Below are 57671 nucleotides of genomic sequence, written 5' to 3' on the forward strand. Positions count from 1 at the left end.
GACTTAACAGCGATACGAAGATCGGTGTACAGTCAGGCACAACAGGTCAATTTTATGTGGAAGGCGATGAAGATTGGGGTTTTACCGGTTATAAGGCTACAAATGTAGGATATAAATCTGGTTCTCTTGCTGTTCAAGATATGATCAATGGCAATATCAGTTTTGTTATCATTGATGAAGCGCCTGCTCAGGCAATTGTAAAGGCAATTAACGAACTTAATTAATATTATCAATACAATCCAATAACAAGACAAACAATAACAAGACAAACAATAACAATACAATCAATAACAAAACAATACCCCGCTGATATTTACGGGGTATTGTATGCTGTGAGGGCTCATAACATGGGGAATTTTGACAAAAAATTAGAAAAGTTTTGGGAAATGTTCTACTTGAACGATGGTTACACAAAAGTTTTAACCGGACTTCAAAACACATTATATATTGCAATTGTTGGACTCGCTATCGGAATTATCATCGGCACCGTAATAGCGATTGTGGAAGTATATCCAAAATACAAAAGACTGCCTAAAATACTAAACGGTCTTTGTAGATTTTATGTCGGTATGTTCAGAGGTACACCGGTAGTTGTGCAGCTATTGGTAACTTATTATGTTGTTTTACCTTTAATAGGTATCAATTTACCGGCACTGAATGTATGTGTTTTGGTATTTGGTTTGAACAGCGCAGCTTATGTTTCAGAAATTATGAGAGGCGGAATCATGTCTGTAGACTCTGGACAGATGGAAGCAGGACGTGCTCTTGGCCTAACCTATAACGTGACTATGTTGAAAGTGGTTGTTCCTCAGGCTGTTAAAAACATACTGCCTACGCTAGGTAATGAGTTAATCGCCTTGGTTAAGGAAACATCTGTTGTAAGCTTTGTGGGTGCTGCCGATTTGTATGTTGCATTTAACTATATTGGTACAAACAGTTATGAGTTTATGGTTCCATACCTAGTTATGGCGTTAATTTATATCGTAGTAGTTATGATTATAGCCTTGCTCATTAAAACAATGGAAAGGAGCCTGAGAAAAAGTGATCGACGTAATTAATTTAAAGAAAAACTATGGTAAGCTTGAAGTATTAAAAGATATTACAACTACAATCAATCAAGGTGAAAAGATTGCGATCATTGGCCCATCCGGAAGTGGGAAAAGTACATTTTTGCGTTGTCTTAACTGTATGGAAGACCCCACAAGCGGCGCCATTATATTTGAAGGCGTTGATATCGCTGACATGCATGTAGACATTAATATTCATCGACGTCATATGGGAATGGTATTTCAGCAATTCAATCTGTTTAATAATAAGACGGTGATTGATAATATCATGCTCTCTCCGGTATATATAGAAACGCATGATCTTCGCATGAAGAATTTAAAGAACTTTATTATAAACATAAAAAATATATTTACGCAGAATAAGAAGCCTATTTATGAAATTAACACCACTCGAGCTAAGATCAAAGTAGAAGCAAAAGAAAGTGCAATGCGTTTGTTGAAAAGGATTGGGCTAGAAGACAAAGCCGATGTTTATCCTTCAACGCTTTCAGGTGGTCAGAAACAGAGAATCGCAATCGTGCGAGCACTGGCTATGAACCCAAAAGTGATGCTATTTGACGAGCCTACCTCATCGCTTGACCCGGAAATGGTCGGGGAAGTTCTTGATCTTATCAAGCAACTTGCAAATGAAGGTATGACAATGGTTATTGTAACGCATGAAATGGGATTCGCAAAAGAGGTTGCTACAAGAGTTTTATTTATGGATGAAGGGAAAATTCTAGAGGAAAATATACCTGAGGAAATCTTCTCGCATCCTAAAAATGCCAGAACCAAAGAATTTTTATCAAAAGTATTATAAATAATGCCTACACATCATGTAGATAGGTCCTAAAGGAAGTGTTAAAATGCAAATGAACGAATCGATAGTCTATCAGTTTTTTTACTTGACGGGTGAAGATCAGGATCCAATGACAGTCTATGTTTTTGAATATGATAAAGAACAGGAAGGGGTTTCTGTTTTGACTGACTGGGAAATGGAAGTCTATATTCTGTCAGAGGAAGCTTTTGAAGATTTTATTCCTGCTAACCAAGAACAGATAGATGCATTTATTGAACATGTCCGGATACTTTACGCAAGTAACCTCTTGATGGAAAAACAGCTTCAAAACCCGGAAAAGGATTTCGATCCGGAAACAATGAAGAAAATTGAGGAGCAAGCTGCTATTTTAATAGAATGGCAGGATGGTGCAAAAGTTCTTTTGGAAAAACATTCAAAATAAATAAGGCAAAATAAAAAGATTTCAAGTATTGGTTATTAAACGGTATACCGTTTGGGACTGATATTTGAATTCTTTTTTTTCTCATTTCTCAGGACCTTTTAAACCAAGTTACAAAGTATTGGTTTTCGACATTGCAGGTGAGGTTGAGGCAATTGGTAGCAAAGTCTATGTTCCCTTGAATTTCTGTATGAGGGAACTTTTTAATTTGGTAATAAAAATTATTCACATCTTGACTATTGACTTATAATAAAAGGAGATATATAATAGTAACCAAGGTAGCAACGTAGCTACGAAAGGAGCTTGTTGAAATCTTGCAGATGAGGAAGCTATAAAGAAAGCTTAGTAGGGGACATGGGTTTATTTTGAAAAGGAGATTGATGCGTATAGTAAATGAATAATGAAGTGGGGTAAAGGTAATGAAAAATATGATTAGAATGGAGGAATAATGTGAAGACTAGAAAAATCGTTTTGATTATATCTCTGGTATTAATCTTGATTGGGTCAATGCTAGGTTATGGAATTCAAACGGACTATGGAAACGTTGATATTAAAGAAGTTCAGTTTACCGGTACATTTGGCAACACGATTCATGGATATTTATATATTCCAAAGGGTGTAACAAAAGACAAACCTGCACCGGCAGTAATTAATTGCCATGGATACATAAATACAAAAGAAGTTCAAACGGGTTTTAGTATTGAATTCGCAAGAAGAGGCTATATCGTATTATCAATTGATATGCCGGGACATGGATATTCAGATGCAGTACCTCCAGGAGCAAGTGGATTTGACGGTTTCTTCTCAGGAACAACGGAGGCTTTCAAATATCTTTCAGGTCTGGATATTGTTGACAAGAGTAAAATTGCCCTTGAAGGTCATTCCATGGGTGGGTGGAATGCTGCACAAGCGGCCCAAACTTTTGGAGAAAAAATTAATACCGTAGTATTAGTTGATTCTGCATCCGGTACATTTGGACCAGCATTATTTGATGAAAACTCACCATTTAATCATGCTGTTACCTTTGGAGATTCAGATGAGATGGTTTTGATGTTCTGGGAAGTTCCAAATGCAAGAGAGATTAATAAATCACCAAAACTTAAAAAGTCAATTGGTGTAACAGAAGACATAGAATATGGTAAAATATATGGTTCTTTTGAAAACAAAACTGCAAGAGCAGTGTTTCAAACTCCAGATACACATGCAGGAGCGCATATGTCAAGGGAAGCCATTGGAGCAGCGGTTGGATTTGTACAAGATGCGATGCCAGCAGGTAGTGTTATTCCATCAACAGATCAGGTATGGCCAATGCACGAATTTGCAAAATTGTTAAATTTAATTGGAATTGGATTGTTTATCATATTTTTAGGTGGAGTATTACTGGATACTAAATATTTTGGAACACTTGTACAAGAAGGTCCACAAACATTGAATATCAGAGGTGGAAAAGCAATATGGGCAGTTCTTGCCTTGATTACAACTGCATTTCCTGCACTAATCTATTTTAAATACAAAGGGCCTACGTTCCTGGATGCAAGCTTTTTACCGGGATCAGCTTTAGCACCTCAAGGAATAACAACTGCAATTGCAAGATGGTCAGTGATTAACGGAGTTATGTTTTTGGTATTGTTCCTAGTATGGCATTTTGCTTTTGGAAAAAAAGAAGGTGGTACACTAGTAACATACGGTATATCCACTTCAAGTGAAAAGAAAGAATTTTCTTGGAATTACATTGGAAAAACTGCATTGCTTGCAGGTATTATATTAGGATGTACACAATTAATAGCTGCATTAGTAGGACATATATTTAAAATTGATTTTAGATTTTGGGTTATTGGATTTAAGGCATTGGATTTTGCTCATATTAAAATGGGTCTAGTATATTTCTGGCCATTCTTCTTCTTCTTCTTAATAGGTGCCTTGGCAGCCCAAACCTACTTAAGAACTAAAAAATTAGAAGGTAAATATGCAGTAGTAATTCCATATTTAGCCGCAATATTAGTAAATGGTTTAGGTATGTTCGTGTTGGTACTCATGCAATATGTTCCTGCAATTACAACTGGAATAGCTGGGTTCCCAAATTTCACATTAGAAGCGATTGTAGGATTCCAGTTTATTGTAACACTTCCTTTTGCAGGAATTATCGCTACATACTTTAGTAAGAAAACATCCAACATATACTTGCCTGCATTCATAAATGCAGGGTTTATAACAATGTATGTTGTGATAGGACAAGCAATACATTATTTCCCCAAATAAATAATGAAAGCCCAATATGCTAATTGAAAGCGAGTCAAAAAATATATGTAATGTATTTGTTCTCCCTTAAATATACATTTGCATAAAAATTTGTTATAATAATAAGGAAGGCTTGAAGAATTCAAGACTTCCTTATTTATCGTTAATATTCCAATGATCCAGCTAATTTATAATAAGGTTAGGTGATGAATTTGAAAGCAAAAAATACTACGGATTATATGAATTCTAAAGATGGAACGAAACTATATTATGAGAAAAGTATAGTAGATAATCCTAAAGCTACAATCATTATTATTCACGGAGTGTGTGAGCATCAGGGCAGATACAATTATGTTGTAGACAAATTAAATGATAAGAACTATAACGTTTACCGATTTGATTATAGAGGGCATGGAAAATCAGATGGTAAAAAAGCACATATTGATGATTTTAATGATGTGATAGATGATACAGATGCTATGGTAAATATTGTTAAAGCGGATGAAAAGAATACGAAAATATTTATTTTAGGTCACAGTTTTGGTGGCTTTATTGCTGTTGCATACGGAATAAAACATAAGGGAAAAGTAGATGGGTTTATCGTAAGCTCACCTACAGCAAGTGACGAGGCAGGAATACTTGAGCTTTTTAGAAAAGGAACAGATAAAAATGAGTATGTACCAAACAATTTAGCAAATCTACTTTGCTCTGATAAAAAAGTTTGCAAGGAATATATGGAAGATGTTATGGTACATAAAGAAATGACAATTGGTTTTGTGCAGGAAATGATTAAAGGAACTAAGTGGATAAAAAGAAATATCTCTAAATTTAATTATCCGGTAGTGTTAATCCATGGTAAAAACGATCAGATTATTTCCTATCTTGATACAGAATACTTATTTGAACAAATGGCTTCTAAGGATAAAAAATTAAAAATATATCAGGGTATGCAGCATGAACTGCTAAATGAAGTAATTAAGGATAGAGTTATGGAAGATTTAACCCAATGGATAGACGAAAGAGTGTAGGATAGGATTGTAGTTGAGTATATAATAATGGTGTACTATATACGGTAAATAAGACGATTGTTAAGGGCATGGGAGGAACATAGATGAAGCCAGAAATAATTATAACATTAAAGAACTTGGGATTTACGGAGTATGAAGCAAAAGCTTATTTGGCCTTGCTTGAAAAATCACCGTTATCTGGATATGGGGTTGCATTGAATTCTGGAGTGCCTCGTTCGAAAATATATGAAGTACTTGATGGGATGGCACAAAATGGTGAAGTATTAATCAGCTATGGAGCACCGGTATTATATGCGCCATTACCCCCAAAGGAATTGATTGAACGAAGACGTAATAAAACTGAAGAAAATTTTGATGCTGCATGTAATTCACTAGAAGATTTTTCTTCAAGAGTAGAAGATAGAGACAACATTTGGAATATATCTGGGTACGATGAGATTATTAATAAAGCTAGGGAAATAATCAACGCAGCTACTGAAAGCCTAATTATTGAGATATGGAAAGAAGATTTTGAAAAAATAAATCAAGCATTAACAAATGCAGTAAAAAGGAAAATAAAAGTTAGTATTGCTGCTTATGAGGATATAGAATTAAGAAATGCAGAGGTTTACAAAGTTCCTGAAGAGTATCAAATAGGTGGTGATTTAGGGAGAAGTATTTCAATATGTGCAGATGGTAAAGAAGCTATGACTGGAGTTGTTTCTTTAGAGATCGAAAGTCTTGCAGCAACATCTAAACATCCAGGACTGACTATTCCGGTCTCTCAACTAATTAAGAGAAGTATTTTTATAGCTAAGAATTTAGAATAATAAATAAAAGAATTCATCAATACAAATGAAATGATCAACCAATGAAATAAAAAGATGATTACCGAATTACAGGAGTCATCTTTTTCTATCCAATATAATGGTGATACCATCCCGATAAATAAAGGTGCGGTAAAGACAGATGAAATCAGAAACAATCATTCAATTTCAAAATAAACTATTAGAATGGTACGATAACAATGCACGTATCTTACCATGGAGAGACAATCCTTCACCCTATAGAGTTTGGATTTCAGAAATTATGCTTCAACAAACGAGGGTAAATGCTGTAAAGCCTTATTTTGAGAATTTTATGAAGGAAGTTCCAACAATACAGACCCTTGCAAATATTTCAGAAGATAAACTATTAAAGCTTTGGGAAGGATTGGGGTATTATAATCGTGCCAAAAATTTAAAAAATGCTGCCAATATCATTGTGCAAAGCTTTGGCGGAGAAATGCCGTCCAGTATAGAAGACTTACAATCTCTTCCTGGAATTGGCCCCTATTCATCCGGAGCGATCGCTTCCATTGCATTTGGGAGGAGGGTTCCTGCTATTGATGGGAATGTACTTAGGGTATTTGCCCGAGTTACAGCAAACGAAGGTAGTATTATAGATCAAACAGTGAAAAAAGAGATTGAAAAAAGTGTAGTTGAAATATTACCTATGATTCGTATTGGTGATTTTAATCAAGCAATTATGGAATTAGGAGCCACTATATGCGTACCAAATGGGCTGCCGAAATGCATCGAATGTCCAATTAACACTATTTGTGAAGGAAATAAACAAGGTATTGCAGCAACACTTCCTTTAAAAACTAAAAAAAAAGCAAGAAAAATTGAGGAAAAGACTATATTTGTGATTCGTTTTATGGACAGAACAGCATTAAGACAAAGGGGTAATAAGGGATTGTTATCAAGTCTTTGGGAATTTCCACATGTAGAGGGACATTTATCTCGTGAAGAATGTGAAGAACAATTAAATGAATGGAATATTATTTGTCATAAAATAATTCCTTTGAATAAATCCAAACATATTTTTACGCATATAGAATGGCATATGATTGGGTATTTCATCCAGATAGAAAGTATGCCAGTTGATACTAAATTCGTCTGGGCAACACAGAATGAATTAAAGGAAAAATATTCGATTCCCTCAGCTTTTAGAACATATAGAGGGGGCATAGATGATTAAGGAAGTTCAACTGCAACTTCCTGTCTTTCTGTAGAACCGTATTTATTTAAGATTGTTTTTGTCCAAATGCTCGTGGACATATTGCTCGGCATCTATTACAATTACAAATGCTAAAGCCTCTATCGTTCTTGCTGTATGTAAATTCTCTGCATCGTTTTTGGTTTACACTAGTTCCGTTTAATGCGTTTTGAGGGCACTGATCTATACATAAGTGACAATTTTCAATACAAACTTCTTCTGCAATGGGATCGGATTCTAAATCTAGGTTGGTTAAAACGGCACCAATATTTATCATATTACCATATTTATTGTTCATAATAAGAGTGTTTTTACCTAAGCTACCTAATCCTGCTAGAAGGGCAGCATGCTTCATTGATATTAAGCCACGACCTTCAAGGGTGTTATTATCCCAATAATCGTAAGGGGAATCTGAAGGGAGGGGTATCGCTGTTGCATCCAGTTTTTCTATTTCGAGTGCAGATAGATAACTGATGCGATCTAATTCGTCCAAGTTGACATCTGTTGCTTTGATATAAATTATACGGGGATCAACCTTCGCCAAGCCTTTTGGTATACACTTAGCAAACACGATTACTGATTTGCATTCTTCGTAGAGATCTTTTGGGTTAAAGCCATTAGGTGCATCTGTGAATCTATCTACATTAGCAATTCCGCATAAATCTGCTCCTAATTCTAAAACAATTTGTTTGATTTTTTCTTTCATAACATTCACCCACCAATGCGTTGTATAGTCTTTATTGTTCTTTAAGGATATGATATCATGTAATGAATGATTCGTAAATTAATGATTGTGATATCCATGTATTGAAAAAACGATTTCTATAGGAGGAAGTATGGAAGAAAGCAAAATTACTTTTAAATCTATTGATGAATATATTTTACAATTTCCCCATGAGGTTCAGGAAAAACTTAAAATGTTAAGAATGGTTATTAAAGAGTCGGCACCAAATGCAGAAGAAAAAATGAGTTGGCAAATGCCTACTTTTGTATTGCATGGGAATTTGGTGCATTTCGCTGCCTATAAAAATCATATAGGATTTTATCCAGCCCCTAGCGCAATAGATGCATTTAGTCAAGAATTATCCGAATATAAGGGAGCAAAAGGATCGGTGCAATTTCCTTTAGAAAAGCCAATCCCTTATGAATTAATAAGTAAGATAGTTGAATTTAGAGTTGCTGAGAATAACAAGCTAGCAGAAGTTAAATCGAGAAAGAAGAAATAATCTAATGAGGGTCTGATGATTTTTGTTCAATCACATAATGGTAGAATATGAATATATTAATTGTGTAAACTGATATTAAAGAGGAATATTATGCCCAAAATGTATATGGATAATATGAGAAGGAGCAATGATAATATGTACGCCCGATACTCAGAGGACGGACATTATATGCACGAAGAACTTGTTAATACAATTCAAGAGTGTGAAGCAACTTGTGAGCACATGACAAACCACGTATTGAAATTGCCAGATATTCAAAAAAGGACAAAACAAGTTATGCTGTTGAATGAGTGTGCAGACATATGTGGATTGACTGCCAATTATATCGCGCGTGGTGCAATGTTTTCCAAACATGCTGCTCAACTTTGTGCATGTATATGTGAGACATGTGGCGAAGAATGTTCAAGATTTAAGGATGAGATGTCACAGGAATGCGCTCAGATTTGTATGCACTGTGCAAGAGAGTGTATGAATTTTGTGAATATGATGTAGATTGCTTGAACTTAGAAGGAGGCCTTGAAGCCTCCATTTTTAAATCCCATATTTACCAGTCGATGAATCCATGAAAAGCGGAATGTGTGGGGGAGCAAAGGTGAAAACTATAAAGGTAATAGCCAAAAAAATTAGTATAATTATAGAAATATACAAGCAAATTTGCTTGAGGTTTGCATATAGATATACATGAAATGCCAAGATTTGCCCAACTGCTACACCAAGGAACAACGAAAATATATCAAGTATTAGTGATTCAATGCCCCAAGCACCTGTATAGGTATAAAAGAAGGACACGATAATAAGTACACACACCAAAATTGCTACCACACAGGAAACAAACCATTGAGTGGCAGAGATTATCTTGCTTTTACTAAGTACAAAATACGCAACAACCCACCAAATGAGCATAGGCCAAAATGTCATTTTCAAATGCTCCCAAACACTTTCATTGGTTGGAGCAAAAAGTCCAACTATTGTTAAATTGCCTGACCATTCATAAACAAAGTGTAACAGACTTCCAACAATAATTAGAACTGGTATTCCCAAATATATACAGTTTTGTACGGATTGGTTTTTTTTCATCATTACAATCACATCCGGTATAAAGTTTATTATAGTATATGTATAAGCAGCTAGAGCTTATGAGATTTTTATCAATTTGAGGGTGAATTTAAAAAGAATGGTTCAGTATTTTGATGAGTTAGATAGATGAAAATGACATTGAATAAAAAAGAAGTATTAGAAGATATTATTAATAGGGAGAATGATATATTGAAATATGCATCATTTAAAAGGAGAAAAACTATGGGCCAGTTTAGTGCACAAATTGATGTAAGGACAATAGAACCCAAAGAGAAACACCCTAAAATATTTGAGACATTTGATCTACTGAAATTAGGACAGAGTATGGAATTGATTAATGATCATGACCCGAAGCCATTGCAATATCAATTAATGGCAGAAAGAGAAGGTCAATTTCAATGGGAATATTTAGAAGAAGGTCCAGATCTATGGAGGGTAGGAATTGTAAAACTTTAAAGTAAGCTAAAGCAGGCTTTCAAATGATCTTTTGAGAGCCTACTTTATTGATGACATATACAAAAAAATAGTATTGACTTATAAAAAATATATGTTTAATTCTATTGTAGAAAAAGCAGGAATTTAGTATAATGTTGAGATATAACTGAAACTGTGGATTAATGGTGGTGATAAAATGAAGGTTAGAAATTTAAGTGTAAGAAACAAGATATTAATTTATATTCTACCTGCTATCATTATAACAATATCTTTGATAACATATATGACGTATGCATTAGTTAAGCAAATAGTTATGGAAGAGTACCTTAATCATAAAGAGCAGGTTGAAGCACATGTGATTGATTCGGTAAGCCTTATAGACGCAGGCTTTAGAATGCTAGAAAAAAACATTGAAGAAGAAATGGAAAATGGAATAATAGAATTTAAGGATGAGTTTGAAAAAGCTGGTGGGGATCCTGAAAATGTATCACTTGATGTGATAAAAGCAAAGATGGATGGAAGGTTTGATCTGATTATAATTGATAGCCAGACTACAATCATAAAGTCTACTTCTCCGGATGCATTAAATTTTAACTTTATGCAATTTGATAAGGATTTGGGTAAGGAGATAAATAAAATAAGGTTATCTAAGGAAATTAGTCATGAGAGAATAAGAACGAATGTAGGAACTGGTTATTTGAGTAAATTTACCTACATATCAACAAATGACCATAAGTACGTTTTGGAAATTGCATATACTGAAGGAGGCCTCAGTTCGATTATTAGTGAACTGGAACCTTTAAAAATCACGAAAGAATTAGTTGAAACAAATGAAATTGTCTCAAATATAAGAGTTTTTGATGCTTATGGATATCAGTTTGTAGATAGTGGAGAAAATTATGAACCCACTGAAGAGAGTTTGGAAATAGTAAAAAGAGCAAAAAAGGAATTAAAATATGAGGTTGAGGATGGGAATATAGCAAAAAGCTATTTCTTTATTGACTTAAGTGAAAAGAAACAAACCATGACTGATAATAGTAAGGTAATCGAGATAACCTATGACAATACTGTTAGGTTAAATAAATTGAATAAAATTACATATTTTATTTTTTCTACATGCTTGTTGGTTGCAATATTTGTAGTTATTATCATGGTTATTTTAAGTGAAAAAATAACCTATCCTATCACGGTTTTATCTGGTATAGCTAAGCAAGTAGCAGGAGGGGATTATGATGTAATTGCAAAAAAAATAAGTCGTGATGAAATTGGTGAGCTTGTTGATGTATTTAATTCTATGATTGAAAAAATCAAAGAAAATTTCCATAAAATCGAAAAACAAAAAGAAGAACTTGAAGATTATAGTAAAAACCTTGAAAACAAAGTGGAAAACAGGACAATGGAATTAGTAAACACTAAGAACTTGTTGAAGGATGAGAGGGAGCTTTTTAAGGCTACCTTGTTATCTATTAGTGATGGGCTAATTTCAACTGATAGAAATGGAAAAGTAGAAATTATGAATACTGTAGCTGAAGAACTTACTGGTTGGTCACAAGAGGATGCAATCGGTAAACCCTTTGAAGCGGTTTTTCATATGATAAACGAATACACAAGTGAAAGGTGCGATTGTCCTGTGCGAAAAGTGCTTGAAACAGGTGGTATTAATGAACATACGAATCAAATAGCATTGCTTTCTAAAAATGGGACTAAAAGACCTGTAGAAGAAAGTGCTGCACCTATTAGAGATGAGCTTGGAAATATTAATGGCGTTGTAGTAGTCTTTAGAGATTTTACTGAAAAGAAAGAAAAACAAGAAAAAATATTATACTTGAGTTATCACGATCAATTAACAGGATTATATAACCGAAGATTTTTCGAAGAGGAACTAATAAAACTTGGTGTAGAGGAAAAATTACCAGTAACTCTTGTTATGTTAGATGTGAATGGATTAAAGCTAGTCAATGATGCCTTTGGCCATTCGGTTGGAGATATACTCTTGAAAAAAATAGCGAAGGTTTTTAAGAGAGAATGTCGTACAAATGATATTGTTGCTAGAATTGGTGGAGATGAGTTTGTAATCATATTACCGGAAACTAATTTCAAGCAAACGGAAATGATTTTAATACGAATAAATGATGAACTTAACAAGGAAAAGGTTGAGTCTATTAACATTTCAGTGTCCTGTGGTTGGGAAACGAAACAAAGTGTAGAAGAAGACATTATGACTGTTCTTAAAAAAGCAGAAGATTACATGTATAGACGTAAGCTATCTGAAAGTTCTAATATGCGTCATAAAACTATAGAAGTTATCATAAAAACATTATATGAAAAAAATCAAAGAGAAGAAAAACATTCGAAACGAGTTGGCAAATTATGTGCTGCCATTGGAACTGCATTAAGTTTAAGCCAAGATGATATTAGGGAACTCAAAACAGCGGGGTTAATGCATGATATAGGTAAAATTGCTATAGAAGATACTATTTTAGATAAAATGGGAACACTTAATGAGTTAGAAAGAATTGAAATTGAGAGGCACCCAGAGATAGGCTATCAGATTTTGAGTTCTGTAAATGAATTTGCACCACTAGCTGAATATGTTCTTTCTCATCATGAACGCTGGGATGGAAATGGCTATCCAAAAGGACTAAAAGGCAATGAAATACCTTTGGGAGCTAGGATTATTGTAATTGCAGATGCTTATGATGCTATGGTCAACAACAGACCTTATCGCAAGGTCTTAAGTAAGGAAGCAGCGTTGGAAGAAATAAAAAGGGGCGCAGAAATATTGTATGATCCAAGAATTGTAAAGATATTTATTGAAATTATGAATTAATTGATGCTGGTAAGTTATAATTCGATCTGTTTTGTTAATTCCAAATATTGATATGCTTTTTTGTATTCTTCTAAATGAGAATAGCATTTACTTAACTCTTCATATATTGTAACAAGACCGCTTTTACAAAAGGTTTCCTTAAAAAAGGGTATGGCCTTTTCTAAAAAAGGGATGGCTACTTGATGTTCTTCTTTGTAATAGTGGGCTGAACCAATTAACATATAATAACGCCCTTTATCATGGTTATCTAGTTCATTCATTTCTATCAAACCGATCCTTTGTAGCACATCATCATAGTTGCCTTCCGCAAGTGATATATAAATGCTTTGAATAGCTCTTGAAGCAATCATTTTATGTATCATATCGGTAGCTTTATTATCATACTCTTTAGATGCATCTATTGCTTTTAAATAGCAATTTATCTCTGATAATTGGCTATAGACATTATACAAAACAATATTTGAAGCAAAAAACATATCCTTTTCGAAAGTTAGAATTTTTTCCAGAACCATATGAGCGCTTATATAATCGCCAGAATCTCTAAAAGCTGTTCCGGCTTTACTGCAGCAATTGATGTAAATATCTTTAATTAAGTCGTTATTATGATAGATAGATTCTTTTTCAAGAACTTTCTCGATTTTATTAATACATTCTATATAATTATGATCTTCATATACGAGTAATAGTTCTTCTATAATGAATCCTTGATCGCTTTGATCTCGGTCCATAAAATAACTGATCGGTTTATCAAGAACTGAAGCTATGTGTTCTATGGTTTTTATAGAAGGTGCTGCATTATCATTTTCAATTTGGCTAAGCATATTACGTGTAATAAAGTCTCCTGCAAGTTCCTTCTGTGTCATCTGTTTTGCAATACGTGCTTCCTTTACCTTTTGACCCAATGTCATTTCTCGCATTTTAGCACCTCCAATGGTAAATTTTATTTACCCCATTATAACGGATATGAATAGCTATTTCAAGAAAAATTTGCATATTTATCAGAAAAAGCTGCGAAAACCCAATAAAATCCCAATATACTCTTATTTGTGTTGACAAATCTCTAACGATATCATACAATATAGTAAATAACACTTACCATATTTGCAGTGTAAGGTTTGTAAAGGAGGTCTTTGTATGAACGAGTGGTGGGAGGGGTTAAGCTCATTGCAGAAGTTTTTTTATTTTGTTTCAATACCTTCAACCATTATTTTGGTACTCCAATTTATACTTTCTTTTTTAGGAATTGGAGATCAGGGGGATGTAGACTTTGATTCGGATTTAGATATCGGGGATCAAGATATTTCAGGATCAGCAGAAGCAGCGGATTTTAGATTTGTAAGCTTAAGAGGTATCATTGCATTTTTAACTATATTCGGATGGGTAGGGGCAGTTTTATCTTCCGATGATGCCAATGTGGGATTTGTCTTTATAGTTTCAACAATATCCGGATTTTTGGCAATGGGATTTGTTGGTTATATGTTTTATGTGGTATCGAAATTGCAATCCAGTGGAAACTTAGATTACAAGAAAGCGATAGGTGGTTTTGCTGAGGTTTATATACCAATATCAGCAAGTAATGCGGGTATTGGTAAGGTTCAAATTATGGTTTCTGGGCGACTCATAGAAGCTGATGCGATTACACATGGTGATGAGTCACTTAAAACAGGTCAAATTGTCAGAGTAGTCGATATTTTTAATGGATCAATCATTGTTGTAGAAAAAGAAAAAGAATAATTGGATAGGAGAGAATAAAAAATGGATTTAAATATACTAGTTTTAATCATAGTTATAACCTTATTGGTATTTGGAACGATTGTTGCTTTATTTGCTCGTTATAAGAAGTGCCCTTCAGATAAGATTTTAGTTGTATATGGTAAAGTAGGTAGAAATTCAGAAGGTGAGCACAAAAGTGCAAAGTGTATTCATGGGGGGGCAGCATTCATCTGGCCTATTATCCAAAGTTATCATTTTTTAAGCCTTACACCCATTTCTATCGTTGTTAATTTAACAGGAGCTCTTAGCAAACAGAATATTCGTATCGATGTACCTTCAAGATTTACGGTTGGTGTTTCAACTGAACCAGGCGTTATGCAGAATGCAGCAGAACGTATTCTTGCATTAAAACAAGAAGAAATTGAAGAGCTTTCAAAAGATATTATTTTTGGGCAATTACGTTTGGTTGTTGCAACTATGGATATTGAAGAAATCAATACAGATCGTGATAAATTTTTAGCTGCTGTTTCCAGAAATGTAGAGACAGAACTTAAGAAGATCGGGTTAAGATTAATTAACGTAAATGTTACAGATATTAAGGATGAATCCGCCTACATAGAAGCACTAGGTAAGGAAGCGGCTGCAAAGGCAATCAATGATGCTAAGAAAACAGTTGCTGAGAAAAACAGAGATGGTTCTATCGGTGAAGCAAATGCACAAAGAGATCAAAGAATTCAAGTTGCAGAGGCCAATTCCTTAGCTGTTCAAGGTGAAAATGAATCTAGAGTTGTTATTGCCAACTCAGAAGCATTACGTCGTGAAAAAGAAGCAGAAGCTTTAAGAATTGCAACTGCTGCTGAGAAAGTACAAAGTGCTAAGGCGCTAGAAGAAGCATATAAATCAGAAGAACAGGCTGAAAAAGCTAGAGCAAGCCTTGAAAAGGCTACTAAAGAGGCAGATGTCATTATCAATGCTGAGATCGATAAACGTAGAGCTGAGATTTCAGCTGAAGCAGATGCAGAACAACTAAGAAGAAGAGCTAGAGGTGAAGCAGATGCAATCTATTCTAAGATGGAGGCAGAAGCACGTGGTATACAAGAAATCTTAAGTAAACAAGCGGCTGGATTTAAAGCGATTGTAAGCGCTTCTGGTGGAAATGCAGAGGACGCAATAAAATTGATTATTGCTGATAAGCTTGAAGATCTCGTTAAAACTCAAGTTGAAGCGATTAAGAATATTAAAATTGATAAAATTACTGTATGGGATAGTGCCGGTTCTGAACAAAATGGTACTTCAACCTCTAATTTTCTAGCAGGCTTGATGAAGTCTATACCGCCAATGAATGATTTGTTTAATATGGCAGGTATGGATTTGCCTAAATACTTAGGGAATGAAAAGAATGAGAATCAAGATAAAAAGGAAACCCAAGAGTAATTAAAATTTATAAAAACTATATTCATAATTTGATTTGAAATTACAGATAGGAATTGAATAAAATACCGGTTGGGTGGAAATCACCTTAACCGGTTTTTTGCTAAAAGATTCTTTTGTGTTTGAATTTTTTCATGAGTTTTGTTACAATTAAGCATAGAATCATTGGAGGAAAGCTGATGAAATATTTTCTTAGATCTTGGCAAACAATCGTTATTTCTATTGTTTTCTGGTGTGTGCTCAATGAAAGCTTTGCTTTAAATCGAATACTTGAAGGTTTTGTTGTCGCCTTTATTGCTTCTTTACTTATTCGTTTTCTTTTTACTGATCAAGGAGTCTCCTCAATTTCATATAAACTACCTGTTCTTTCGTTAATAAAGCTATTCATCATCCTGTGCTGGAATATTTATCTCTCAGCACTAAGAACAATAAAAATTATTTTATTTCATTCCCCATCTACAGCCATTGTTCATGTTTATACACAAGCAATTAACAAATGGCATAAGTGCTTAATTGCTAACGCAATCACATTAACACCTGGTACAGTAACACTTAATCTTAGTGATGATGAACTTATTGTACTATGGCTTTCTCCAACTACACAGAAACCGAATGAAATGAACGATATCATATTGGGACCTTTTGAAAAGGCGTTAGGTGAGAGGAGATTAGTAAATGATTAGTTTAATCATGTTTATATTATCGCTGTTATCTTTGTTTTTATTACTAATCATTATAAAAGGCCCTAGTATTTGGGATCGAATACTTGGTTACAATATATTTTCTTCAATAATGATTCTATTAATAATGCTCTTTTCTACACTACATGATAGATCCTACTTACTAGATATCGTTATCGTATACACCTTGTTAGGCTTCATTAGCATTGTATTTATTTCGCGATTTGTTCAAGGAAAGGGGAAGATTTAATGTCATTATTTGAAATTCTTGGTTATATTTTTATGGTGATTGGAGTCATTCTTATTGCTATAGGCATTATTGGACTTCACAAATATCGTGATTTTTATATACGAGCTACAATCGCATCACTTATAGATACTGCAGGTTTTATTAGTGTAGCGTTTGGACTTCTTCTACATCATAAGCTTTCTTTTTTTACACTTAAAATTGGTATCATCATTGTGCTGATGTTGTTACTTAATCCGCTAGCTACACATACAATTGTGAGGAGTGCTTATTTAAGTGGTCACGAAGAAAAAGAGGAGGATAAAGATGCTTAACATTTTTTTGGTTATGACGATTTTATTTGCTATTATGGCCATCGAAACTGCAGTTTTACGACATGCAGTTATATATGCAGGTATTTATTCTCTGTTATGTTCATTTGTTTATTTATTATATCAGGCACCTGATGTGGCAATTGCTGAAGCAGTTATTGGTTGCACGCTTTCAACAGTTTTATTTTTAGTTGCTATACGTAAGTACAAAGTGTATAGAGTTTATTACTGTTATAGTGCAGCTACATCAAAGAAAAAACATGATATCATTAAAAAAGCGCGACATATTTTAACGAATTTTTCGCTTTCTATTGAGTTAGAGCTAGATTTTATCCTTTCAAAAAATACCGCAGCCCAGGTAATAACGCATAGTTCCTACGATTTAATCATAGAGCAGAATCAAAATCAACTCACAATATTTGGTGATGTAACCAATTATCATTTCGAAGAGATTAAAAAATGGTTTGCTGATTCTGGCTTATCCATCGAATATTGCCCATTATTTGGACAAATTGAGGATGAGCGCCTATGAGAAAAAAATTAATAGCATGCTTTATGATTGCTGTGTTTATTGCCATTCTCGCTTCGCCTGTCGTACCCATTCGTACGGCTTCCTTTTTACACAACTATTATATTCAGAATTTTACCAAGGATACTGGTGCCCTTAATAGCGTAACTTCAATCTATTTGAACTACCGAATTTTCGATACGCTTTTTGAAACCCTACTTTTGCTCATTAGTGTCATTGGTATTATCTATTTTTCAAGACATGAGGGTGATTATTAATGGAAGGGACATCATATTTATTAAAAAAAACAATGGGTGCAGTTTATACCTTTATTATTATTTTCGGCATCTATATTATATACAATGGTCATATATCTCCGGGTGGTGGTTTTCAAGGTGGGGCTATATTAGCCGCTGTCTTTATAGTACATTATTTGATTACTGAAGATAAAAGTATTCGTTTAGAGTTCTTAACACTTCTTGAAAAAATTCTTTATTTTGCGATTGTATGTTTTTCTATTGTTTTCGTTTTATATAATAACAACAAGTTATCAATGGAAGCAAAGAGTCTGTATTTACTTTTGATGAATATACTGATTGGCATTAAAGTTTGTTGTGGTTTAAGCGTTGTATTTTTTAGATTTGTACTTTTTGAAAGCAGGTGATAAGGATGACGAAGTTGATTACTGGAGAAACTGTAGCGATTGCACTTTTTTGTATTGGTCTATATGGGTTGTTAGCTAGGAGAAATATTATAAAAACTGTAATCTCAATAGGAATCATTGAGTCTGCCGTAATTTTATTTTTCTTAACAATTGGCTTTTCAGAAGATGCGCTACCACCAATCGGTGAAAATATTATTGTAAAAACCGTAGATCCTGTACCTCAGGCTTTAATGATTACGACAATTGTAATAGGTGTAGCTGTAACAGCGGTTGCCTTAACAATGTTTTTAAGTTTATATCATCGTTATGGAACTACGAATTGGAAAAAGGTAATGAAGAAGAGAGGTGAGGAGGAATGATGTCTTTGTTTTGGCTCGTACTATTGCCAATACTGATCGCAATATTAAGTTATATTATTGGGGCCACTAAGTCGAAGTACTTTATTTTGGTTTTTCAAGCCTTCTTTTTTATCATGGCTTTTATAAATTTCAATACGATTAAGCACCAAGGGGCTATCGTTGAAAACCTAGGTGATTTTCCACAAGGAATTGGAATTACACTTTATTGTGATAACATTGCGTCAGTACTCATACTCTTAAATATTTTTTTGTTTTCAGGTATGATTTTGTTTAGTATTCATAAAGAGTATATGAACAAGCTGTTCCTTTTACTATTTTTAATATTGCAAGGGCTATTGAATGGTATTTTTCTGTCCAATGATTTATTTAATCTCTATGTTTTGATTGATCTTGCAACAATTGTTGTCAGCATATTAATTATGTTTAAAAAGGACAGTCGCTCCATTTACGATGGCATGATTTATTTGCTTGTAAATATTGTTGCTATGTTGTTCTTTTTGCTAGGAGTAGGATACATTTATAAAATTTTTGGTGTATTAGATATGACTTTAATTCATGAAAGAATGGCACAAGTAACTGATGCAAATGTTTTAATACTACCGTATTGCTTCCTTATGACTGCAGTTGGCTTAAAAGCGGCAATTATGCCATTGTTTAGCTGGCTTCCAAGAGCGCATGGAACACCCTCTGCCCCATCTGTTGTATCAGCAATTCTATCTGGATTGTACGTTAAGGGGGGCTTATATTTATTTATTAGAATACAGGATATGTTTCAACCATACCTGGATACACAAAATTTGTTTTTAATATTAGGGTTTTTTACAGCAATTGTTGGATTCATAATTGCCCTTTCCCAAACCGATATAAAATTAATTCTCGCATACCATACAGTGAGTCAAATTGGATTAATCATCTTTGGATTGTCAATTGGTAATATAGATAGTTATTGGGGGAGTATTTATCACATTTTAAATCATGCGATATTTAAATCAGTTTTGTTTTTAACAGCAGGAATTATAATTGAGGTCTATCAAACACGAGATATTCGTCAAATACATGGTGTTTTTCAACGGATGCCGTTTGTAGCTACTGTTACTATAATTGCGATTCTTGGTATTACTGGGGCACCGCTTTTTAATGGCAGTATTTCTAAATACTTAATTCATAGGGGTACCACAAGTATTCTTGAATATGGTTTGATTATAATTAACTTAGGGACGGTCATATCTTTTGTGAAATATAGCTCAATGTTTAAAGGCCAGATTGGTGAAGCTGTTCATAAAATTCCATTAAACCAAAAGATAGTTACTTTTTTTCTTGCTAGCATCTGTTTTAGCGGAGGAATTTTTGGTTCTAGGATGATTCAGTATTTATTTAATATTACGGTTACCGTTTCTTTTTCTGGGTATGTTCAAAAGTCAGTAGTTTATATATTGAGCTTGGTAGTTGGGTATCTTTTTTACAAATATATTTACAGGCACATTCCCCTATTTAAAAAAATACGTGATATTGAATTAAGCTTTCCGTCTATTTGCTTATCTATCGTGGTCTTTTTCTCGGGGCTTCTAGTATTTATGCTGATTACCGCCTAACAAGATGAGTGCTTTTTCTTTTCAAATCTAAATATAAATGGTATAATTTCAAATAGGTCTATATTACTATATATTTACCTACGATAAATGCCTCATAGGATGGTGATATTTTGAAAAAAGCAATCATGATATTGTCAATCATATTGACTTTGTTGATGATTTTACCAGTTTTAAGTAGAGTGAACAACACGAATGAAACTAAAAATGTCCTGGTAATCCATTCCTATCATAAGGGCTTATCATGGACAGATGAATTTCAACGAGGAATTGAAGAAGAGTTGCAGCTTGATCATGTCGAGATTATGGTTGAATATATGGATTGTTATCGATATCATCATCCTAGTTATTATGAAGAGCTCTTCAACTTTTATTTGCAAAAATACAATCACGACAAAATAGATGTTGTTATTATAACTGATAATAATGCTTATGATTTTTTGAAATTATATCATGATCAATTGTTTGTAGATGTCCCTATTGTTTTTGCAGGTGTTAACAACTTTACTAAAGAAGATTTGTTTCATGAAAATATAACAGGGATTGTTCAAAATGCTTATCAAGAAGAAATGATAAACTTGATTTTGAGCCTTGATAAAGATATAGATACAATTTTACTTTCGGGTTCTAATTCTGCAACTGCAATAGCAGATGCAGAGGTTTTAATAAGAGTTGGAGAAAGTAAATATAAATCAATTCGATTTGATAGTATGTTAACTGAAACCTTTGAGGAGCAGATTGAAGCAATTAAATTATATGGCACAGAGGTTGCAATTATCGCTTCAGGAACAATGAGAGATAAAAATGGAATATTTCTTGATCATACAATGTTTTCATCAAGATTAATAGAAGAAACAGGAAAACCAGTTTATGCAATGGCAACAGCTTATATCGTGGAGGGTGGTGCAATTGGTGGAGTAGCAGCTGACTCTTATGTAGATGGAAAGATAGCCGCAAATTATGCTGCAATGATCTTGAAGGGTAAGGCTATATCAGAACTGCCAATTATTGAAGATCCTAAAGCATATAATATATTTGATTATAATCGTCTGAAACAATTTAACATTGATATGGATATGCTGCCAGAGGATAGTATCATTCTAAATGGTCCATCCATGAAGCTATTAGTAGATAAAAAGCACGTTAATTTAGTTGTTATTGTAATTGTTTTGATGGGTATACTTATTATCGGATTCATTGCTAATAGTATTAGACAGAAAAAAGCAGAAAGAATCATTATGGAAACAAAGAGGAAGCTTAGGCAGAACAATTTTGAATTAGAAGCAAGTAATAAGTTCTTATTAGATAGTAAAGAAAAATTAAATAAGCAATTTGATGAATTAGCAGAAAAAAACGCGCACATAGAATTTTTAGCTTATTATGATTCCTTAACTCGTTTAATGAAAAGAGATATGTTATGTAATACATTATCAGAAATTATTGAAGCAAATAACAGAGAAAGCTTTTGTATATATGACATTGATATTATTAATTTAAAAACAATAAATGATACTTATGGCCATGACATTGGAAATGAAGTATTAAGTAGCATAGCAAAAAAACTAGCATCTTGCTACAAAGGCGATGATTTTCTGTTTGGAGCTCATCATAGTGAATTTATCGTTGTAGATTTTTCAGTAATTGATATTGAAGAAATGATTGCCAGGGCTCAAGAATTCATTAGCTGTATTAAGAGTGATTTTAAGATTAAAAATAAAGAGATTGAATTAGAAATCGGTATTGGTATTTCGGGGTATCCAATACATGGTAAAGATGCTACTAGTCTATTGAAAAATGCTAATATCGCCTTGCTTGAAGCAAATAAAAACGGAAAAAACACAGTATGTCTTTATCAAGAAATTTTTTATGATAATATCATGAATCGATTAAACTTGGAAAAGCAACTTAAGATGGCTTTGGTTAATGAAGAATTTGAATTGTTTTATCAACCGAAGATTGATACAAATAATTGCGATATAGTAGGCTGTGAAGCTTTGATTAGATGGCATCATCCAGATGGTAGTCTTGTTTTTCCGGGTAAGTTTATAGATATTGCCGAGGAGAGTGGACTGATTATTGACATTGGTGAATGGGTTATTATGCAAGCGTGTAGGCAAATTAAGGAGTGGAAGGCAATGGGAATTCACTTAACGGTATCTGTAAATGTTTCAGCCAGACAACTAATTGGAAGTAGTATATTAGATGTTGTAAAAAATGCAATTTCAACTTACAATATTGATCCTAAGTTACTCGAACTTGAAATTACAGAGTCGGTAATGATGCAGGATATTGGGCGTAATGCAAAGATAATGGATGAATTGAAAAAGTTAAATATAGGAATTGCTTTAGATGACTTTGGAACAGGCTATTCATCCATGAGTTATATCAAAGAATTGCCCCTTACAAAGCTTAAAATTGATAAATCATTTATAGATAATATAGAAGAAAAAGCACAAAGAGAAATCATTAAATCTATTATTGTGCTTGGACAAGCATTGAATTTTATTATTAATATTGAAGGTGTAGAGCGAGCAGAACAATTTAAAATTTTACAAGAATATAAGGCAGATGAAGTTCAAGGCTTCTTATTTAGCAAAGCAATTCCAAAGGATGAGATTCCAAAATTTATTGAGTCTTTCAATCATAATTTCAAGCATCTATATTGAGGTAGCTACATAGTATAAGGACTATAGATTTGAATTATTATTTAAATAGGTTTTCTAAATATTGACTCTACTAGTCGGTTATATTAATCTAAAAGTTGCTTGCAGAACCGTGGAAATCACTTAGTTCTGTATTGAGCTGAATTTAGGGTAATTTGCCGTATGGTAAAAAATCTCATATGTGTATTGACATTATAGAGTGTAAATTATATAATTATAATGGAATTTGTCTAATCATGAGGCATCTAATATATAATTTTAGATGGATTAGTAAATTTGAACGAAATTGGGGCTTTAATGAGAGGGCAAAGCAATATTGGCTATATTGCTTTGCTTAATGTTAAGTTGTTAACATTTTTGGGGTATATTTTTGTACACCCTTTTTGTCGTACGTCTTGCATTCCTATCTAGAAGTCCTAAGTAAAATCCCATTATTTAAATATCAAGAATATAAATTTAATTAGAGAGTATGAATTCTGTTTTTTAAGCATGCATAATTATGACGATGGAGTGCTTTATTCCGATTGTTTATATGCTTGGGTAAGTGTGAAAATGTAGTTATCAAGCAATTTACGAACGAATACTATTAGAAATGAGGTAGTGACAAGGTGCAAAAAAGTATATCCGAAAAGTTTATATTAATTCTATCTCAAAGAGATATTTCTCATCCAGCAGCCGGTGGTGCTGAGAAGTATTTACACAAAGCCATAAGTGTATTAGCTGAAAAGGAAAAGATTATACATTTAGGCTGTGCTTTTGATGGCTGCAAGAAAGAAGAAATAATAGATGGTGTTCAATATGTGAGGCATGGTAAAAATTTATTTACTGTCATTTTTTATGGAATAAAATTTTATCTACATAATCGCAGACAGGTGCTAATGGTAATTGACCATTCCAACACACATCAATTCTTTACTTTTTTATGGGTAAGAAAGAAAAGGGTGTTTTTTATCCATCAGCTGGCCCTAGACATATGGCCATATTACTTCGGTAAAATAGGGAACATTTTTTGGGTTTTAGAAGAGCTATTAATACGCTTGAGTCGAGGAAGAGCAATAACAGTTTCAGAATCAACAAAAAATGACCTAGCTTCTAGAAAGTTCAAGGAAATATATGTTGTACCTGAAGGCAATGACATCGTTTGTCATGAGTTACCATCAGACGAATCAAAGCAAGATTACTTACTTTATGTTGGAAGGATGGTACCCTATAAAAGGGTTGAGGATGCCATCTTGGTTGCTGCTAAGTTAGAGAAAAAATTAATTATCATTGGCAGGGGACCAAAGAAGTATACGGATTTTTTGAAAGTGTATGCAGAAAAGGTACAGGCTGATTGTGAATTCTTAGGGTTTATTTCAAAAGAAGAAAAAACTCAAAGAATGAAGGATGCCTACCTATTACTGATGCCATCTATTCGTGAAGGATGGGGGTTGGTTATTACAGAAAGTAGTAATCTTGGAACGCCATCCGTAGTTTACAATGTAAATGGAGTTATTGAGGCTGTAAATTACGGAAAGGCAGGATATATTGCTAAGAATATGAGTGTGGAAGGAATGCTGGAGGTGATTCGTGACATCACGCCAGAAGGCTACAAGAAAATAAGGGAAGATGCATTTGATTATTCTCTTAAATTTACTTGGGAGCAGACTGCACAAATATTTGCTGACACTATTCATTCGATTCTACAGTAATGGGGGCATTATTATGGAACAAATAAAAATCGGTGTATTAATAACAACTTACAATGATGATAAAATTATTAACCATTCTTTATCGGCAGCGTATAAACAAAATTATGAAAATTTACTTATTGTTTGTGTTGATGACGGATCCAAAATACCAGTTCAAAAACTGATACAATTTGAGCATGCAGAGGAACGCTTAAAAATTATTAACTTAGAGCACTCAGAGCGAGCGGTAGCAAGGCAAGCAGGTATTGATTACCTAAAATCAATGAATGTTGACTATTTCTTGTTCATTGATAGTGATATGAAGCTATCAAAAGGTTTTATTAAGAAGTCAGTAGAATTTATTCGTGAAACAGATGTTGATGGTATTATTTATCCTGAAATTGCCTATTCCAAATCACAAAATTATTGGACTAAGGTTAAGGTATTTGAAAGAAATTTATATCAAATACATTATGAACAATATACTTCTTCAAGCATTGAGGCGGCACGCATGTGGAAAACCACATCGTTTCTAGGTTTTGAAGAGGGACTAAAGGCATTTGAAGAAATACAACCTACATTAAAGGGCTTTGAAAACGGACAAAAAATTCTTAAAATTAAGGATGTGGCTATTTTTCACGATGAAAAACATGTAACCTTTTTAAACTTAGTTGCAAAAAAGAAGGGCTATTTTGTAAGCATGGGCGAGCATGAAAGTGTTAAGCTGAAAAATGTTTTACCACGTTTTTATTTTTTTAGAAAGCAACTATATTATAAAGAGAATTTAATTAAATATTTATCGAAGCCACATTTATTCGCGGGAGTTGTTGTTATGTACTTATATTTAAGCTTTTTGGCATTTAGTAACTTTATTTTATTAAAGAGAGGTGTTGAAAAATGTATGTAAGTATCGTAATTCCCTGTTATAATGAGAGCGCAAGTTTAGAGGCTTCGGTTACCAGTATACATCATACCGTTACGCTGTATTACGAAGTGTTTTTTAACGAATTTGAGATCATTTTGGTAGTAGAGAAATCTTCGGATAATACTCTTGAAATTGCTAGAAAGTTAGAAACAAAGTATAAACAAGTACGCGTTCTAGAAAATGACGCCACCTATGGGAAAGGTTATTCTGTTAGAAGAGGTGTTCTTGAATCATTAGGACAGTACATATTTGTAGTAGATGCTGATTTGCCAATTAATCTATATAAATATATTAGAATTATGATGTTATTGATTGAGGACCCAAAAGCAGCCGCTATTTACTGTACAGCTTTATGGGATAAGATAAACTTTAAAAAAAGAAAAAAGATACGAGCACTAACAAGCATAGGATTATTTATCTTAAGAAAGCTTATTCTGAAACAAGGCGTTTCAGACTCGCAATTTGGATGTAAGCTTTATGAGGGTGATGTAGCTAGAATGTGTTTTAACGATGTAAAGGTGAATAATTTCTTGTATGAGATTTATGTTACAGACTGGATCTTATCAAAGGGCTATCATATCGATGAATGTGCGGTTTCAGTAGAAAGCTTTTCTAAAAACAGTACTGTAAAATTATCTTCAATTGTTAATTCCTTTTTTACCTTCATGAGATACGCACTATTTGAAAGAAGGAGATTTATGAAAAAGCTATCACTTAGCAGTGTAAGAAGTTTTTTGATTGTGATTTCTATAGGACTAATAATGAGCTTTGTTCATGATGAAGCGGCATTAGCAGATAAAAAGGTAGAACTTATTATTGAATCTGAGCAGTTTTTTAATGAAGCGGTTGTACAGAATGTAGCTTACGCCTATGGAAAAAAGAAATCTCATCCATGGAAACCATAGCTTATGGTAATGAAGATGTTTCCTAATATGAAATTTAAAATCAACAAAAATAGTATGTACATTTTATTTGACTGGTCTGCAAGTGCCATCTCCTTTTTAACACTTTGGTATATTTATAGGTCTTCTAAGGATATTGTCGAGTTAGGATATGGTGGATGGTTACTCAATGTTTTTATGACAGCATTATTTATTTCATCTGCGGCTCAATATTACGCTATGTTTCGTTCAAAAGGCATATTAAATACATATATACAGTTTGTACCAATACTAGTAATTGAAATCGTCATACTTGCTTTCGTAGTTGATTTCGAAAGCTTAATCATTATTGGTGTAGCATTGTTATCTAATGTACTATTTGCATCATTTAGAGGGCATTTACTCGGCACAAATAGAATGGCGGAGGCGGCTATTGGTAATATTGTTGAACAATTACTTCGGTTTGCTTTTCTAGTAATATTAATTAAAAGTAATATTCAACTTTCGAAAGCTTTACTATTGAATAACTTATTAGCGTATATATGTACGATGTTGTTTGTAGTTGTCTACGTTATAGTGATAATAGAATATAAAAGTTTTAAATTCTATTTTGATAAAGAAGTATTTTGGTATGCAATTGTTATCGCTATTATTAATTTCATAATGAGTGGTGATATATTATCACTAAAAAATACCGCCAACATGGGTGATTTCGTTCTAGTAAAGCCGTGGGGACAGATTTTTTTGGTGCTATTGATGCCACTAATTAATATATTACTAGTAAAACTAAAGCAGAGAGAAAGTTACATAAACATACTAATTATGATTGCTATCATTTTTGTTGGCTATATGGGAGTGGGGTTGGTTTTCGGTAACTCAATCAGCCGATTGGTTTTTGGCTTTGAAGTATCGTCCAGCTATCATATATCAGCAGTTATTCTTGAACATTTATTCATTGGGTTCATACTTGTGTTAATGTATAAATCGTTATCTGAACGGATTTTTGAAAAAAAACTCATTATATCTATAGTATTTGGCTTAATTGTTTTGTTTACAAGCCCCATGATTGTACCAGGTATTAATTATTTTATCTTATGCCCTTTAATATTTGGTATAATTGCATTAGTTAATATGAATTGGAGCAACAAATATCAAAAAAGCTAGGTGGATAAAAGTATGAAAGCGCAAACCGATACTAAATATAATCATATATCACATAGAATTGTAAAAATAGCAAGTATAGCCGTAATGCTGATTACAATATTATATTTATTAAAGGATATATGGTTAGGTAATGGATATGTTATTTTTAGTGACTTAGATTATGGAATTTATGATCACAAATATATACAAAGAGTCTTTGGCATATTCAACGAAGGTTTTTCAAGCATGAACTTTTTTAATCTATCACGACTAATTTTTATCTTACCATTTTATTTGCTTTCATTGGTATTTGGAGGGTGGATTCCACATTTACTTATTAAATCTATTATAGTTGGAGTGATACTTATATCAGCTGCGGGCATGTATAAGCTTACGGATTTATTGTTAAAAGGACACTTTGGTCAATTTCGTAGTGCTTATCATTATTTCGGATTAATCGTTCCAGCAATATTTTATGCTACTAACCCATGGGTGATTTTTCGTATTCAACATATATTTCTGTTACCGGGATATGCGGTATATCCTTGGGTTTTATATTATTTTATACAATTATTTAGACAAACTACTGATACCCCTATCTATACTGAAAAAAAAATATTGATACCAATTACTAAAAAGCAAATAGTCTTAACGGGTGATCAATTACAAGACATCATTATTAGCATTAAAATGAGTCTCTTTATTGCAATTGGCTCAGCGGCAATTCATTACTTTTTCTTTTTCGTTGGAACAATTCTTTTTTTAAGTATCATTGTTCTCGTTCATAATATTCATATTAGTAAAAATGCAAAGAATAATATCAAGATATGGTTTGGGCGGCATCTAATGCTTTGGGGTATGACCTTAGTTGTATGTAGCTATTGGTTTGTACCGTATGTCTTATCTACATTGTTTTTAAATATTGAACCTGGGAATGTTAATGTTATTGACACCTTGGATATGTTTTCTAGGTATAGCAGTTTAAAAAATATTGTTTATTTAATAAGTTATTGGTGGCCGATGTTTGATTTCGGATACTATTTAGATAGTATGTTTTGGATATCGGGAGGCATACTGCTGTTTTTTATTATTAATATTACACTATATCGATTCAGTAAACATTTTTACATATCTTTATTTACTGTTACTACCTTAGGTGTTATAGCCTTAGCTACTGGCGTTAATTCTCATTATCTCGCAGATCTAAATGTTTTTGTAGTAACTAAAATACCCATTGTTGGACATATTTTTAGAGATCCGAATAAGCTTGTAGGTGTCATGGCTGCTTATTTCGCGATATTATTAGGCTTTAGTGTAGATCGTAATATTTTTTTGTTGCGACGGGAGGGTTATGGAAGGTTTTTCCAAATATGCTTTGTATTTACGTTATTAGGGATAATATTCTTATATATTAGACCTTTTGAAAAGGTATTTGTGCAGGGGTTTTATAAAACGGTTGAAGTACCCACACAATATCAAATGGTTAATGATAATCATAAAGATACAGAAGGTAAAGTGTTATGGTTACCAGCTATGGACAATATGGTTTTGAGTAATGGTGTTGCCAATTATTCGTGGAATACTATTTCAAATAGTGATGAACCGATAGGTTACTATAAAACAGTAGGAGATTTCCATTTTTATTCAAGTACAAAAAATGGAATATTTCAAAATGAGGGAAACATTGGTCTGGTTTCGTATATGTATTCGTTTGTACAGCAATTATTAGATAAAACAGGTGCACAAAATTTTGGATCTCTTGTTGCTTTCATGGGTTTTGATGAAGTAGCTTTTCATAACGATGTGTTAGGTCAAGAACAGAGACAAGCGTTTAACAAAGCAGTTTTGGATGAACAAGAGGACTTGGCACCTTACTATGAAGATAGTCTGTTTACCTTATATGATGTACCAGAAGGGCCAACAACAAGCGCAACTAAAACAAAAAAAAGTTTAATTCTATCAAAAGGTTTGTATCCCTTTCTATACATGTTGGACGATCAAGAGCTACTTGATGTCTATCCGAATAACACTGCTTTGATTTGGGAGCAAGGTGCAATGCAGCCCTTTACCTCTTCTGAGCAAGATATATTACTTGGGGATAATTCATTAGATTTTATATTACCGGCAATTGGGAAATCCTATCAACTTGATTTTTTTAATAAGGTAAATTCAGCCGACCCCAATATGGGTTGGGCTAAAACAAAAGCCAATACACCTGACTGGTCCTGGCTTATAAAAATAAATAACTTGAAAAAGGTTGACTTTGAATACGATTTTGGAGAAGGCTTTATCTATACGTATACTGAGAACCGTTTGAAAGTGCCAGCCTTTAAAATTAATGAGCTAGCATCAAAGCGGATGCTGAGTATTAAGGATATAGTTGGTGATTTTTTTAAATCAAATAATGATGATGTGCTAAAACTAACGGTATTTCCAAATGTCGAAAAGGGTGATGTGGAGAACATTCTTTATGGTGAAACAATGACTGTTTCCAATGGAAATAATTTGTGGCAAGTAGCCAGTTCTAAATTGATGTCCTTAAATAATCTAAGTGGTAGCTTTATTTCGGTAGATGCTTTAGTATCGGGAGTTAATGCTGGTGATTTACATTTCAAAATACATTTTTATAATGAATATGATGAGGAATTGAATGTTGCATATGTTAGCAGAGGTAGTGAATCAGCTAATTATAAAAAGAGTAAGCTTATTTGTAACACATATGTACCGCTAGAAGCAAAGAAGATGAAGATTGACATCATTAACTCTAGTTCTACAACAAAAAAATCTTTTTTCTGGATACATGATTTTAATATGTATAGCTTAACAGGATACCAAGAATTAAATACTTTAACAGCTGATATGAATGCAGAAAAGTATGGAGACTATCATGTATATACAAGGGTATTTAAATCAACAAGCGGAGGAAGTATCATTTTCTCAGATGGTATAACTGATAAAAGCATAGTATTAGAAAGTAATATTAATGGGTTTGAGTGGTTAGATCTTGGAGTAATGACTTTGGATGAAAAGGGGTTAACTCTGACTCCATCTGATGGGCTAACAGTTATAAATTCGGTAGTTGCAATTCCGACATCCCAGCACGATGCATTATTTAAACAGGCAAGAAGTAATTTGACTGGTCAGCAAGTAGACTATAGCTTGGCGTGTTTAGATTACGAAATAATTGAGGATACACCAGTTTACGGTCTTAATGATCAAATTTTATTTTCTAATTCGATAACGGGAGATTTGCAGTTTATCAATAATGGTGTAATGAGAAAGCAGATTGATATACTTACTAAGGATAAATATGTCTTCTCAATTACGGGTGACTTGAGCAATGCTGCTAGTGTTCGTTTTATCGATGAAAAAGGTTCTATTAATACACTAACAAGTTCAGATATAACTTCGATTAACAACAGATCTTTTGAAAATTCAATTTTCAAGACACAACAAGTAGTTAATGAATACTATCTAAATACTGAAAATGAACAAGCTATGCTGCCGGAGCTTAAAAGATATTCCTTTAAACCAATTATATTGGAGCCTGGACACTATACAATAGAGATTGACGTTAATACTGAGATTAATAATGAGGCTTATATTGATCAGCTACATGTGCTATTAGAGGATGAAATAACCATCCCAATGGAAATGTTTGATAATGATCAATATCTTCTAACTGTAGCAGCATCTATTAATAACCAATATAACATTCAGCAAACAGTGCAAGGTAACGTGAATACTTTTGTGAATGAACAGAGCAAAAGCAAGTTGTGGATGATATACACATTTAATCAAATCAAAGTCAAAAAAGGAGATATGATATTATTTAGGACTAAAGCCAATTCAGAAGGCTTAATTGATTTACACAGTAAGATTTTTTGGATGGATACGAACAAAACATTGAAAGAAACAACATATGTTGAGTATTTCCCTAAAAATGAGGAGTACTATACCTTAGTAGAAGCACCTTGTAATGGATACCTGCAACCGGCATTTTTTGCAAGAAGTGATGGAGAAAGTCAAGGTTACTTTGAGGTATCAGAGGGGCAATGTTTTAATATAATGGATTTTTCTAAAATTGAGGGAACAACATTAATACCGGAAACTATAGGAGTGAATAGTGTATATAATCAAGATAGTAGCTATGTTGTCTATAATGAAGCATATAATCCGTTATGGCGATTAAAAGGAGATAATAAACAAGCTCCTATTGTGATAAATTTCTTTAATAACGGGTACCTTGCTGCAGATGAAGCTAAATATGGATTAGAATTTGAATTAGTTCCAATGTTTTACATACTATACTATGTTTTTATTGTCTTTAGTTTTGCTGGTATAGTCGTATACATGTTAATTATATTTAATTGTAGACGGCATAAACTCTAAATACTTTTGAGGAGAAAGGATTATGAACAATACCGTTCTTATTATGGCAGGAGGTAGCGGTCAACGTCTTTGGCCTTTATCTACGCAAGAAAGACCAAAGCAACTTCTAAGTTTGTTTTCGGAACGTACTATGTTACGAGAAACTGTTGACAGAGTTTTACCATTAGTTGATGCAAATCGAATTTTTATTGCAACAAACATTATGCAGAGTAAGGCGATTATGAATGAATTGCCTTTTATCCCTACTCAAAACATCATTATTGAACCTGCTTTTAAGGATACGGCTGCAGCTATCGGGTATGCAAGTATATATATTGATTATTGTTATCCAGATGCAGAAATCATTGTTTTAGCATCGGATCATGTAATCAAAAATGAAGAAAGTTTTAGAAATGTATTGGTTACCGCTATTGATGAAGCTTACAATAATGGTTCTATTGTAACAATTGGGATTAAGCCGACTAAGCCGGAAACTGGATTTGGCTATATTGAAATTGAGCCAGATTCAGAGTATGGTGGTGTAGTTGCTGCGAAGCGATTCTGTGAAAAGCCATGTATTGAGCGTGCAATAGAGTATATAGAGCAAGGCAATTATTTATGGAATAGTGGTATGTTTATCTTTAATGTTCGTATTATTTTTCGGGAATTTAAGGAGTATATGCCAAAACACTATCAAACATTAATGGAAATGAAGAGCTTTGTTGAAACTGGTTTGTGGGGAGAAGCGCTCTCGGATGAGGTTGCCTTTTTTTTCGAAGCTTTTGAGAGAATATCTATTGACTTTGGTATTATGGAGCATTCCAAGGTAATTAAAGTAATACCCGCTGAGTTTGGATGGAATGATATTGGCAGTTTCACAGCGTTTGAGGATTTATTTGAACCTAATGAAAACGGAACAATTTGTAGATCTGTCAGAGTGAATGAACTGAATTCCAGAAACAATATTATTATTGGCACGAATAAGCAAATAGCGACCATTGGTATAGAGGATGTAGTTATCGTGCAGACGGAGGATACGGTTCTTATATGTAAAAAGGATCAAGTGCAGGATATTAAGAAATTATTAGGATAAGGAATGTTTATTCGAAATTGCATTATTATTTAGAAATCCAACGAATAATTTTTCAAAATATTGACACTTATAAAAATGTATAGTAGTATTTAAGTATAAAGTCGAATTATTTTTACACAAATTCTATTGGGGGAGTGTAAAAGTTATGGAAAAAGCCATTGTATGTGTCGACATGGATCCAGTTGTGCTGAGACAATTAGAACAATTGGTCTTGGATGATTTTGGAAATGATTATGTTGTTGAAATTGCAGAAAAACCAAGTGAGGCAATAACTGTTATTCAAACATTGCAATCAATTGGAATAAATACTGCGATTTTAATTACTGGCTTTTATATGCCCGAATATAACGGACTACACTTTCTTGAGCAGGTACATCAAATAAATTCTAAAACCAAAATTATTTTATTCACTCGAAAAATGGTATTGGTATCCGTCGAAGACATCATAAATTCTATCAACATATTCAAAATTATCAAAACCAACTACAAAAGAGATGAAATCCTTCAAGTAATTAAGGATGCTTGTTATAGCTTCAATCAAGAAATGGAGTTAGAGCGTTTGTATACTATGCTTAAAGATTCTGAAAATGAAAAGAAACTAATTCTTGAAAGTATTGCTGAGGGCATGGTTTTTATTGACCAGGACTATAATATCCTATGGATGAATGAACGAATAAAAAGTGAGTTTAAGAACAACTATAATAAATGTCATGAAAAGCTTTATGGTAGAAGTAGACCTTGCCCAGAGTGTGAATGTATGGGGATTTTTAATGGAGAACCAGGATATACTTGCGAAAAAAGTGTTAATGATGATAAATATAAGCTTGTAAAGTATTATCCAGTTAAAGAAAATTCAGGTAGTGTACTTGGTATCTTAATGTCTTTAACGGATATTACTAGTAAGAAAAAAATTGAGAAGATGAACAATGTATTATTAGAGGTTGCTAAGCTTGTATATTATTCAGATGCAATCGTGCAGCTGTATGAGGCAATATATGAAATCATTTCCAAGGAACTATCTGCGAACTATATGTGCGTAGCTGGAAAGGATTATGATAATGTTTATATAGAATACATAAATGGTAAGGATAAATTATTAAGTGTAAAAGGGCTTAAATACAAGGATCATCAACGTATCATTGAGCTCATGAATTCACTTATGAAACAAGTGCAAGAGGATGATAAAAATAATTATATTATTACGGACAGAGAACATGAGGTTGAAATTGTAATTGGGTATAATGAGAAAATCATGATATTTGTATTTGATAATACGGATTTATCAGTAGAATATCTATTTACATTTATTAGGGCCTTATCGGATCAAATAAAGATAGGTGTTTCGAAGATTGAAAGCATAAAGAAAATTACCTATCAAGCTCATCATGATTCCTTGACGGGGTTATATAATAGAGAGTTTTTTATGAAAACTGTCAATGGTAAGATCTTTTCACAAAGAGAGCGTGAACAGGAACAAACGAGATATTCTCTAGCTGTACTAGATTTAAACTATTTCAAAGAGGTTAATGATACTTACGGTCATGTATTTGGTGACGAGGTGTTGTTTACTGTAGCAGGAAGAATCCTGAAATCATTACGCCATGGTGATATTGTTGCAAGAATTGGTGGAGATGAGTTTGCAATTTTGATACAACAAACCTCAAAAACTGAAGTAACGAAAATATTAACTAGGATACAAGAATTAATTGCAGAACCTATCGAAATTGGAAAGACTAGGGTTGTAATCGGTTCAAGTATAGGTTTGGTTTATGAGGTAAGTAAATATACAAGTAGCGAACTTGCGCTAAAGGATGCAGATATTGCTATGTACGAAGCAAAAAGGAACAAAGCAGGTATCGGTACCTTTAGATTTTATGAAAAGGAAATCGAGGAAAAACTTCACCATCAAAGAGTAATGGAGAACAACTTGAAAAATGCTTCAGTTAATAAAGAGTTTTCTTTGCATTATCAACCAATTATGTCTTTAAAGAACAATCAAATTGTTGGGTTTGAAGCTTTTATTAGATGGGAAAACATGGACGGAATTTATTATAATCCAAGTGAATTTTTGCCTATTGCTGAAGACAGTGGTCATTTTGAGGATATTGGTAATTTTGTTTTAGAACAAGTTTCACTGGCAATGGATATTTTAAGTAGCCATGAACTATATAAGGACTGCTTTGTTTCTATTAATCTTTCTACTAAGCAACTCTTTTCTAGCCAACAAATAGACAAGATTGAAAGATTGGGACTACATAGGAAAAAAATACAAATTGAGGTAACAGAAAAAACCTTATTTGATAATTTTGATAAAGCAAATAAAAGCTTAGAGAAGCTGAAAAGTATGGGTGTTAAGGTCCACTTAGATGACTTTGGAACAGGGTATTCATCCCTTTCCTGCTTAAATACGACAGAAATTAATGATATTAAAATTGACAGAACCTTTGTAAAGCAACTACCACATAGCCTGAATTGTTCTAAGGTAGTTAATGTGATTTTATCTGTAGCCAAGGGATTAGGCATGACAGTTACTGCAGAAGGGGTAGAAGATAAAGAACAATTAGATTTTTTATATAGTGTAGCATGTGATTATGCGCAAGGGTTTTATATATCTAAACCATTAACGTTAGATGAGGTTCTTCAATTTCAAAACAATAAATTAGTAATGAGTTAGCGAAGTAAGTTCCTTACTGGAACAGATAGATATAATGAACCAACACAACATAACATAGTGTTGGTTTTTTTTGCATGCGCAATCGCTGCTTCGAGAGCTAAGTCCATTTTATCGATAGGATATACGTGTTCAAAGTAATCCGTTGCAATCACTATTAGCTTTTCGGTAGGCAGACCTCTATCTGATAAAGGTACAGTAATAAAAATAGTATTAGAAAAGGGAGCCATCTTTTTTAACATCATATGAACATCCTTATCCTTGAGAACTCCAAAGAGGTAAGTGATTGGTGTAGAAATACAATGAGAAGATAATACTTGAGCAAAGCATTCCATACTTGATTCATTATGGGCCCCATCGATAAGCATCTTAATAGGTTTTTCTATATATTCACATCGACAAGGCCAGTAGGTTTTCGCTAAACCATCAGTGATCGCCATATTTGAGATTGTATAAGGATAGTGCATGTTTAATACATGAATTGTCATTAATGCTACAGATATATTTATTAGTTGATGCTGTCCAATAAGCTGGGTAAATAAATTAGTATAGGAAAAGTAAGGAGTTGACATAGAAAAGGTCATTCCATGTAATGTGCATTCATGAAGGGTACTCATAATATCCTCTAATTTATTGTAGTAAAAAGGGGCTTCAAGTGCCGATGCCATATCCATGATTACATCAAGTACGACCTCATCATTCGGAGCCACAACGACGGGTGTTTTCTTCTTAATAATACCAGCCTTTGCTGTGGAAATTTCTTTTAGAGTATTTCCGAGAAATTCTGTATGGTCATAGCCGATTGTAGTAATCACACTTACCAATGGATTCGTGAATACGTTTGTAGCATCTAACGCACCACCAAGGCCAACTTCAACTATAGCGATATCAACATGATTAGCTGCAAAAAAATCGAGTGCGAGTGCTGTTGTGCATTCAAATACTGTAGGTTGAGGGTGGCCTTCTTTAAGAAGCTGGTTACAACAGGCTTCAATCTTTGAAGCAATCTTTGCAAAGTCATCTTCCGAAATGGTATCTGCATTCAATGAAATTGTCTCTCTATAGGAAAGAATACTTGGAGAATTATACAACCCCACACTATAATTTCCAGCCATCAATATACTTTTTAATAGATTGCTAATTGATCCCTTGCCATTCGTTCCTGCAACATGTATGACCTTAAGTTGGTGTTGGGGATTTGATAATTTATCCAAGAGCCTTGTGATGCTTTCAAGGCCTAATCGACCACCAAGTACAGCAATGTTTTCAAGATAATCAATACTATCTTTATAATTCATCGGATTTCCTCCTATGTGCAATTCGTATGTCCTAACATCATAATATTAATTATTAAAAAAGACAAGACACTTAAATAAGAAAATGACAAAATAGTAGAACTTAAAGTTGGACTAAGCCCATAAATATGGTAAAATAGATATATGGTAAATAAATGCAAATTCAAGAGTATTATACTCTGAAAATAAAATCCAAATGGAGATGATTTAATGGTAGCTAAAGAAATGATAGGATTACTTCTTGCTGGTGGCCAAGGAAGCAGATTAGGGGTTCTGACTAATGTAACAGCAAAGCCTGCGGTACCTTATGGAGGAAAGTTTCGTATTATTGATTTTCCTTTAAGTAACTGTATCAATTCTGGGATAGATACAGTAGGGGTTTTTACACAATATCAACCACTTGAACTTAATGCCCATATAGGCATTGGTAAGCCATGGGATCTAGATAGAAACAACGGTGGTGTTACGATATTATCCCCTTATCTAAAAGCGGATTCAGGAGAATGGTTTAAAGGAACAGCTAATGCAGTTTACCAAAATATTCATTACATTGACAAATCCTCTCCCAAATATGTCATCATATTATCTGGTGATCATATTTATAAAATGGATTATTCTAAAATGCTTGACGCTCATAAGAAAAATGATGCAGATGCAACAATATCTGTTTTTGAAGTTCCTCTTGAAGAGGCAGATCGCTTTGGTATTATGAATACAGATGAAAACAATAAGGTTTATGAGTTTGAAGAAAAACCAAAGGAACCAAAAAACAATCTGGCATCTATGGGTGTATATATTTTTACTTGGGAAGTTCTAAGAGAATATTTAATTAGAGATAACCAAAACCCTAAATCAGATAATGATTTTGGAAAGAACATTATTCCAATGATGTTAGATGAAGGTTGTAACATGTATGCGTATGAGTTTTCGGGATATTGGAGAGACGTTGGTACTATTCAAGCATATTGGGAATCAAATATGGATTTAATTGAACGAGTTCCAGAGTTTAATCTTTTTGAAAGAGACTGGAAAATATATACAACAAATCCAGTTAAACCTGCTAATTTTATAGGACCAACAGGAAGTGCAAAGAAGTCCATTATAGCAGAGGGTTGTATGGTTTATGGAACTGTGAAAAACTCCATTATTTTCCCGGGAGTTTATATTTCAGAGGGTGCAATTATTGAGGATTCTATTATCATGTCAAACTCGGTAATTGGAAAAAATGCACATATTGTTAAAAGTATTTTAAGTGAGAAAGTTATGGTTGGGGATGATGCTAAGATTGGATTTGGTGAAGATATTGTGAACGAAGACAAGCCAGCTATCTATTATTGCGGAATTACTGTAATTGGAGAAGCTGCAATTATTCCGGATCAGTCTGAGCTTGGTATGAATGTTGTAGTTGAACGAGATGTAGAAGCAACAGACTATGATTCCTTACAAATACCTTCAGGGAAAAGTATATATAAAAGGGGGATTGCACATGAATAATACTATGGGGATTATTATTACTGGAGGCAGAAATGATCATATGAAGGAACTAGCTTCAAAACGTTCAGTTACTGCTACGCCAATTGGTGGGAAATATCGAGCAATAGATTTTGTCCTTTCTAACATGGTGAATTCTGAAATTAACAAAGTAGGTGTAGTAACCCAATATAGCTATAGGTCTTTAATGGATCATTTAGGCTCTGGAAAAGAGTGGGATTTAGACAGAAGAAATGATGGTCTATATGTATTTCCTCCATATCTAGAAGGAGATAAAATTGGTATGTATAGGGGTTCTGCTGAAGGCATGTATAACAACCTTTCTTTTTTAAGACGTAGTAATGAAGAATATGTTATTATTGCAACAGGAAATTGTATTTATAAAATGGTTTATGATGATTTGCTTACTTATCATATTGATAAAGAAGCAGACATGACCATTGTTTATAGAGATATGATCGATTTTGACAAAGAAGAATTAAAGAATTTAGGTATTATTGATGTTGATAGTCATGGTAGAGTAACTGATTTACTTGAAAAGCCATTACATCCTAAATCAACCAATGGTTCACTAGGTATATACATACTAAAACGCACATTACTGATCTCTTTATTGGAAGAAAGTGCTGCTCGTGGTCATTATGATTTTGTAAAAGACATTATAATAAGAAACCTTAATAACATTAAAATATTTGGATATCCATTTACAGGCTACTGGAGATCTATGAGTTCTGTAAATCTGTTCTATCAATGTAATATGGAAATGCTAAAGCCTGAGATTCGCAAGGAGCTATTTGATGAGGGGGGTAGAATATTTACAAAAGTAAAGGATGAAACCCCTGCCAAATACAACCAGGAAGCTGATGTTAAAAATTCCATTGTTGCAGATGGTTGTATTATTGAAGGAACGGTTGTCAATAGTGTACTCTTTAGAGGTGTAGTTGTTAAGAAGGGTGCAATAGTTAAGGATAGTATCATTATGCAGGATAGTATTATTGAAGAAAATGTACAATTAAATAATGTTATATTAGATAAAGAGGTTGTTATAACAGAAGGTAAATTTTTAAAGGGTGAGTTAAATTATCCGATGATTGTTGGTAAAAAGTCTCAAATTTAACTTATACGCATTTTAAACAAATGCTTAAAGCGAATAATCTTTTATTACAGTATTTTAAACCTCCGCACATTATATTGCGGAGGTTTTTTTCCAATTTGGCCAGCTTGATTTTCTTGTTAACTAGTTAAAATGAACTATAGAATTGTATTGTATTTTATAAGTAACATTGGTATAATGATAAACAAAGTAAATATCTAGGATGGGTAATGACAACTGTTTAGTACAAAGATAAGCTTAGGGTTTACCTTTGAATTTGAAAGGAGTATTCTTTTTGGCTACCACAGCACAATTAAAAAAATTTTAGTTATTGATGATGAAGATGTGATCAGAGAATTAATGGGTGAAATATTAGACATGCTTGGTTATGTACCAATATTGTGTGGTTCACCTGTAGAGGCTATTAAGTTATTTTCTGATCTACATAAGGAAATATCGTTGGTTTTCATGGATATGATGATGCCAGAAATTGGCGGTAGACAATTGTTTCAAGAGTTTATTAAAATTGATCCTACCAAAAAGGTAATTGTGCTCTCGGGGTACGCTATGGAATACGAGACCAAAAGGCTAATGGAGGATGGAATTACTGCATTTATTCAAAAACCAGTTTCTATTAAACAATTATCTAAAATTATTAATGAAAACATTGGGTAGAATAGGGGTAAGAATTATTAGAAATGGAGATTATAATGAGCGAAATATATGACTTAGTTATCGTTGGAGCAGGACCTGCGGGAATTACTGCTTCAATTTATGCCACTAGAGCAATGTTTAATTTTGTAATACTTGAGAAGTCCTTTGCCGGTGGACAGATTATTAACACCTACGAGGTAGACAATTATCCAGGTATTCAGCATGTGTCAGGGTTTGATCTAAGTACGATGTTTACTGAGCATGCAACTAGCCTCGGTGTACAAATTAAAAGCGAAGATGTTACTCAAATTATTTTAGAAGGTCCAATAAAAAGAGTAATAACCTCAAATGGAGAATTTCAAACAAAAACAATCATACTTTCAACTGGTGCTCAGTGGAGAAAGCTAGGGGTTCCAGGTGAAGAGCATTTTACTGGACTAGGTGTATCCTATTGTGCAACCTGTGATGGAGCATTTTATAGGGGTAAACGAACTGCGGTAATTGGTGGTGGAGATGTTGCGGTTGAGGATGCAATCTATCTTTCTAGAATGTGTGAAAGAGTTACGTTAGTTCATAGAAGAAATGAACTAAGAGCTGTAAAAGTACTTCAAGATAAGCTATTAAAAACGGATAATATTGATGTCCTTTGGGATACGGAGTTAGATGAAATTTTTGGATCAACTGCTGTGGAAGGTGTCAAATTAACGAATAACAAAACTGGTGAAAAATCAACCTTAGATGTTGATGGTGTGTTCATCGCAGTAGGTACATCTGCTAATTCTGAATTGGTTAAGGATCAACTGGAGGTAGATGGCAGCGGGTGGATATTAACAGATGAGGATTGTGAGACGAGTGTTAAAGGAGTATTTGCTGTTGGTGATGTTAGAAAGAAATCTCTCAAACAAGTGATTACAGCCGCAGCAGACGGTGCAATAGCTGTATATGCTTGCGAAAAATACGTATAAAATGGGCTATCTCAAGTTAGAATATATCTAGGTTGAGATAGCTCTTTTTTTTGTTATTAAGAATAGTTCTGCATAAGCAATTGGAAAAGCGGCAGACGTGTAACGAGTATTCTGATTCAGAGCAGCCGATTTTCTTTGTTGACAATGAAAGTTCTGCATAAGCAATTGGAAAAGCGGCAGACATGTAACGAGTATTTTAACTCAGAGCAGCCGATTTTCTTTGTTGACAATGAAAGTTCTGCATAAGCAATTGGAAAAGCGGCAGACGTGTAACGAGTATTTTGATTCAGAGCAGCCGATTTTCTTTACTCAATAATCCTAACACTACCTATATAAGGTTTCTTTCCTTGTGTATACAAACCACTTATGAGAATACCGGTTGATGGACTGCTAGCGTGAATTATTTTACCATCTCCAATATACATTCCTACATGAGAGATTACTCCAGAAAAACCATAGAATACTAAATCTCCTGGCAATAACTCACCAGCAGTAATTCTTGTACCATCATTTATTTGAGTATAAGAAGTTCTGCTAATTGAATAACCATATTTTCTGAGAATTTGTTGTGTGAAAGCAGAACAATCAATTCCATTTGTTAAACTATTCCCACCAAATACGTAAGGATTTCCTAAAAATTGTTTTGCATATGTAACTACTTGTGATCTTACATCACCTGAGGATGAAGAAGAAGGTTTTGAAGAATCTATGTAAGTTCCGAAAGCATATCCAATTTGATGATCCTCTGTTTTTACCTTATACCAATCACCTTCCGTGCCTAATATTGAAACTTGAGTTCTTTGAGTCAACTTGCCAATGATATTGCTTGATAAAGAATTCGAAGCTCTAAGATTTAAAATAGGGACATTAACATATCCATAATTTGTTGTAGATGGAGCCGATTGTAATGGTTTGATTTCTGCACTAGTGGTTTTCTTAACAAAGTCACTTGAAACGTATGCTAATTTGTTGTTGGATAATTTGATTTTATACCAATCACCCTCCGCTGATAATATTGAGACCTTTTCACCAAGATAGGTTTTGGAGATAATAGGGGAAGATGTGGACGGATTACTGCGAACGTTTAGAACACTCACAGTTACAGTACCAAGAGTATCTGCTTGTACGGTAGAACCTAGTAAATAAACCATAACTGTACTTAGTAATATTGTTTTTTGTAACCATTTCTTATTCATAATAACCTCCTGTTTTAACTAAGATGTCACTTGCAATTTGGAATTTGTTAAGTAAGTGTTACAAAACTATTATAGAAAAATGAAGGGGAAAAATCAAGATGTTGAGAGTAATTACCATAATTTACCAATTACTCAAATTTACGCACACCCTTGTAATTTACATGTCATTTATTGAATTACCATTGAGAAATTTGCCAAATAAATTAGAACGTAGAAAGATTAACTGTTGATGTTTATGGGTGGTAAAGGTATAATAAATCAATGAAATTATTTTGTAAAAACAGGAGCTAGCCTCATGAAAAAAAACGATTGGATTATAGTTGGCATAGTTGTTATTATTGCGACAAGTGTGTTTATATGGAATTATATTATGGAAGCAACTACAAAAGGCGATGAGCTTGTTGCTGAAGTTTATTTTGATGGAGAATTATTCGATAGTATAAATGTAAGTGAAGATAAATTAATAATCGTTAATACAGAGTTAGGTAAAAATGTTATTGAAGTGAAAGCAGGGAAAGCTACGATGATAGAAGCTGATTGCCCTGATAAAATTTGTCTATATACAGGAACAATTGAGAAGGCTAATAGAAGTATAGTTTGCTTACCTAATAAGGTGTATGTTCAATTAAAAGGAAATGCGGAGGATGAAATAGATGCCATTGTACAATAAATTTCAAAATATCTCAAAAACCAAAAAAACTGTATTCATTGCCTTGCTTATTTCTATGGCGCTTGTTTTAAGTTATTTTGAAAGATTTATACCCCTGCTTGCTTATCCAGGAGTAAAGCTGGGGTTAGCAAATGCAATTACCTTAACTGCATTATACTTTTTGAATTTTAGAGAAACATTGACCTTAGTTGTTATTAGGATTGTTATGAATGCATTGTTTGTTGGAAATTTCATTAGTTTTTGGTACAGCTTGTCCGGTGGTTTGCTGAGTTTCTTAGTTATGTTTTTATGTATTAGTTTAATAGGAAAACATTTAAGTACTGTAGGAATTAGTGTCGCGGGTGCCTTTGCACATAACATTGGTCAATTGCTTGTAGTGGCATTTATTACAAAAAGTATTGGAGTTGCACTTAGCTTTTTACCCATGCTTTCGATATCTGCATTATTTACTGGACTCACAATTGGCCTTACAGTAAAATTTTTACTTCCATACATTGAAAAAAATGCATTTAGAACTTAGATATGTGGGGGATAAGTAATTATTTTTACTTTTTTTGCCATATTTATTAACACCGTGTGACTAAATGCTACCATTATTACAAATTTATTACATAGTGCTCTATTAACTTTATGTTTGGTAATTTTTTTGCTATAATTTGTTGTAGAAGTATAGATGGTACAATTTAGTTTAACCGAGTGGAAGCTAAGCTTGCATTCGATTACGAAACCGTAGCAATTGCGGAGGTTTTGTAACATTGACTAGTAACCAAGAATAAGGCATTACAGCAAGGACAGAATGATGAATACCATATTAAGGAGCTGACATAATGAAGAGAGTAATGGCTTTGTTTTTTAGTATAAGCATACTGCTACTGCAATTTTCAGTAAGTGTTTTTGCAGGAGAAACTCGAGAAAACTTTTATATTGAATATGATGGAAAGATATCTCAATACAAAAGCAAGGTAGTGTCAATTAATATTGATGGTGAGGATGTTGTTACGGGAGAAATGCCAGCAATTCTTATTGATAATAGTACCCTTGTGCCAGCGCGTGAAGTATTTGAATCAAATGGGTTTAATGCTAAGGTTGAATGGAATGGGGAAAAGCAAGAAGTTTATGTTTCCTATAAGGATCAAAATATTGTATTGAAGATTGGTAGTAATACGGCATATATTAATAATGTAGCAGTAACTCTAGAAGTTCCAGCAAGGTTAATTAGAGATAAAAGCCAAAAGAATCCTAAGACAATGATACCTCTAAGATTTGTAACTGAAAATTTAGGCTATGGTATTGAATGGAAGCAGAATACCTATACAGCTATGATTTCATCACCGGAAACATCAGTTGTACCGGAAGTGACACCAGAAATACCAGAAATACCAATTGATGATACGGGCAAAGGGGAAGCCTTAGATGAACTCAATTCGGATAAAGCTAAGAGGACGTTGCCAACAGCTTTAAATGCGAATCCAATTACTTGGTCAAGTTCTTTAACACCCAGTGATCAAACTCTTGCAAGTGTAATAACTGCCCAAGATCATCCTGTTGTGAATATTACCGCGGTAGATTATGAAAGTGATACTAAAAATTTTAGTATTCAATCGAGTGGGCCTATTTCATCAGTTGTAAGTACATTTATGGCATCAGATAGCAAATATGTTGTTGATATATATAACTCAGTTAAGCTGGTTAATAATAAAACATACTCTGATAATCCTATTGTGACAGCTGTTCGTACAGGTCAACAAGAAGATGGAGCTGGAAAAAAAGTAACAAGAATTGTTTTTGATGTGAAAAGTACTTCTGTTTTTTATGATCTTACAATAAGTGAAGATAGAAAAACCTTAAATTTTACTATGAAAGATAATATGTTGAATAAGATCCAACTTGGTCAAAATGATAAAGGTGATTTTATTTTATTAACTGGATTAGCAGCACCCGATGTGAAAGCATTTCGCTTAAGTAACCCAGACAGGATTGTTTTTGATTTAGGAAAAACAACAACCCTTATTGGCAATCAATCAGCCTCAAATATACCGGGACAATATGTTGTAGCCATGCGAACTGCTCAGTTTAATTCAAGTACAACAAGAGTGGTTATCGAAACGGATGGACAGGCAGATTATGATGTAACAAAGGTGGATAAGTTAAATACCTTAATACAAATTAATGAGCCATCCTATAAGAATATTAAATATGAAAATGACACAAACCCAATGATTACACTTGAAGGTATTGGGTCAAAGATAAAACTTGATGGTATAACCTATGTAGATAAATATGCTACTAAAGAATTTATCATCGATTTACCGGGAAATTATGAAAGTGTTTTTGGTACTGGGGATATACATATTGATGATAGCATTATTAGTAATATAGAAATACAAAAGAATAGTAATGGTAATACAAGATTGGTAATTCATGAAAAATCAATTTATGTTTTTAGACTTGAAGCTGATAGTCAAAATATATATATCAAAGCGTATAAACCAAAAGAAATTTATTCTAAGATTATAGTGGTAGATTTTGGCCATGGAGGTCATGACCCAGGGGCAACTGGAAATGGGCTCAAAGAAAAGGATTTGAATTTGTCAATGGGAACATATTTAAAGGGGTACTTAGATTCAGATTCCAGTATTAAAGTATACTATACAAGGCTAGATGATACTTTTATCTCACTACAAGGTAGAACCGACTTAGCAAATGACGTCGAAGCAGATTTCTTTGTTAGTGTACATAATAATGCAACAGATAGTACAAAAGCGAATGGAACAGAAACAATTTATTTCAAAGATGATAATAGAGCGGGATTGAATTCAAACGAGTTGGCTTCGATCATTCAAAAAAAGGTGGTAAGTGCTGCTGGTTTGAATAGTAGGGGAATTAAAGCTGACAATGGTTTATATCTTTTAAGAAATTCCAAGATGCCAGCAACCATCATAGAGGTAGGATTTGTGTCGAATGTAAATGATAGTTCTAAAATATCGAATCCAACGATACAGAAAAATGTTGGAAAGGCAATCTATGAGGCAATTGTTGAAGTGTTTGTACAATACCCTACAGGAAGATAAAGTGAAGTAAAACACAAATAAGGCGGGAGAGAATATTGTTCTACTCGCCTTATTTGTGTTTTACAAGGAAAGATATCAGAACTACAAAGTACCGCCATCTATTTTGATGATCTCTCCGGTTAAATAACTCGCGTTTTCAGAAGCTAAGAAAAATGCTAGGTCGGCGATTTCTTCCACCTTACCAAAGCGACATAAGGCGATAGATGCTTCAAAGGCTTCTCTTTCCTCGGAAGACAACCAATTATTCATTGAAGTTTCAACTGCACCACATGCAATTGCATTGATTCTAATGTTACTTGGACCAAGTTCTTTGGCTAGTGCCTGGGTAAAACCATGGATTCCACTTTTAGAGGCAGAGTATGCAACTTCTAAGGAGGCGCCGCTAATGCCCCAAATGGAAGATATATTCACAATTGAACCTGTTTTTTGAGAGATCATTTTTGGTATGGCATGATGACATACATTGTAAATAGAAGTTAGATTCGTTTGAATAACTTTATTCCAAGTTTCTGGAGATGTTTCAGTAAATAAACCTACGCAGGAAATACCAGCATTGTTTATTATGCAATCAATAAAAGGAAAAAGGATATTTATTTCTTGGAACATATTTGATACCGACTCATAGTCAGAAACATCTGCCAGTATTGGAAGGCAATCAGCACCAAGACGCTTAACTTCTTCTGAAACAGCTAGAAGCTCTTGTAAGCTACTTGAGCAATTTATGATTACATTGTAGTTTTCTTTTGCAAATTTTAATGCGATGGCCTTGCCAATGCCTCTAGAGGCGCCAGTGATTAGCACGGTTTTTTTAAGCATTATTTTCCACCTCTTAGTAATGAGATTTCCTCTTTATATAAATTTGTTTTCCCGTCTAACCAAGGTGTCTCTAGTATCAAGGGCTTATCCTGACAAATAGGGTGATGAATAATTTTATGAATTGCTTCAAAGCCTATCATATCTTTACCCTTAGGATTGTCTGTGGGTGCGCCGATATTTGCATGACGATCTTTTCTCGCGCCATTTGCATTAAGAGAACCATTGATATGAAAGACTTTTAAGTAATGAAAACCTATGGTAGCATCAAACTCTTCCATAACACCTTCAAAATCATTAATAATATCATAACCACTATCATGAGTGTGGCAAGTGTCAAAGCATACTCCTAGTTTTTCTTTTAAATGTACTCCGTTAATAATTGCTTTTAACTCTTTAAAAGTGCGGCCAATTTCACTACCCTTTCCCGACATAGTTTCAAGACAAACATATGGCTTTGTATCAGGAGTTAATACCTCATTCAATCCTTCAATAATTTTATCAATACCATATTCAGCATCCATTTCGGTGTAAGATCCCGGATGAAGAACTATATAATCAGCACCAATTGCTTCAGTGCGTTCAATCTCTGTTTTCAAAAAGCTTTTGGCGAGGTTGTAAATAGAAGGTTTACAAGAAGCAAGATTGATAATATAGGGAGCATGAACTACAATATTGCTCAAGTTGTTTTCTTGCATAAATACTTTGCCTTCTTCGATTTTAAGATCAGAAATTGGTTTTCTAATAGTATTTTGTGGTGCACCAGTGTAAATCATAAATGTATTTGCTCCATACGAGTGAGCTTCTTTTGCGGCTGCGATAAGACCTCCACTCATTGAAACGTGAGAACCAAGGTATAATGCCATATCCTTACCAACCTTTCTTTGTAATTTATGATGCTCTTGAAACATCTGCTAAAAAAATATTTTTTAAAATGGTCATAATAATAGTACTAGTATAGCATAAATTATTAAGAAGATGTATCCTTAAGATTGAAGGGAATTTGAAGAGGTAGACAACGTAATATTATAAAAATATTAAAGTTTTCCAAAAACTATGGTATTTTAAAAAAAATGTAGTATAATGTTTGTGGAACTTATTATTACCGATAAACTATACGCTATACAAGGGGTTTGGAGGCAAAAAACATGAAAAAGCTTGATACATTGCTCATAGGTCTAATCGTTTCAACAATAATCATCATAACTGTATCTTTTGTTAGCGCTACAGTTGATAATATAAATAAAACGAGTGATGGTAATACAAATGATAAGAGTAATTTGGGTGGAGAAGAATCCCAGGAACAACTTGAATCTTTTACAGGATTGCTCATAGGATTAGACGCATCTAAGGGACTGACAGATGTACTTATGGTGGGCGTAATGGATATTGAAAGTGGTGACATTAAAGTGGTCTCGGTTCCTAGAGATTTGGAGATTGATTTCGGCCTAGAAGAATTTCAACAAATTAAGGAAAATAATCCTGACAATAATGTTCAGTATTGTAAGTTAAATGAGGTATATTCTTATACAGGACATAATGAGCGGGCATTGAAAGATTTAAAAGAAATAATTGGAATTATTACTGGTCTGGAAATAGATTATATGGCACGAATTGATGTAAATGGTTTTAGTGATTTAGTTGATGTTATTGGTGGTGTAGAATTTTATGTTCCAGAGGATATGTATTATCGAGACCCATTTCAGGATCTATATATTGATTTAGAAGAAGGCCTTCAAATGTTAGATGGAGATAAGGCTGAACAACTTGTTAGATATAGAAAATATCAAATGGGAGATTTACAACGTATTAAAGTACAACAAGAGTTTATGGTTACATTGTTCGATAAAGTAATGAATGTAAATGATTTTGATCAGGTTAAACAACTTGCAACTACCGGTTATGGTATTTTTGAAGCAGACTTTGGTTTGGTCTTAGCATTACAATATGCAGAATATTTTTTTGAATTGGATATAAATAAAGTTTTAAGCACAACGAATATGGTTACTATACCATCTTACGGAGAGAAAATCGATGAAGCATGGTATCAGAGATGGGATGTTGAAGAAGCGCATCAAGTTGTTAGTGATTTGTTAGAAGGACCACCAGATACAGTTGGAGAGGTATTAGAACAACAAGAGAAAGAGCGAGCAGAACAACAAGAAGGACAACAAACGATTTCAGAATTTGAAACGGAGTGACTATTCCTAATGAAAGAAGTAAACTTCATTAATAGTAACTTTGTTTGCTCAACATCTCTAAACAGATAGATTGAAAAATACATGATCATTTGGTATACTTATTTAAGTATAGTAACATTACACAGGAGGCAACAAGTGGCTAGAGAAGTACAGAAGAAGAAAAAATCTAAAAACAGATTATTAAGCAAATTTCTAAAGGTGTTTGTTTTGGCATTTATTATGTTAACAATTGTAGTTTTAATAGGAACTGGGGTATCCCTTTTGGTTAAAAATTTAGGGAAAACTGACCCAAAGGTTGGCAAAGACGCTGAAGAACTAAAGAAGATAACTACTTTTGCTGTTTTTGGTCTAGACAAGGACAAGTTTAGAACAGACGTAGTTATGCTATTATTTTTTAATAATGAAACAAAAAAAATTGATATTGTTTCAATACCAAGAGATACTATGGTTACTATACCTGATGATATGTATGAAGATATACAAGAACGTAGAAGTGGTGTTAATCAAACGATTAAAATAAATGAAATACCTGCATATTATGAACCTGAGGATAGAAATGATGCTTCGGTAAAAATCATAGAAGAGACCTTAGATATAGATATTGATTATTATATGACTTTAAATCTTGATGGCTTTACGAAGATTGTTGATATTGTTGGACCAATTGAGGTTGATATTCCATTTGATATGAATTATTCAGACCCATTTCAGGACCTATATATTAATTTAGATGCGGGAGTTCAATATATCGATGGTGATCAAGCGGAACAACTTATTCGTTATCGAAAGGGTTATGCAAATGGTGACTTGGGTAGAATAGAGACCCAGCACAAGTTTATGAAATCCTTTATTGAGCAATTATTAGTAGTAGAAAACAAAATGAATATTGTGAACATAGCAAAGTCCGTATTGGTGTATGTTGAAACGGATTTTGTGACGGCAATTGATTATGTTAATTATATAGATGATATCTCAGCAGAAAATATTTCAATTGAGACAATACCAGGAGATACTAAAACGATTGGAAGATCCTACTTTATCCACGATGAAGTTGGTACGAAAGCCCTATTTGACAGTATCATAAATGCAACGTTGGAAAATGCTGAAACTGAAGTAGAAGAAGAGGTTTTAATAGATGTTAAAACTTTAAATATTTCAGTACAAAATGGTACATATACATCTGGTCTTGCTGCAAAATATAAAGGAACATTAGAAGAAGGTGGATATACAGTATCAGAAGCAATTGACTATACAGAAAAACCTGTAAGCGCTACTAGGTTAATTGTTCCAAACGATAAAGTTGGACAAGAATTGGCACCTTTCTTTGAGAATCCTTCAATCGAAGTGAAGGAGAGTCTGTTAGAAGAAGAAACTGGAGTAATCATTATATTAGGAGAAAGCGATGGCGAATAATATGAAAACAAAATTTGTTATGATTATAATGTGTGTATCATTGTTAATAACAATTGGTGTTGTATATGATAAAACCAAAGCCGCTAGTAGCGACCCTGGTTCTGTTTCTGATCCTTTGGTAACAAAAAGCTACGTTGATAAGCTAAATGGTGACCTATTAAAAGAAGTAAAGGCTATGATGGGACAAACTGGAACAACGGGATCAACGCAACCAACAAATATGACTGAAATATATAAATATATAGATAACAAGCTTGCCGTAATCGCTGCAAATGGCGTTAGTGTTTCAAAGGGTTATGTGGTAGTTACTGTAGACGCAGGTAAAAAGATAATTGGTGGAGATAGTACACAGTTTATTGTGAGGTCAGGTCAAGCAAAGGTAATTGCAAATTCTGCAGGCGATGGACTAGCGGATGTTACTGGTGGAAAAGACGTTAAAGGGGAAGAAATTGTTGAAGCGAATCACTTATTAATAGTACCAAAGGCAGATGGTAGAGGTTTGTCTATTAGCAAAAAAAGCTATATTATGGTGCAAGGTAATTATACTCTTCAGTAGGCAACAGAGTATGGCATTAAAAACAAATTATTTGAGGAGTGCTTGTAATGAAAAGTAATAAAATTAATATACTAGGAGTTCATTTTGACGCTGTAACAATGAACGAAGCAACTAAGCTGGCCTTAAGTTTTTTAGAGGATGTTCATAAGAGAATGATTTTCACTGCTAATCCAGAAATTGTAATGGAAGCTACTAAGAATAGTGACTTCCTACATATTATAAATAAAGGTGACCTTATTGTTGCTGATGGAATAGGTGTCGTAATTGGCTCGAAAATAATCAAAAATCCATTACCTGAAAGAGTGGCGGGATATGACTTGGTACAAAACATATTTAAAGCCATTAAGAGTACAGAAAAGACCGTTTATTTTTTTGGGGCAGCACCAGGGATTGCAAACAAAGCCGCAAAAAGGATGATGCACCAACATAATGGATTAAAAATTGTTGGTACCCATGATGGATATTTCGACAAAGAAGAGGAACAGAAAATACTGTTGCAAATCAACGAGTTGAAGCCAGACTTATTACTAATTGGATTAGGAGCTCCTAAGCAAGAAAAATGGTTATTTGATCATATTGAAGCCCTAAATGTGAAGGTGTGTATTGGTGTTGGAGGTAGCTTTGATGTAATGTCTGGAGAAATAAAAAGAGCGCCAAAGCTTTTCATTAAATTAGGACTCGAATGGTTTTATAGATTAATTACACAACCAACTCGTTTAAAAAGAATGATGAAGTTACCTATTTTTTTAGTAGATGTATTTATACATCGAAAAGAGTATAGATAAAGGGAGATAATGATGGTAGGTATAAGTAGAAAAAACCCAGTAATTGACTATCTTCTAATTGTTATTGGTACAACCTTTTTGGCGCTTGCTATTAATTTGTTTTTTGATGATTTAGGCATGGTTATCGGTGGTGTTACTGGGATAGCAATCATAATTAAAAAAGTAACAGAGAATATTGTGACAGGCGGCATACCTATTTGGATTACAAATCTAGTAATCAATGTGCCGTTGTTTTTAATTGCTGTTTTAGTAAAGGGGAAAAGCTTTGGAAGAAAAAGTATTTTTGCTACCCTTTATCTATCTTTAGCTTTATATTTAACACAAGGAATGGCGTCAATTACAGAAGACATTTTGCTTGGATGTATCTTTGGTGGAGTATTGTCTGGTATTGGACTTGGGCTCGTTTTCTATGCACTTGCTACAACAGGGGGAACGGATCTTGCGGCTAGTATCATTCAACATTTTATAAATTATATATCTATTGCTAAGATTATGATGTTTTTAGATGGAATGATTATTGCATTTGGGTTTTTTGTATTTGGACCGGAAAAAACCATGTATGCATTAATTTCGGTATATATATCAGTTAAAGTGATTGATGCTCTTTTAGAGGGTATGAGCTTCGCTAAGGCGGCTTTTATTATTACTGAAAAGGAAGAAGAAATCACAAAGGAAATATTTGATAAGCTTGAGAGAGGCCTTACTGGACTTCATGGTGAGGGTATGTACACTGGAATAGCAAAGAAGGTATTGTTGTGTGTCGTTTCTCAACGACAAATTGTTCAATTAAAAGATATTGTTAGAAGCCAAGATAAGAATGCGTTTGTTATTGTTGCAGATGTAAGGGAAGTTCTTGGAGAAGGGTTCCTAGAATAGGAAGAAATGTGGCGAGCTTTTCCAACAAAATTAGTATAAAATGCCTATAGCATTATTGTAGGAGAACAAGTGGGAAAAAATAATTTGTCTATAATAGACACTTTTTTTCTGCTTTTTTTAGCGTATATATTCATTAATACATGCAGTGTGCATATTACACAAAGATTTTTAGAATTCTTTGTAGAAATAATAGGTGGCATAAGTAATATATCTATAGTATAGTTACTAAAGAGAAATTCGTGCATAAATTTGACATAGGGAGCAGGATAATATGGCAAATATTTCCTTGAAGGGAATTAAAAAGATTTATCCAAATGGAATTACAGCTGTGCAAGATTTGAGTTTAGAAATTGAAGACAAAGAATTCGTTATTTTGGTTGGACCATCAGGATGTGGAAAATCTACAGCCTTGCGTATGATTGCAGGATTAGAAGAAGTTACTGAGGGAGAATTATTTATCGATAATGTCTTTGCAAATAGTATAGAGCCTATTGATAGAGATATTGCTATGGTATTTCAGAATTATGCATTGTATCCAGATATGACGGTTTATCAAAACATTGCTGCGGGACTTAAAGCAAAAAAAGTCTCTTCAAATGAAATACATGAGCGTGTCCTAGAAGCAGCTAAAACATTAAAAGTTGAGCAATTGCTAGATCGAATGCCGTGTTCCTTATCAAGTGGACAGCAACAAAGAGTTGCAATGGGAAGAGCACTTGTGAAACGACCAAAGGTTTTTTTAATGGATGAACCCTTGTCAAATTTGGATGCAAAGCTACGTATTAAAGTAAGAATGGAACTAGCAAAGCTACATAAAAAGCTACAAACGACTGTAATATATGTAACACATGACTATGTTGAGGCTATGGCCTTAGGAACTAGATTGGTTGTAATGAGAGATGGAATTATTCAACAGGTAGACACTCCGATCAATTTATATACGAAACCTAAAAATAAGTTTGTGGCAGGGTTTTTCGGGGCACCTTCCATGAATTTTATTGAAGGTATCGTCTCACCCGTAGATCAGGGGTTAGAGTTATTATTTGGCAACCAGAGAATCCAGTTGCCAAAAAGCAAAGAAAGTTTACTCTTAGAAAAAGGATATTTGAATAAAGAAATAATTATGGGTATTCGTCCTGAGAATATACATAATTCACAAATTTTTCTTGAAGCATCGAAGGGCAGCATTGTTAAGGCGACAGTAGAAGCGATAGAAATATTGGGTGCTGAAGCATACCTATATCTAAATGCAGAGGACTTCGATATTACAGCAAAAGTTGATGTTAGAGCTTTGGCAAATGAAGGCGATACAATACACATTGGATTAGATCTGAATAAAATACATTTTTTTGACAAAGATACAGAAGATTCAATAAGTAATTAGTTTTAATTGCTATTAAGGGCTAGTTTTAGCAGTAAAATAACTATATTTAGAGGAAATGCACAAAATTATGCATTTCCTCTTTTAATTTTTCACAATATGTTATAAAATAGAAACTAGAGTATAGAATGTATAGAAAGAGTAAACAGTACTTGAAAAGGAGCTAAGAAGATGATATCAAATCAAATATTGCAAAATACGATTGATGGACTAAAAGCTATTACACGAATCGAGCTAAGTGTAATGGATTTAGATGGAAAGATTATTGCGACAACAGAAGATGGAATTATCGATGAATATAATACCGCTGTTGCGGATTTTGTTATATCCCAAGCAGAAAGCCAATTGATACAAGGATACCAATTTTTCAAGGTTTTTGATGACCATTCGCCTGAGTATGTAATTTCTGCAAAGGGTGAAGCGGAGGATGTATATAAAATTGGGAAAATTGCATCTTTTCAAATACAAAACCTATTGGTTGCGTATAAGGAAAGATTCGATAAAGATAACTTTGTCAAAAACCTTCTTCTTGATAATCTATTGCTTGTGGATATTTACAATAGAGCAAAAAAACTGCATATTGAAATGGACGTAAGAAGAGTTACTTTGATTATTGAAACGAAGATTGAAAAAGATGCAAATGCATTAGAAATTGTTAGAAATATATTTCCTTCAAAAACAAAGGATTTCATTACAGCTGTAGATGAGAAAAATATAATTCTAGTAAAAGAATTAAAGGATTCAGAGACAATCGAAGATATGGAAAAAATGGCAAGTGCCATATTAGATACGTTAAATGCAGAAGCATTGAGTTCAGTCTATATAGCGATTGGAACGATTGTTAAAGATATTAAGGATGTATCTCGTTCTTATAAAGAAGCAAAAATGGCATTAGAAGTTGGAAAGATTTTCTTTGTTGAGAAACATGTTATGGCATATGACAATTTAGGCATTGGAAGACTTATTTATCAATTGCCAATACCTTTATGTAAGATGTTTATCTCCGAAATCTTTAGTACAAAATCACCTGATGATTTTGATGAAGAAACACTTACAACGATTAATAAGTTCTTTGAAAATAGCCTAAATGTATCTGAAACATCAAGACAATTATATATTCATAGAAATACCTTGGTTTACAGACTAGATAAGCTGCAAAAAAATACTGGATTAGATTTAAGAGTATTTGATGATGCGATTACTTTTAAGATTGCACTTATGGTAGTAAAATATATGAAGCATATGATTGAATCAGATTATTAAATTAATATTACGAGTATTTACCTATAGAATTATTCCCGTGTCTGTAGTAAGATAATGAGAGACATGTAGAAAGATAGGTTTTTTTGGCATGTTTTGAAACAATGAAAGACAAAATGATATGGGATAGGAGGCAGGCAAGCAATGATACGGTTTGAAAACGTTACAAAAGTTTATCCCAATGGAGTGAAGGCTTTAGATGACATCACTTTAGAAATAGAAAAGGGTGAATTTGTATTTATCGTAGGCAATAGCGGTTCGGGGAAGACAACCTTGATTAAGCTTCTTATGAAGGAATTAGATGCAACGGATGGTAAATTATATATTGATGAACAAGACGTCACCCATGTTAAACATAGTAAAGTACCAAAGATAAGAAGAAAAATGGGTGTTGTATTTCAAGACTTTAGATTGTTAAACAAAATGACGGTGTACAACAATGTGGCATTTGCCTTGAAAATCACAGAGACGTCTACTAGAAAAATTAGACGGTCCGTTCCTATGGTATTATCAATGGTTGGATTATCTAAGAAATCTGATCGGTTTCCACATGAGCTTTCAGGTGGTGAACAACAAAGGGCAGCCTTAGCTAGAGCCATTATTAATAATCCGCAGATTTTATTATGTGATGAGCCAACAGGAAATCTAGATCCAAAAACTTCGTGGGAAATAATGAAACTCCTATTAGATATAAATATGAGAGGTACCACAGTAGTAGTAGTAACACATAATAGAGAAGTAGTAAATGCAATGAAGAAAAGAGTAATTACGATTAAGGCAGGAACAGTAGCTAAAGATATTCAAAAGGGGGATTATGGTTATGAAGATTAAAACTTTTGGATATTGTGTTGAGCAAGGAGTAATTAATTTATACAAGAACAGACTAATGACATTAGCTTCCATCGGGACAATCAGTGCATGTATTTTAATTATTGGAATTTTCTATTCTATTATTTCAAATGTTGATTTTATGGTTAATGAAATTCAAAACAACATCGGAGTATCCGTATTTTTCGAAGACGGAATAACACAAGAACGTATTGATGAGTTAAAAACTATTATCGGACAACGCGAAGAAGTATATTCGATTACATATATTAGTGCTGAGGAAGCTTGGGAAGGCTTTAAAGCAGATTATTTTAAAGGTAGAGAGCAATTATTGGCAGGCTTTGAAAATGAAAATCCATTGAAGGATTCAGCATCTTTACAAGTGTTTTTAAATGATATTAGCAAACAAGCAAGCTTGGTTACTTATTTAGATACACTTCCTGACGTAAGTCATATTAGAGAGGATCGTCAAGTTACGAATGTGATAAAGAGCATAAGTGATTTAATTAAATATTTTAGTATTGCACTTGTAGCAATTTTGATTATTATTTCTGTCTTTCTTATTTCTAACACGGTAAGGCTTACGATTGAGTTGAGAAAACGAGAAATCAATATTATGAAATATGTTGGAGCTACCGATACTTTTATTAGAGGTCCCTTTGTGATTGAAGGTGCGGTGATTGGACTTGTTGGATCTATCATACCGTTAGGAATCATTTTTTATTTTTACACAGATATTATTTCTAGAATATTGCAAAAATACATTTTACTAGATGATTATTTGCTTTTTATGCCAGTTAGTGCCATATTTGTACGACTTGTTCCGTTGTCAATTTTAATAGGCGCAGGAATTGGGGTTGTAGGAAGTATGATGACCATTCATAAGCATTTAAAAGTGTAAGGACAGGGAGGGAATCTATGAAACGAGTTATCAAACACATAATAGCGCTTTTATTCGTATTTATATTACTTACTGTTAATTTATTTGCGACTACATTAGATGAATTAGAAGATAAAAAAGATGATATTGAAAATAGTATACAAGAGGGAAAAGAGGAGCTTGAGCA

The 57671-nt window shown here is 33.4% G+C and carries 54 protein-coding genes (2 of these 54 cut by a window edge); 47 read left to right on the forward strand and 7 right to left on the reverse strand.

Annotation, left to right across the window (positions count from 1 at the left end; all coding sequences use genetic code 11):
• The 8 genes from CVU84_06995 to mutY form a co-directional block, all read left to right on the forward strand.
• Positions 1 to 224: the 3' portion of an amino acid ABC transporter substrate-binding protein gene (locus CVU84_06995; GenBank protein PKM95062.1), read on the forward strand. It extends 649 nt beyond the left edge of the window; the window shows 224 of its 873 coding nt (coding positions 650–873); its start codon lies off the left edge, out of view; its stop codon occupies positions 222 to 224.
• Between the two features lie 123 nt (positions 225 to 347).
• Complete coding sequence (locus CVU84_07000) at positions 348 to 1058, forward strand: amino acid ABC transporter permease (GenBank protein PKM95063.1); 711 nt, start codon at positions 348 to 350, stop codon at positions 1056 to 1058.
• The gene (locus CVU84_07005; GenBank protein PKM95064.1) at positions 1042 to 1866 is read left to right on the forward strand and encodes an amino acid ABC transporter ATP-binding protein; all 825 of its coding nucleotides are present in this window, start codon (positions 1042 to 1044) and stop codon (positions 1864 to 1866) included. The genes CVU84_07000 and CVU84_07005 overlap by 17 nt, the downstream gene beginning before the upstream one ends.
• Before the next feature lie 46 nt (positions 1867 to 1912).
• Positions 1913 to 2287, forward strand: coding sequence for a hypothetical protein (locus CVU84_07010; GenBank protein PKM95065.1), 375 nt, complete (start codon positions 1913 to 1915; stop codon positions 2285 to 2287).
• 447 nt (positions 2288 to 2734) lie between these two features.
• Positions 2735 to 4543 carry an alpha/beta hydrolase gene (locus CVU84_07015; GenBank protein ID PKM95066.1) on the forward strand — a complete coding sequence of 603 codons (1809 nt, stop codon included), beginning with the start codon at positions 2735 to 2737 and terminating at the stop codon, positions 4541 to 4543.
• Between the two features lie 185 nt (positions 4544 to 4728).
• Entirely contained in the window at positions 4729 to 5550 is an 822-nt protein-coding gene (locus CVU84_07020) for a hypothetical protein (GenBank protein PKM95067.1), read from the forward strand.
• A gap of 83 nt (positions 5551 to 5633) precedes the next feature.
• Positions 5634 to 6359, forward strand: coding sequence for a hypothetical protein (locus CVU84_07025; GenBank protein PKM95068.1), 726 nt, complete (start codon positions 5634 to 5636; stop codon positions 6357 to 6359).
• A gap of 139 nt (positions 6360 to 6498) precedes the next feature.
• Complete coding sequence (mutY, locus tag CVU84_07030) at positions 6499 to 7551, forward strand: A/G-specific adenine glycosylase (GenBank protein ID PKM95069.1); 1053 nt, start codon at positions 6499 to 6501, stop codon at positions 7549 to 7551.
• Positions 7552 to 7597: 46 nt separating this feature from the next.
• On the opposite strand, the gene CVU84_07035 is transcribed toward mutY, so the two are convergent.
• A complete protein-coding gene (locus CVU84_07035; protein ID PKM95070.1) occupies positions 7598 to 8275 on the reverse strand; it encodes an epoxyqueuosine reductase in 678 nt (225 codons plus the stop codon).
• A 130-nt stretch (positions 8276 to 8405) separates the two neighbouring features.
• Here CVU84_07035 and CVU84_07040 point away from each other — a divergent pair, with 130 nt between their 5' ends.
• Together CVU84_07040 and CVU84_07045 are read left to right on the forward strand one after the other, a co-directional pair.
• Complete coding sequence (locus CVU84_07040) at positions 8406 to 8795, forward strand: hypothetical protein (protein ID PKM95071.1); 390 nt, start codon at positions 8406 to 8408, stop codon at positions 8793 to 8795.
• Between the two features lie 168 nt (positions 8796 to 8963).
• Positions 8964 to 9287, forward strand: coding sequence for a ferredoxin (locus CVU84_07045; GenBank protein ID PKM95184.1), 324 nt, complete (start codon positions 8964 to 8966; stop codon positions 9285 to 9287).
• Between the two features lie 39 nt (positions 9288 to 9326).
• Here the strand turns inward: CVU84_07045 and CVU84_07050 are convergent, their stop codons facing one another.
• Complete coding sequence (locus tag CVU84_07050; protein PKM95072.1) at positions 9327 to 9875, reverse strand: hypothetical protein; 549 nt, start codon at positions 9873 to 9875, stop codon at positions 9327 to 9329.
• 219 nt (positions 9876 to 10094) lie between these two features.
• On the opposite strand from CVU84_07050, the gene CVU84_07055 reads away from it, so the two are divergent.
• Positions 10095 to 10328, forward strand: coding sequence for a hemerythrin (locus CVU84_07055; GenBank protein ID PKM95185.1), 234 nt, complete (start codon positions 10095 to 10097; stop codon positions 10326 to 10328).
• Positions 10329 to 10503: 175 nt separating this feature from the next.
• Positions 10504 to 13137 (forward strand): hypothetical protein, encoded by a 2634-nt coding sequence (locus tag CVU84_07060; protein PKM95073.1) that lies wholly within the window; start codon positions 10504 to 10506, stop codon positions 13135 to 13137.
• Positions 13138 to 13151: 14 nt separating this feature from the next.
• On the opposite strand, the gene CVU84_07065 is transcribed toward CVU84_07060, so the two are convergent.
• Positions 13152 to 14054 (reverse strand): hypothetical protein, encoded by a 903-nt coding sequence (locus CVU84_07065; GenBank protein ID PKM95074.1) that lies wholly within the window; start codon positions 14052 to 14054, stop codon positions 13152 to 13154.
• A 217-nt stretch (positions 14055 to 14271) separates the two neighbouring features.
• Between CVU84_07065 and CVU84_07070 the strand changes: the two genes are divergently transcribed.
• The 18 genes from CVU84_07070 (at position 14272) to CVU84_07155 (ending at position 36059) form a co-directional block, all read left to right on the forward strand.
• Entirely contained in the window at positions 14272 to 14871 is a 600-nt protein-coding gene (locus CVU84_07070; GenBank protein PKM95075.1) for a hypothetical protein, read from the forward strand.
• A 21-nt stretch (positions 14872 to 14892) separates the two neighbouring features.
• Positions 14893 to 16284, forward strand: a complete 1392-nt coding sequence (locus CVU84_07075; protein ID PKM95076.1) for a flotillin — start codon at positions 14893 to 14895, stop codon at positions 16282 to 16284.
• Between the two features lie 131 nt (positions 16285 to 16415).
• Positions 16416 to 16964, forward strand: coding sequence for a hypothetical protein (locus CVU84_07080; protein ID PKM95077.1), 549 nt, complete (start codon positions 16416 to 16418; stop codon positions 16962 to 16964).
• On the forward strand, positions 16957 to 17211 hold the full coding sequence (locus tag CVU84_07085; GenBank protein ID PKM95078.1) for a pH regulation protein F: 255 nt from the start codon (positions 16957 to 16959) through the stop codon (positions 17209 to 17211). The genes CVU84_07080 and CVU84_07085 overlap by 8 nt, the downstream gene beginning before the upstream one ends.
• Entirely contained in the window at positions 17211 to 17522 is a 312-nt protein-coding gene (locus CVU84_07090; protein ID PKM95079.1) for a cation:proton antiporter, read from the forward strand. The genes CVU84_07085 and CVU84_07090 overlap by 1 nt, the downstream gene beginning before the upstream one ends.
• The gene (locus CVU84_07095) at positions 17515 to 18051 is read left to right on the forward strand and encodes a hypothetical protein (GenBank protein PKM95080.1); all 537 of its coding nucleotides are present in this window, start codon (positions 17515 to 17517) and stop codon (positions 18049 to 18051) included. The genes CVU84_07090 and CVU84_07095 overlap by 8 nt, the downstream gene beginning before the upstream one ends.
• Positions 18048 to 18305, forward strand: coding sequence for a hypothetical protein (locus tag CVU84_07100; protein ID PKM95081.1), 258 nt, complete (start codon positions 18048 to 18050; stop codon positions 18303 to 18305). The genes CVU84_07095 and CVU84_07100 overlap by 4 nt, the downstream gene beginning before the upstream one ends.
• Positions 18305 to 18691 (forward strand): sodium:proton antiporter, encoded by a 387-nt coding sequence (locus CVU84_07105; GenBank protein ID PKM95082.1) that lies wholly within the window; start codon positions 18305 to 18307, stop codon positions 18689 to 18691. Before CVU84_07100 ends, CVU84_07105 begins: the two co-directional genes overlap by 1 nt.
• Before the next feature lie 5 nt (positions 18692 to 18696).
• Positions 18697 to 19050 carry a sodium:proton antiporter gene (locus CVU84_07110; protein ID PKM95083.1) on the forward strand — a complete coding sequence of 118 codons (354 nt, stop codon included), beginning with the start codon at positions 18697 to 18699 and terminating at the stop codon, positions 19048 to 19050.
• Positions 19047 to 20642 (forward strand): proton-conducting membrane transporter, encoded by a 1596-nt coding sequence (locus tag CVU84_07115; GenBank protein ID PKM95084.1) that lies wholly within the window; start codon positions 19047 to 19049, stop codon positions 20640 to 20642. The genes CVU84_07110 and CVU84_07115 overlap by 4 nt, the downstream gene beginning before the upstream one ends.
• Before the next feature lie 110 nt (positions 20643 to 20752).
• Positions 20753 to 23305, forward strand: a complete 2553-nt coding sequence (locus CVU84_07120) for a hypothetical protein (protein PKM95085.1) — start codon at positions 20753 to 20755, stop codon at positions 23303 to 23305.
• Between the two features lie 605 nt (positions 23306 to 23910).
• Entirely contained in the window at positions 23911 to 24993 is a 1083-nt protein-coding gene (locus CVU84_07125) for a glycosyl transferase family 1 (GenBank protein PKM95086.1), read from the forward strand.
• A gap of 22 nt (positions 24994 to 25015) precedes the next feature.
• Positions 25016 to 25879 (forward strand): glycosyltransferase family 2 protein, encoded by an 864-nt coding sequence (locus CVU84_07130; GenBank protein ID PKM95186.1) that lies wholly within the window; start codon positions 25016 to 25018, stop codon positions 25877 to 25879.
• On the forward strand, positions 25870 to 26802 hold the full coding sequence (locus CVU84_07135; protein ID PKM95087.1) for a hypothetical protein: 933 nt from the start codon (positions 25870 to 25872) through the stop codon (positions 26800 to 26802). The genes CVU84_07130 and CVU84_07135 overlap by 10 nt, the downstream gene beginning before the upstream one ends.
• Positions 26803 to 26805: 3 nt before the next feature.
• A complete protein-coding gene (locus CVU84_07140) occupies positions 26806 to 27942 on the forward strand; it encodes a hypothetical protein (protein ID PKM95088.1) in 1137 nt (378 codons plus the stop codon).
• Between the two features lie 12 nt (positions 27943 to 27954).
• A complete protein-coding gene (locus CVU84_07145; protein PKM95089.1) occupies positions 27955 to 32313 on the forward strand; it encodes a hypothetical protein in 4359 nt (1452 codons plus the stop codon).
• A 22-nt stretch (positions 32314 to 32335) separates the two neighbouring features.
• Complete coding sequence (locus CVU84_07150) at positions 32336 to 33385, forward strand: mannose-1-phosphate guanyltransferase (protein ID PKM95090.1); 1050 nt, start codon at positions 32336 to 32338, stop codon at positions 33383 to 33385.
• Positions 33386 to 33530: 145 nt separating this feature from the next.
• A complete protein-coding gene (locus CVU84_07155) occupies positions 33531 to 36059 on the forward strand; it encodes a hypothetical protein (GenBank protein PKM95091.1) in 2529 nt (842 codons plus the stop codon).
• Here the strand turns inward: CVU84_07155 and CVU84_07160 are convergent.
• Positions 36056 to 37354 (reverse strand): hypothetical protein, encoded by a 1299-nt coding sequence (locus CVU84_07160; GenBank protein PKM95092.1) that lies wholly within the window; start codon positions 37352 to 37354, stop codon positions 36056 to 36058. The two genes, CVU84_07155 and CVU84_07160, sit on opposite strands and share 4 nt — an antisense overlap.
• A 207-nt stretch (positions 37355 to 37561) precedes the next feature.
• Between CVU84_07160 and CVU84_07165 the strand changes: the two genes are divergently transcribed.
• The 4 genes from CVU84_07165 (at position 37562) to trxB (ending at position 41554) form a co-directional block, all read left to right on the forward strand.
• On the forward strand, positions 37562 to 38845 hold the full coding sequence (locus CVU84_07165; GenBank protein ID PKM95093.1) for a glucose-1-phosphate adenylyltransferase: 1284 nt from the start codon (positions 37562 to 37564) through the stop codon (positions 38843 to 38845).
• Entirely contained in the window at positions 38838 to 39959 is a 1122-nt protein-coding gene (gene glgD / locus CVU84_07170; protein PKM95094.1) for a glucose-1-phosphate adenylyltransferase subunit GlgD, read from the forward strand. The genes CVU84_07165 and glgD overlap by 8 nt, the downstream gene beginning before the upstream one ends.
• A 336-nt stretch (positions 39960 to 40295) precedes the next feature.
• Positions 40296 to 40610 carry a hypothetical protein gene (locus CVU84_07175; protein ID PKM95095.1) on the forward strand — a complete coding sequence of 105 codons (315 nt, stop codon included), beginning with the start codon at positions 40296 to 40298 and terminating at the stop codon, positions 40608 to 40610.
• Between the two features lie 35 nt (positions 40611 to 40645).
• The gene (trxB, locus tag CVU84_07180; protein PKM95096.1) at positions 40646 to 41554 is read left to right on the forward strand and encodes a thioredoxin-disulfide reductase; all 909 of its coding nucleotides are present in this window, start codon (positions 40646 to 40648) and stop codon (positions 41552 to 41554) included.
• Positions 41555 to 41859: 305 nt separating this feature from the next.
• Here trxB and CVU84_07185 read toward each other — a convergent pair whose 3' ends face one another.
• Positions 41860 to 42750, reverse strand: a complete 891-nt coding sequence (locus tag CVU84_07185; GenBank protein PKM95097.1) for a hypothetical protein — start codon at positions 42748 to 42750, stop codon at positions 41860 to 41862.
• Between the two features lie 295 nt (positions 42751 to 43045).
• Here CVU84_07185 and CVU84_07190 point away from each other — a divergent pair, with 295 nt between their 5' ends.
• From CVU84_07190 to CVU84_07200, 3 genes are all read left to right on the forward strand, one after another.
• Entirely contained in the window at positions 43046 to 43420 is a 375-nt protein-coding gene (locus CVU84_07190) for a hypothetical protein (protein ID PKM95098.1), read from the forward strand.
• A complete protein-coding gene (locus tag CVU84_07195) occupies positions 43404 to 43940 on the forward strand; it encodes a heptaprenyl diphosphate synthase (GenBank protein ID PKM95099.1) in 537 nt (178 codons plus the stop codon). Before CVU84_07190 ends, CVU84_07195 begins: the two co-directional genes overlap by 17 nt.
• Before the next feature lie 307 nt (positions 43941 to 44247).
• Entirely contained in the window at positions 44248 to 46491 is a 2244-nt protein-coding gene (locus tag CVU84_07200) for a hypothetical protein (protein PKM95100.1), read from the forward strand.
• A gap of 81 nt (positions 46492 to 46572) precedes the next feature.
• On the opposite strand, the gene CVU84_07205 is transcribed toward CVU84_07200, so the two are convergent.
• Both CVU84_07205 and CVU84_07210 read right to left on the reverse strand, forming a co-directional pair.
• Positions 46573 to 47307 carry a 3-oxoacyl-ACP reductase gene (locus CVU84_07205; protein PKM95101.1) on the reverse strand — a complete coding sequence of 245 codons (735 nt, stop codon included), beginning with the start codon at positions 47305 to 47307 and terminating at the stop codon, positions 46573 to 46575.
• The gene (locus tag CVU84_07210; GenBank protein ID PKM95102.1) at positions 47307 to 48170 is read right to left on the reverse strand and encodes a deoxyribonuclease IV; all 864 of its coding nucleotides are present in this window, start codon (positions 48168 to 48170) and stop codon (positions 47307 to 47309) included. Before CVU84_07210 ends, CVU84_07205 begins: the two co-directional genes overlap by 1 nt.
• Before the next feature lie 282 nt (positions 48171 to 48452).
• Between CVU84_07210 and CVU84_07215 the strand changes: the two genes are divergently transcribed.
• From CVU84_07215 to CVU84_07260, 10 genes are all read left to right on the forward strand, one after another.
• A complete protein-coding gene (locus CVU84_07215) occupies positions 48453 to 49505 on the forward strand; it encodes a hypothetical protein (protein ID PKM95103.1) in 1053 nt (350 codons plus the stop codon).
• Positions 49506 to 49586: 81 nt separating this feature from the next.
• On the forward strand, positions 49587 to 50918 hold the full coding sequence (locus tag CVU84_07220; GenBank protein PKM95104.1) for a hypothetical protein: 1332 nt from the start codon (positions 49587 to 49589) through the stop codon (positions 50916 to 50918).
• Entirely contained in the window at positions 50908 to 51474 is a 567-nt protein-coding gene (locus tag CVU84_07225; GenBank protein ID PKM95105.1) for a hypothetical protein, read from the forward strand. The genes CVU84_07220 and CVU84_07225 overlap by 11 nt, the downstream gene beginning before the upstream one ends.
• Positions 51475 to 51521: 47 nt before the next feature.
• Positions 51522 to 52259: a glycosyltransferase gene (locus tag CVU84_07230; GenBank protein ID PKM95106.1), complete on the forward strand. Its 738-nt coding sequence runs from the start codon at positions 51522 to 51524 to the stop codon at positions 52257 to 52259.
• Between the two features lie 9 nt (positions 52260 to 52268).
• A complete protein-coding gene (locus CVU84_07235) occupies positions 52269 to 53135 on the forward strand; it encodes a YitT family protein (GenBank protein ID PKM95107.1) in 867 nt (288 codons plus the stop codon).
• A gap of 271 nt (positions 53136 to 53406) precedes the next feature.
• Entirely contained in the window at positions 53407 to 54519 is a 1113-nt protein-coding gene (locus CVU84_07240) for a sugar ABC transporter ATP-binding protein (GenBank protein PKM95108.1), read from the forward strand.
• Between the two features lie 168 nt (positions 54520 to 54687).
• A complete protein-coding gene (locus CVU84_07245; GenBank protein ID PKM95109.1) occupies positions 54688 to 55779 on the forward strand; it encodes a CdaR family transcriptional regulator in 1092 nt (363 codons plus the stop codon).
• 141 nt (positions 55780 to 55920) lie between these two features.
• Positions 55921 to 56607 (forward strand): cell division ATP-binding protein FtsE, encoded by a 687-nt coding sequence (ftsE, locus tag CVU84_07250; GenBank protein ID PKM95110.1) that lies wholly within the window; start codon positions 55921 to 55923, stop codon positions 56605 to 56607.
• Positions 56591 to 57505 (forward strand): ABC transporter permease, encoded by a 915-nt coding sequence (locus CVU84_07255; protein ID PKM95111.1) that lies wholly within the window; start codon positions 56591 to 56593, stop codon positions 57503 to 57505. Before ftsE ends, CVU84_07255 begins: the two co-directional genes overlap by 17 nt.
• A 17-nt stretch (positions 57506 to 57522) precedes the next feature.
• Positions 57523 to 57671, forward strand: partial view of a hypothetical protein gene (locus tag CVU84_07260; GenBank protein PKM95112.1) — the start only. 982 nt of this gene lie beyond the right edge of the window; the window shows 149 of its 1131 coding nt (coding positions 1–149); the start codon lies at positions 57523 to 57525; the stop codon falls past the right edge of the window.

This window comes from Firmicutes bacterium HGW-Firmicutes-1 (genome assembly GCA_002841625.1).
Taxonomy (GTDB): domain Bacteria; phylum Bacillota; class Clostridia; order Lachnospirales; family Vallitaleaceae; genus HGW-1.

Coding starts and splice junctions, on each gene's coding strand:
- CVU84_07000 (PKM95063.1), top strand. CDS start 348: ATGGGGAATTTTGACAAAAAATTAGAAAAGTTTTGGGAAATGTTCTAC.
- CVU84_07010 (PKM95065.1), top strand. CDS start 1,913: ATGCAAATGAACGAATCGATAGTCTATCAGTTTTTTTACTTGACGGGT.
- CVU84_07020 (PKM95067.1), top strand. CDS start 4,729: ATGAATTTGAAAGCAAAAAATACTACGGATTATATGAATTCTAAAGAT.
- CVU84_07025 (PKM95068.1), top strand. CDS start 5,634: ATGAAGCCAGAAATAATTATAACATTAAAGAACTTGGGATTTACGGAG.
- mutY (PKM95069.1), top strand. CDS start 6,499: ATGAAATCAGAAACAATCATTCAATTTCAAAATAAACTATTAGAATGG.
- CVU84_07035 (PKM95070.1), bottom strand. CDS start 8,275: ATGAAAGAAAAAATCAAACAAATTGTTTTAGAATTAGGAGCAGATTTA.
- CVU84_07040 (PKM95071.1), top strand. CDS start 8,406: ATGGAAGAAAGCAAAATTACTTTTAAATCTATTGATGAATATATTTTA.
- CVU84_07045 (PKM95184.1), top strand. CDS start 8,964: ATGCACGAAGAACTTGTTAATACAATTCAAGAGTGTGAAGCAACTTGT.
- CVU84_07050 (PKM95072.1), bottom strand. CDS start 9,875: ATGATGAAAAAAAACCAATCCGTACAAAACTGTATATATTTGGGAATA.
- CVU84_07055 (PKM95185.1), top strand. CDS start 10,095: ATGGGCCAGTTTAGTGCACAAATTGATGTAAGGACAATAGAACCCAAA.
- CVU84_07060 (PKM95073.1), top strand. CDS start 10,504: ATGAAGGTTAGAAATTTAAGTGTAAGAAACAAGATATTAATTTATATT.
- CVU84_07065 (PKM95074.1), bottom strand. CDS start 14,054: ATGCGAGAAATGACATTGGGTCAAAAGGTAAAGGAAGCACGTATTGCA.
- CVU84_07070 (PKM95075.1), top strand. CDS start 14,272: ATGAACGAGTGGTGGGAGGGGTTAAGCTCATTGCAGAAGTTTTTTTAT.
- CVU84_07075 (PKM95076.1), top strand. CDS start 14,893: ATGGATTTAAATATACTAGTTTTAATCATAGTTATAACCTTATTGGTA.
- CVU84_07080 (PKM95077.1), top strand. CDS start 16,416: ATGAGTTTTGTTACAATTAAGCATAGAATCATTGGAGGAAAGCTGATG.
- CVU84_07085 (PKM95078.1), top strand. CDS start 16,957: ATGATTAGTTTAATCATGTTTATATTATCGCTGTTATCTTTGTTTTTA.
- CVU84_07090 (PKM95079.1), top strand. CDS start 17,211: ATGTCATTATTTGAAATTCTTGGTTATATTTTTATGGTGATTGGAGTC.
- CVU84_07095 (PKM95080.1), top strand. CDS start 17,515: ATGCTTAACATTTTTTTGGTTATGACGATTTTATTTGCTATTATGGCC.
- CVU84_07100 (PKM95081.1), top strand. CDS start 18,048: ATGAGAAAAAAATTAATAGCATGCTTTATGATTGCTGTGTTTATTGCC.
- CVU84_07105 (PKM95082.1), top strand. CDS start 18,305: ATGGAAGGGACATCATATTTATTAAAAAAAACAATGGGTGCAGTTTAT.
- CVU84_07110 (PKM95083.1), top strand. CDS start 18,697: ATGACGAAGTTGATTACTGGAGAAACTGTAGCGATTGCACTTTTTTGT.
- CVU84_07115 (PKM95084.1), top strand. CDS start 19,047: ATGATGTCTTTGTTTTGGCTCGTACTATTGCCAATACTGATCGCAATA.
- CVU84_07135 (PKM95087.1), top strand. CDS start 25,870: ATGTATGTAAGTATCGTAATTCCCTGTTATAATGAGAGCGCAAGTTTA.
- CVU84_07140 (PKM95088.1), top strand. CDS start 26,806: ATGGTAATGAAGATGTTTCCTAATATGAAATTTAAAATCAACAAAAAT.
- CVU84_07145 (PKM95089.1), top strand. CDS start 27,955: ATGAAAGCGCAAACCGATACTAAATATAATCATATATCACATAGAATT.
- CVU84_07150 (PKM95090.1), top strand. CDS start 32,336: ATGAACAATACCGTTCTTATTATGGCAGGAGGTAGCGGTCAACGTCTT.
- CVU84_07155 (PKM95091.1), top strand. CDS start 33,531: ATGGAAAAAGCCATTGTATGTGTCGACATGGATCCAGTTGTGCTGAGA.
- CVU84_07160 (PKM95092.1), bottom strand. CDS start 37,354: ATGAATTATAAAGATAGTATTGATTATCTTGAAAACATTGCTGTACTT.
- CVU84_07165 (PKM95093.1), top strand. CDS start 37,562: ATGGTAGCTAAAGAAATGATAGGATTACTTCTTGCTGGTGGCCAAGGA.
- glgD (PKM95094.1), top strand. CDS start 38,838: ATGAATAATACTATGGGGATTATTATTACTGGAGGCAGAAATGATCAT.
- CVU84_07175 (PKM95095.1), top strand. CDS start 40,296: ATGGGTGAAATATTAGACATGCTTGGTTATGTACCAATATTGTGTGGT.
- trxB (PKM95096.1), top strand. CDS start 40,646: ATGAGCGAAATATATGACTTAGTTATCGTTGGAGCAGGACCTGCGGGA.
- CVU84_07185 (PKM95097.1), bottom strand. CDS start 42,750: ATGAATAAGAAATGGTTACAAAAAACAATATTACTAAGTACAGTTATG.
- CVU84_07190 (PKM95098.1), top strand. CDS start 43,046: ATGAAAAAAAACGATTGGATTATAGTTGGCATAGTTGTTATTATTGCG.
- CVU84_07195 (PKM95099.1), top strand. CDS start 43,404: ATGCCATTGTACAATAAATTTCAAAATATCTCAAAAACCAAAAAAACT.
- CVU84_07200 (PKM95100.1), top strand. CDS start 44,248: ATGAAGAGAGTAATGGCTTTGTTTTTTAGTATAAGCATACTGCTACTG.
- CVU84_07205 (PKM95101.1), bottom strand. CDS start 47,307: ATGCTTAAAAAAACCGTGCTAATCACTGGCGCCTCTAGAGGCATTGGC.
- CVU84_07210 (PKM95102.1), bottom strand. CDS start 48,170: ATGGCATTATACCTTGGTTCTCACGTTTCAATGAGTGGAGGTCTTATC.
- CVU84_07215 (PKM95103.1), top strand. CDS start 48,453: ATGAAAAAGCTTGATACATTGCTCATAGGTCTAATCGTTTCAACAATA.
- CVU84_07220 (PKM95104.1), top strand. CDS start 49,587: ATGATCATTTGGTATACTTATTTAAGTATAGTAACATTACACAGGAGG.
- CVU84_07225 (PKM95105.1), top strand. CDS start 50,908: ATGGCGAATAATATGAAAACAAAATTTGTTATGATTATAATGTGTGTA.
- CVU84_07230 (PKM95106.1), top strand. CDS start 51,522: ATGAAAAGTAATAAAATTAATATACTAGGAGTTCATTTTGACGCTGTA.
- CVU84_07235 (PKM95107.1), top strand. CDS start 52,269: ATGATGGTAGGTATAAGTAGAAAAAACCCAGTAATTGACTATCTTCTA.
- CVU84_07240 (PKM95108.1), top strand. CDS start 53,407: ATGGCAAATATTTCCTTGAAGGGAATTAAAAAGATTTATCCAAATGGA.
- CVU84_07245 (PKM95109.1), top strand. CDS start 54,688: ATGATATCAAATCAAATATTGCAAAATACGATTGATGGACTAAAAGCT.
- ftsE (PKM95110.1), top strand. CDS start 55,921: ATGATACGGTTTGAAAACGTTACAAAAGTTTATCCCAATGGAGTGAAG.
- CVU84_07255 (PKM95111.1), top strand. CDS start 56,591: ATGGTTATGAAGATTAAAACTTTTGGATATTGTGTTGAGCAAGGAGTA.